This window comes from Streptomyces sp. CB02261 (assembly GCF_001905665.1).
Taxonomy (GTDB): Bacteria; Actinomycetota; Actinomycetes; order Streptomycetales; family Streptomycetaceae; genus Streptomyces.
The window spans coordinates 135,420-191,306 of sequence record NZ_LIVX01000002.1 but is presented as its reverse complement, the minus strand read 5'-3'; the positions used below and the strand labels follow the sequence as shown (position 1 = coordinate 191,306).

The 55,887-nt window shown below is 72.9% G+C and carries 52 protein-coding genes (1 of these 52 cut by a window edge); 17 read left to right on the top strand and 35 right to left on the bottom strand.

All coding sequences use genetic code 11. The features are described from left to right. Positions 1-194 carry the start of a snapalysin gene (snpA, locus tag AMK29_RS06310; protein ID WP_073808772.1) on the bottom strand. It extends 451 nt beyond the left edge of the window, so the window shows 194 of its 645 coding nt (coding positions 1-194); its start codon is at positions 192-194; its stop codon lies off the left edge, out of view. A 187-nt stretch (positions 195-381) separates the two neighbouring features. Between snpA and AMK29_RS06305 the strand changes: the two genes are divergently transcribed. Together AMK29_RS06305 and AMK29_RS06300 are read left to right on the top strand one after the other, a co-directional pair. Further along, the gene (locus AMK29_RS06305; protein WP_198942189.1) at positions 382-1,350 is read left to right on the top strand and encodes a LysR family transcriptional regulator; all 969 of its coding nucleotides are present in this window, start codon (positions 382-384) and stop codon (positions 1,348-1,350) included. After that, complete coding sequence (locus AMK29_RS06300; protein WP_073808769.1) at positions 1,347-1,853, top strand: GNAT family N-acetyltransferase; 507 nt, start codon at positions 1,347-1,349, stop codon at positions 1,851-1,853. The genes AMK29_RS06305 and AMK29_RS06300 overlap by 4 nt, the downstream gene beginning before the upstream one ends. A 67-nt stretch (positions 1,854-1,920) precedes the next feature. Here AMK29_RS06300 and sodN read toward each other — a convergent pair whose 3' ends face one another. Then, complete coding sequence (gene sodN, locus AMK29_RS06295; protein WP_015036129.1) at positions 1,921-2,316, bottom strand: superoxide dismutase, Ni; 396 nt, start codon at positions 2,314-2,316, stop codon at positions 1,921-1,923. Between the two features lie 162 nt (positions 2,317-2,478). Between sodN and sodX the strand changes: the two genes are divergently transcribed. Further along, the gene (gene sodX / locus AMK29_RS06290; RefSeq protein ID WP_073810638.1) at positions 2,479-2,904 is read left to right on the top strand and encodes a nickel-type superoxide dismutase maturation protease; all 426 of its coding nucleotides are present in this window, start codon (positions 2,479-2,481) and stop codon (positions 2,902-2,904) included. Here sodX and AMK29_RS06285 read toward each other — a convergent pair. Further along, the gene (locus AMK29_RS06285) at positions 2,817-3,437 is read right to left on the bottom strand and encodes a CGNR zinc finger domain-containing protein (protein WP_073808766.1); all 621 of its coding nucleotides are present in this window, start codon (positions 3,435-3,437) and stop codon (positions 2,817-2,819) included. The genes sodX and AMK29_RS06285 overlap by 88 nt on opposite strands. A gap of 94 nt (positions 3,438-3,531) precedes the next feature. Here AMK29_RS06285 and AMK29_RS06280 point away from each other — a divergent pair, with 94 nt between their 5' ends. Further along, positions 3,532-4,281: a class I SAM-dependent methyltransferase gene (locus tag AMK29_RS06280; RefSeq protein ID WP_073808763.1), complete on the top strand. Its 750-nt coding sequence runs from the start codon at positions 3,532-3,534 to the stop codon at positions 4,279-4,281. Between the two features lie 62 nt (positions 4,282-4,343). Here AMK29_RS06280 and AMK29_RS06275 read toward each other — a convergent pair whose 3' ends face one another. From AMK29_RS06275 to AMK29_RS06265, 3 genes are read right to left on the bottom strand one after another with little or no spacing between them, the layout of a single operon-like run. Then, on the bottom strand, positions 4,344-5,111 hold the full coding sequence (locus AMK29_RS06275; protein ID WP_073808760.1) for an amino acid ABC transporter ATP-binding protein: 768 nt from the start codon (positions 5,109-5,111) through the stop codon (positions 4,344-4,346). After that, positions 5,108-6,058, bottom strand: coding sequence for an amino acid ABC transporter permease (locus AMK29_RS06270; protein WP_073808756.1), 951 nt, complete (start codon positions 6,056-6,058; stop codon positions 5,108-5,110). Before AMK29_RS06270 ends, AMK29_RS06275 begins: the two co-directional genes overlap by 4 nt. Before the next feature lie 29 nt (positions 6,059-6,087). Next, positions 6,088-7,053 carry an ABC transporter substrate-binding protein gene (locus tag AMK29_RS06265; protein WP_073808753.1) on the bottom strand — a complete coding sequence of 322 codons (966 nt, stop codon included), beginning with the start codon at positions 7,051-7,053 and terminating at the stop codon, positions 6,088-6,090. Between the two features lie 536 nt (positions 7,054-7,589). On the opposite strand from AMK29_RS06265, the gene AMK29_RS06260 reads away from it, so the two are divergent. Together AMK29_RS06260 and AMK29_RS06255 are read left to right on the top strand one after the other, a co-directional pair. Further along, positions 7,590-8,801 carry an NAD(P)-dependent malic enzyme gene (locus tag AMK29_RS06260; protein WP_073808750.1) on the top strand — a complete coding sequence of 404 codons (1,212 nt, stop codon included), beginning with the start codon at positions 7,590-7,592 and terminating at the stop codon, positions 8,799-8,801. A gap of 195 nt (positions 8,802-8,996) precedes the next feature. Continuing rightward, positions 8,997-9,962 carry a zinc-binding dehydrogenase gene (locus AMK29_RS06255; RefSeq protein WP_073808747.1) on the top strand — a complete coding sequence of 322 codons (966 nt, stop codon included), beginning with the start codon at positions 8,997-8,999 and terminating at the stop codon, positions 9,960-9,962. A gap of 266 nt (positions 9,963-10,228) precedes the next feature. On the opposite strand, the gene AMK29_RS06250 is transcribed toward AMK29_RS06255, so the two are convergent. Both AMK29_RS06250 and AMK29_RS06245 read right to left on the bottom strand, forming a co-directional pair. After that, positions 10,229-11,128, bottom strand: coding sequence for a PadR family transcriptional regulator (locus tag AMK29_RS06250; RefSeq protein ID WP_073808744.1), 900 nt, complete (start codon positions 11,126-11,128; stop codon positions 10,229-10,231). A gap of 1 nt (position 11,129) precedes the next feature. Continuing rightward, on the bottom strand, positions 11,130-12,005 hold the full coding sequence (locus AMK29_RS06245) for a DUF4097 family beta strand repeat-containing protein (protein ID WP_073808741.1): 876 nt from the start codon (positions 12,003-12,005) through the stop codon (positions 11,130-11,132). Positions 12,006-12,152: 147 nt separating this feature from the next. Between AMK29_RS06245 and AMK29_RS06240 the strand changes: the two genes are divergently transcribed. Continuing rightward, a complete protein-coding gene (locus AMK29_RS06240; protein ID WP_073808738.1) occupies positions 12,153-12,983 on the top strand; it encodes a hypothetical protein in 831 nt (276 codons plus the stop codon). A gap of 179 nt (positions 12,984-13,162) precedes the next feature. Here the strand turns inward: AMK29_RS06240 and AMK29_RS06235 are convergent, their stop codons facing one another. From AMK29_RS06235 to AMK29_RS06180, 12 genes are all read right to left on the bottom strand, one after another. Continuing rightward, on the bottom strand, positions 13,163-13,348 hold the full coding sequence (locus AMK29_RS06235) for a DUF6104 family protein (RefSeq protein ID WP_030207192.1): 186 nt from the start codon (positions 13,346-13,348) through the stop codon (positions 13,163-13,165). A 125-nt stretch (positions 13,349-13,473) separates the two neighbouring features. Further along, positions 13,474-17,280 (bottom strand): multifunctional oxoglutarate decarboxylase/oxoglutarate dehydrogenase thiamine pyrophosphate-binding subunit/dihydrolipoyllysine-residue succinyltransferase subunit, encoded by a 3,807-nt coding sequence (locus AMK29_RS06230; protein ID WP_073808735.1) that lies wholly within the window; start codon positions 17,278-17,280, stop codon positions 13,474-13,476. A 268-nt stretch (positions 17,281-17,548) separates the two neighbouring features. After that, positions 17,549-18,598: a HAMP domain-containing sensor histidine kinase gene (locus tag AMK29_RS06225; protein ID WP_382620211.1), complete on the bottom strand. Its 1,050-nt coding sequence runs from the start codon at positions 18,596-18,598 to the stop codon at positions 17,549-17,551. A gap of 68 nt (positions 18,599-18,666) precedes the next feature. Then, positions 18,667-19,404 carry a response regulator transcription factor gene (locus AMK29_RS06220; RefSeq protein WP_073808732.1) on the bottom strand — a complete coding sequence of 246 codons (738 nt, stop codon included), beginning with the start codon at positions 19,402-19,404 and terminating at the stop codon, positions 18,667-18,669. 71 nt (positions 19,405-19,475) lie between these two features. Further along, the gene (locus AMK29_RS06215) at positions 19,476-20,147 is read right to left on the bottom strand and encodes a spermidine synthase (protein WP_073808729.1); all 672 of its coding nucleotides are present in this window, start codon (positions 20,145-20,147) and stop codon (positions 19,476-19,478) included. A gap of 127 nt (positions 20,148-20,274) precedes the next feature. Continuing rightward, entirely contained in the window at positions 20,275-20,874 is a 600-nt protein-coding gene (locus tag AMK29_RS06210) for a hypothetical protein (RefSeq protein ID WP_073808727.1), read from the bottom strand. Next, positions 20,871-22,196 (bottom strand): hypothetical protein, encoded by a 1,326-nt coding sequence (locus AMK29_RS06205; protein WP_073808724.1) that lies wholly within the window; start codon positions 22,194-22,196, stop codon positions 20,871-20,873. The genes AMK29_RS06210 and AMK29_RS06205 overlap by 4 nt, the downstream gene beginning before the upstream one ends. Continuing rightward, on the bottom strand, positions 22,193-23,008 hold the full coding sequence (locus AMK29_RS06200) for an ABC transporter ATP-binding protein (RefSeq protein ID WP_198942188.1): 816 nt from the start codon (positions 23,006-23,008) through the stop codon (positions 22,193-22,195). Before AMK29_RS06200 ends, AMK29_RS06205 begins: the two co-directional genes overlap by 4 nt. Continuing rightward, on the bottom strand, positions 23,005-23,910 hold the full coding sequence (locus tag AMK29_RS06195; protein ID WP_073808721.1) for a hypothetical protein: 906 nt from the start codon (positions 23,908-23,910) through the stop codon (positions 23,005-23,007). Before AMK29_RS06195 ends, AMK29_RS06200 begins: the two co-directional genes overlap by 4 nt. Beyond that, positions 23,907-24,527 (bottom strand): RNA polymerase sigma factor, encoded by a 621-nt coding sequence (locus AMK29_RS06190; RefSeq protein WP_073808718.1) that lies wholly within the window; start codon positions 24,525-24,527, stop codon positions 23,907-23,909. The genes AMK29_RS06195 and AMK29_RS06190 overlap by 4 nt, the downstream gene beginning before the upstream one ends. A gap of 41 nt (positions 24,528-24,568) precedes the next feature. Continuing rightward, positions 24,569-25,267 (bottom strand): hypothetical protein, encoded by a 699-nt coding sequence (locus tag AMK29_RS36300; RefSeq protein ID WP_073808716.1) that lies wholly within the window; start codon positions 25,265-25,267, stop codon positions 24,569-24,571. A gap of 67 nt (positions 25,268-25,334) precedes the next feature. Continuing rightward, positions 25,335-25,973 (bottom strand): GNAT family N-acetyltransferase, encoded by a 639-nt coding sequence (locus tag AMK29_RS06180; protein ID WP_073808713.1) that lies wholly within the window; start codon positions 25,971-25,973, stop codon positions 25,335-25,337. A 131-nt stretch (positions 25,974-26,104) separates the two neighbouring features. On the opposite strand from AMK29_RS06180, the gene lon reads away from it, so the two are divergent. Then, a complete protein-coding gene (gene lon, locus AMK29_RS06175) occupies positions 26,105-28,516 on the top strand; it encodes an endopeptidase La (RefSeq protein ID WP_073808711.1) in 2,412 nt (803 codons plus the stop codon). A 130-nt stretch (positions 28,517-28,646) separates the two neighbouring features. Beyond that, on the top strand, positions 28,647-29,318 hold the full coding sequence (locus AMK29_RS06170) for a DUF4240 domain-containing protein (protein ID WP_241845182.1): 672 nt from the start codon (positions 28,647-28,649) through the stop codon (positions 29,316-29,318). On the opposite strand, the gene AMK29_RS06165 is transcribed toward AMK29_RS06170, so the two are convergent. Both AMK29_RS06165 and AMK29_RS06160 read right to left on the bottom strand, forming a co-directional pair. Then, positions 29,315-30,199 (bottom strand): lytic polysaccharide monooxygenase auxiliary activity family 9 protein, encoded by an 885-nt coding sequence (locus AMK29_RS06165; RefSeq protein ID WP_073808708.1) that lies wholly within the window; start codon positions 30,197-30,199, stop codon positions 29,315-29,317. The two genes, AMK29_RS06170 and AMK29_RS06165, sit on opposite strands and share 4 nt — an antisense overlap. A gap of 193 nt (positions 30,200-30,392) precedes the next feature. Then, positions 30,393-31,223: a lysozyme gene (locus AMK29_RS06160; protein WP_073808705.1), complete on the bottom strand. Its 831-nt coding sequence runs from the start codon at positions 31,221-31,223 to the stop codon at positions 30,393-30,395. Between the two features lie 230 nt (positions 31,224-31,453). Here AMK29_RS06160 and AMK29_RS06155 point away from each other — a divergent pair, with 230 nt between their 5' ends. Next, positions 31,454-32,026: a MarR family winged helix-turn-helix transcriptional regulator gene (locus tag AMK29_RS06155; RefSeq protein ID WP_241845180.1), complete on the top strand. Its 573-nt coding sequence runs from the start codon at positions 31,454-31,456 to the stop codon at positions 32,024-32,026. Between the two features lie 4 nt (positions 32,027-32,030). On the opposite strand, the gene AMK29_RS06150 is transcribed toward AMK29_RS06155, so the two are convergent. Continuing rightward, the gene (locus tag AMK29_RS06150; protein ID WP_073810632.1) at positions 32,031-32,822 is read right to left on the bottom strand and encodes a hypothetical protein; all 792 of its coding nucleotides are present in this window, start codon (positions 32,820-32,822) and stop codon (positions 32,031-32,033) included. Positions 32,823-33,193: 371 nt separating this feature from the next. Between AMK29_RS06150 and AMK29_RS06145 the strand changes: the two genes are divergently transcribed. From AMK29_RS06145 to AMK29_RS06125, 5 genes are read left to right on the top strand one after another with little or no spacing between them, the layout of a single operon-like run. Beyond that, positions 33,194-36,148, top strand: coding sequence for a sensor histidine kinase (locus AMK29_RS06145; RefSeq protein WP_079196771.1), 2,955 nt, complete (start codon positions 33,194-33,196; stop codon positions 36,146-36,148). Beyond that, positions 36,145-36,636 carry a roadblock/LC7 domain-containing protein gene (locus AMK29_RS06140; RefSeq protein ID WP_073808698.1) on the top strand — a complete coding sequence of 164 codons (492 nt, stop codon included), beginning with the start codon at positions 36,145-36,147 and terminating at the stop codon, positions 36,634-36,636. The genes AMK29_RS06145 and AMK29_RS06140 overlap by 4 nt, the downstream gene beginning before the upstream one ends. Continuing rightward, complete coding sequence (locus AMK29_RS06135; protein WP_073808695.1) at positions 36,633-37,055, top strand: DUF742 domain-containing protein; 423 nt, start codon at positions 36,633-36,635, stop codon at positions 37,053-37,055. The genes AMK29_RS06140 and AMK29_RS06135 overlap by 4 nt, the downstream gene beginning before the upstream one ends. Then, entirely contained in the window at positions 37,036-37,743 is a 708-nt protein-coding gene (locus AMK29_RS06130; protein ID WP_073808692.1) for a GTP-binding protein, read from the top strand. The genes AMK29_RS06135 and AMK29_RS06130 overlap by 20 nt, the downstream gene beginning before the upstream one ends. 29 nt (positions 37,744-37,772) lie before the next feature. Next, positions 37,773-39,008 (top strand): styrene monooxygenase/indole monooxygenase family protein, encoded by a 1,236-nt coding sequence (locus tag AMK29_RS06125; protein ID WP_073808689.1) that lies wholly within the window; start codon positions 37,773-37,775, stop codon positions 39,006-39,008. 93 nt (positions 39,009-39,101) lie between these two features. Here the strand turns inward: AMK29_RS06125 and AMK29_RS06120 are convergent, their stop codons facing one another. The 3 genes from AMK29_RS06120 to AMK29_RS06110 are packed head-to-tail and all read right to left on the bottom strand — an operon-like array spanning position 39,102 to position 41,555. After that, positions 39,102-39,887 carry an ABC transporter permease gene (locus AMK29_RS06120; RefSeq protein WP_073808686.1) on the bottom strand — a complete coding sequence of 262 codons (786 nt, stop codon included), beginning with the start codon at positions 39,885-39,887 and terminating at the stop codon, positions 39,102-39,104. Then, on the bottom strand, positions 39,884-40,846 hold the full coding sequence (locus AMK29_RS06115) for an ATP-binding cassette domain-containing protein (protein ID WP_073808683.1): 963 nt from the start codon (positions 40,844-40,846) through the stop codon (positions 39,884-39,886). Before AMK29_RS06115 ends, AMK29_RS06120 begins: the two co-directional genes overlap by 4 nt. A gap of 37 nt (positions 40,847-40,883) precedes the next feature. Further along, positions 40,884-41,555 carry a DUF4097 family beta strand repeat-containing protein gene (locus AMK29_RS06110; RefSeq protein WP_073808680.1) on the bottom strand — a complete coding sequence of 224 codons (672 nt, stop codon included), beginning with the start codon at positions 41,553-41,555 and terminating at the stop codon, positions 40,884-40,886. A 236-nt stretch (positions 41,556-41,791) separates the two neighbouring features. Here AMK29_RS06110 and AMK29_RS06105 point away from each other — a divergent pair, with 236 nt between their 5' ends. Next, complete coding sequence (locus tag AMK29_RS06105) at positions 41,792-42,544, top strand: GbsR/MarR family transcriptional regulator (protein WP_073808677.1); 753 nt, start codon at positions 41,792-41,794, stop codon at positions 42,542-42,544. Positions 42,545-42,646: 102 nt separating this feature from the next. Here AMK29_RS06105 and AMK29_RS06100 read toward each other — a convergent pair whose 3' ends face one another. The 4 genes from AMK29_RS06100 to AMK29_RS06085 all read right to left on the bottom strand — a co-directional run bounded on the left by AMK29_RS06100 (position 42,647) and on the right by AMK29_RS06085 (position 46,701). Next, positions 42,647-44,236: a C40 family peptidase gene (locus tag AMK29_RS06100; protein WP_073808674.1), complete on the bottom strand. Its 1,590-nt coding sequence runs from the start codon at positions 44,234-44,236 to the stop codon at positions 42,647-42,649. A 387-nt stretch (positions 44,237-44,623) separates the two neighbouring features. After that, positions 44,624-44,902, bottom strand: a complete 279-nt coding sequence (locus AMK29_RS06095; RefSeq protein WP_073808672.1) for a hypothetical protein — start codon at positions 44,900-44,902, stop codon at positions 44,624-44,626. 25 nt (positions 44,903-44,927) lie between these two features. Continuing rightward, entirely contained in the window at positions 44,928-45,650 is a 723-nt protein-coding gene (locus AMK29_RS06090; protein ID WP_073808669.1) for a TetR/AcrR family transcriptional regulator, read from the bottom strand. 115 nt (positions 45,651-45,765) lie between these two features. Then, positions 45,766-46,701, bottom strand: a complete 936-nt coding sequence (locus AMK29_RS06085; protein ID WP_073808666.1) for an AurF N-oxygenase family protein — start codon at positions 46,699-46,701, stop codon at positions 45,766-45,768. A 179-nt stretch (positions 46,702-46,880) separates the two neighbouring features. Between AMK29_RS06085 and AMK29_RS06080 the strand changes: the two genes are divergently transcribed. Continuing rightward, positions 46,881-47,990 carry a ferritin-like domain-containing protein gene (locus AMK29_RS06080; protein ID WP_073808664.1) on the top strand — a complete coding sequence of 370 codons (1,110 nt, stop codon included), beginning with the start codon at positions 46,881-46,883 and terminating at the stop codon, positions 47,988-47,990. A gap of 130 nt (positions 47,991-48,120) precedes the next feature. Here the strand turns inward: AMK29_RS06080 and AMK29_RS06075 are convergent, their stop codons facing one another. The 5 genes from AMK29_RS06075 to AMK29_RS06055 all read right to left on the bottom strand — a co-directional run bounded on the left by AMK29_RS06075 (position 48,121) and on the right by AMK29_RS06055 (position 55,660). Beyond that, positions 48,121-49,599, bottom strand: coding sequence for a penicillin-binding transpeptidase domain-containing protein (locus tag AMK29_RS06075; RefSeq protein WP_073808659.1), 1,479 nt, complete (start codon positions 49,597-49,599; stop codon positions 48,121-48,123). Positions 49,600-49,671: 72 nt separating this feature from the next. Continuing rightward, positions 49,672-51,051: an FtsW/RodA/SpoVE family cell cycle protein gene (locus AMK29_RS06070; RefSeq protein WP_073808656.1), complete on the bottom strand. Its 1,380-nt coding sequence runs from the start codon at positions 51,049-51,051 to the stop codon at positions 49,672-49,674. A 60-nt stretch (positions 51,052-51,111) separates the two neighbouring features. Beyond that, positions 51,112-52,383 carry a sensor histidine kinase gene (locus AMK29_RS06065; RefSeq protein WP_073808653.1) on the bottom strand — a complete coding sequence of 424 codons (1,272 nt, stop codon included), beginning with the start codon at positions 52,381-52,383 and terminating at the stop codon, positions 51,112-51,114. Beyond that, positions 52,380-53,111 (bottom strand): hypothetical protein, encoded by a 732-nt coding sequence (locus tag AMK29_RS06060; RefSeq protein ID WP_073808650.1) that lies wholly within the window; start codon positions 53,109-53,111, stop codon positions 52,380-52,382. The genes AMK29_RS06065 and AMK29_RS06060 overlap by 4 nt, the downstream gene beginning before the upstream one ends. 341 nt (positions 53,112-53,452) lie before the next feature. Beyond that, positions 53,453-55,660: a PBS lyase gene (locus tag AMK29_RS06055; protein WP_073808647.1), complete on the bottom strand. Its 2,208-nt coding sequence runs from the start codon at positions 55,658-55,660 to the stop codon at positions 53,453-53,455. Positions 55,661-55,887 lie beyond the last annotated feature (227 nt).

Genomic DNA, 55,887 nt, shown 5'->3' with positions numbered 1-55,887 from the left:
GCCACCGACTTCACGACGGCTTCGAAGAAGGCCTTGTTGGCCTTGGCCTCCTCCGCGGAACCGGCGTACGCCACGGCGGCGCCGACGGTACGGCCGGAGCTGTCGGCCGCCGCCGGGGCCACGCCGAGGGAGGCGGCGAGACCGAGACCGAGGGTGGCGGTCAGGACGGAGGTGAGGACCTTGGGGTGACGCATGGGGGGCTCCTCCTCTAGGGGACTGGAGAGAGTCTCGGGGGAGCCGGGGCCCGCGGGGATGATGTCAACCGTCGATAGCACCACCACATCACCATGCCTCCGATGCGCCCAACCGCCTTGCAAACGAAGGTGATCGAGGGACTCCGGGTATCTGGTGCGACTCAGGGCGCCGCCCTACCCTCGGGGCATGGAGCTGGAGGTGAGACACCTGCGCGCGCTCTGCGCCATCGCCGACACGGGCAGCCTGCACAAGGCGGCCCGTCAACTCGGCATGAGCCAGCCCTCGTTGACCACGCAGCTGCGCCGCATAGAGAACTCCCTGGGCGCCGAGCTCTTCTCCCGCGGCCGCACCGGCTGCCGCCCCACCCCGCTGGGGCGCTCCTTACTCAGCCGGGCCCGCCCCCTCGTCGCCGACATGGCCGCCCTCGTCACCGAGACCCGGGCCGCGGCGGCCCGCACCGACGGCCCCGGACTCGGCGTCGGCTCCACCGCCAGCCGGGCGCTCCCCGGCTGGCTGCGTCGGCTCCGCCAGCGCCTGCCCGGCACCGACATCGGCCTCCGGATGGACGTCTCGGCGAACGCGCTGCTGCGCACGGTCGCCGCCGGCGGGCTCGACGTGGCCTTCGTCCACGAGGTGGAAGGCTGCCCGCTGCGCGTGCCCGAGGGGCTGGAGCGGCGCGTCCTGGTCGCCCGCGAACCGCAGTTCGTCTCCATGGCCTGCGACCACCCGGCCGCCGCCCGCAGCGTCGTGGACCTCGCCGACCTGGCCACCGACCACTGGATGGTCGACCCGTCCGTGGACGGCGAATGGGACGGCCTCCGCCGGGTCCTGGACGCCGCCGGCATCGACCCGCCCCTGCTGCACGGCGACTACCACACGGCCGCCTCCCTCATCGTCCTCGGCGAGGCCGTGGCCCCCTGCCAGCCGACCTCGATCCCCCGCGAGGACATGGCCGTCCGCCCCCTGCGGGGCGACCCGCTGGCGGTCCGGCTCCTGCTGTACGCGCGCCCCGGAGCGCCCCTGGACACGCTGTACGCGGAACTCGCGGCGGCCTACCGGGAGGTGGCCCTGCGCGCCGCCCCGTACCGCGAGTGGCTCCGCCGCCAGGGAACGGAGGCGGGGCTGTCGGTGGGGCCGTGCATGATGGCGGTATGAACGAGCGCGAGGGCGGCCGGACCGGGCCGACGGACGGACCGGGCGGGGTGAGGGTCCGACGGGCGCGGCCCGAGGATCTGGCGCGGGTCGTGGAACTGATCGCCGAGCACGCGGCGTACGAGAAGGCTGCGCCCCCGGCCCCCGGCCTGGCGGACCGCCTGGCCCGCCTCCTCTTCGTCCCGGCGGAGCCCCGGCTCCGCTGCCTGGTCGCCGTCCTCCCCGACGGCACCCTCGCGGGCTACGCCACCTGCGCCCCGGAGCTGTCCACCTGGGACGGCACCGAGTACCTGCACATGGACTGCCTCTACCTCACCGAGTCCAGCAGGGGCCACGGTCTTGGCCCGCTCCTGCTGGCGGCGGTCCGCGACGAGGCCCGCGCCCTGGGCCTGGACGAGATCCAGTGGCAGACCCCCGCCTGGAACGAGAACGCGATCCGCTTCTACGACCGCCTGGGCGCCACCTCCCGGGAGAAGCGCCGCTACACCCTCCGTACGGAGGGGTGACCCGGGAGACGGCGACGGCCCGCCCGGGGTCACCGGGCGGGCCGTCGTGTGCCTCGGGAAGAGAAGGTCAGGCCTTCTTCGTCTCCCAGAAGATGCGGTCGATCTCGGCGATGAGTTCCAGCGCCTTCTCGCCCGTCTTCGGGTCCGTCGACGCCTTGGCGGCCGAGAGGGCCTTCAGGGTGTCGTTGACCAGCTGGTTGAGCTCGGGGTACTTCTCGAAGTGCGGGGCCTTGAAGTAGTCGCTCCAGAGCACCGAGACGTGGTGCTTGGCGAGCTCCGCGCGCTGCTCCTTGATGACCGTGGCGCGGGCGCGGAAGTGCGCGTCCTCGTTCGCCAGGTACTTCTCCTGGACAGCCTTGACCGACTCGGCCTCGATGCGGGCCTGGGCCGGGTCGTACACGCCGCACGGGAGGTCGCAGTGGGCGCTGACCTTCACCTTGGGGGCAAACAGGCGGGAGAGCATTGAGCCGTCCTTCCTCGTGATCGTCTTCTCAGGTGGGACATTACTCGGTGAGAAGGGCGTTTTCGCGGGCGCCCCCTGGGGCTTAGGTCAAAAGTCCAGGGTCACCATGGGACGAGTGGACGAGTGGACGAGCGGACGCGCGGGCCGATCGGGAGGTGCCGGATGAGGGAATCGGGGCGGGAGCGGGGGGCGGAGGCCGGGGCTCCGTTCGGGGTCGCCGAGGTCACGGGCGTGTCGATGGTGCCCACGCTGCTGCACGGCGACCAGCTGTTGGTGCACTACGGGGCGCGGTTGCGGCCCGGGAACGTGGCGGTGCTGCGGCATCCGCTCCAGCAGGATCTGCTCATCGTGAAGCGGCTGATCGAGCGACGCGACGGCGGCTGGTGGGTGCTGGGGGACAACCCGGACGCCGAGGGTGACAGCCGGGTCTTCGGCGCCGTACCGCCCGAGTTGGTGCTCGGGCGGGTGTGGGCGCGGTACCGGCCGGTGACCCCGGGGCGTCAGCGGTCGGCCGGGGTGGTGCTCTCCTGGCTGGTCTCCTCGGTGAGGCCCGTCCGGTCGGCCTCCAGGCGCTTGCGGGCCCGGTAGGCGGCCACGTTGGCGCGGGTCGCGCACCGGTCCGAGCAGTAGCGGCGGGAGCGGTTGGTGGAGGTGTCCAGGTAGGCGTTGCGGCAGGGCGGCGCCTGGCAGAGGCCGAGCCGGTCGGCGCCGAACTCGGTGAGGTGGAAGGCGAGCCCCATCGCCGCGATGGCCGCGTATCCCGCGGTCGCGTTCGACGGGTGGTCGGCGAGGTGCATGTGCCACCGCGGCCGGCCGTCCTCGTCGAGGGTGTCGTGGCCGGAGATCTGCGGGCTGACCGGGAACTCCAGCAGCAGCGAGTTCAGCAGGTCCACGGCGCCCGTGTGGTCGCCCTCGTCGGCCGCGGTGAAGACCGCCCGCAGCCGGGCGCGGACCGCGCGGAAGCGGGTCACGTCGGAGTCGGTCGCCCTGCGGGCCATCTGGGTGGCGGGGCCGAAGAGCTCCCGGATCACCTCGACGGAGGTGAGGGCGTCCTTGTTGCGGGCCGGCTCCTCGGTGTTGACCAGACGCACGGCGTAATCCGAGTAATAGGCCAGTTCCACTTGTAGTCCTTACTCCGGCGGGCTAGTGTCTCGGTCGGTAGGGGTAACGGCTGTTTCCCCTATGAGGGTATTACGACGGCGGGGAGGAACGGCGATGACCGGAACCGACTGGGCGGCCTGGCAGCGGAGCTGGGACCGTCAGCAGGAGTGGTACATGCCGGACCGTGAGGAGCGGTTCCGGGTGATGCTCGACATGGTCGAGGCCTTGGTGGGACCGAAGCCCCGCGTCCTCGACCTCGCGTGCGGTACGGGAAGTATCACGGACCGGCTCCTCCAGCGGTTCCCGGAGGCGACCAGTACCGGTGTCGACCTCGACCCCGCCCTCCTCGCCATCGCCGAGGGGTACTTCGCCGGCGACGAGCGCGTCACCTTCGTGACCGCCGACCTCAAGGACCCCGCGTGGGCCCGCCGGCTGCCCCACGACACGTACGACGCCGTCCTCACCGCCACCGCGCTCCACTGGCTCCACAGCGAGCCCCTGACCGTCCTCTACGGGCAGGTCGCCGGCCTCGTCCGCGACGGCGGCGTCTTCATGAACGCCGACCACATGATCGACGGGGCCACCCCGCGCATCAACGCCGCCGAGCGCGCCCGGCGCCACGCCCGTATGGACCGCGAGAAGGCCGCCGGCGTCCTCGACTGGGCCGACTGGTGGGCCCTCGCCGGCGAGGACCCCGTCCTCGCCGAGCCCACCGCCCGCCGCTTCGAGATCTACGGCGAGCACGCCGACGGCGACATGCCCTCCCCGCGATGGCACGCCGACACCCTCCGCGCCGCCGGATTCGGCGAGGCCAGGGCCGTCTGGGCCTCGCCCTCCGACACCCTGCTGCTCGCGGTGAAGTAGTCACGGGACGGAGGAAGGGGCGGTACGGGAATCCCGTACCGCCCCTTCCTCCGTTGTGTCGCCTACAGCACCTTCGACAGGAACGCCTTCGTCCGGTCGTGCTGCGGGTTGCCGAGGACGTCCCGCGGGTTGCCCGACTCGACCACCACGCCGCCGTCCATGAAGACCAGCGAGTCGCCGACCTCCCGGGCGAAGCCCATCTCGTGCGTGACGACGATCATCGTCATGCCCGACTCGGCGAGGTCCCGCATGACGTCGAGGACGTCACCGACCAGCTCCGGGTCGAGCGCCGAGGTCGGCTCGTCGAAGAGCATCAGCTTCGGTTCCATCGCCAGCGCGCGGGCGATGGCGACGCGCTGCTGCTGGCCGCCCGAGAGCTGCGACGGGTAGTTCCCCATCTTGTCGCCCAGGCCGACCCGGTCGAGCAGCCGCTCGGCCCGCTCACGCGCGACGGCCTTGGTCTCGCCCTTCACCTGGAGGGGCGCCTCCATGACGTTCCCGAGGGCCGTCATGTGCGGGAAGAGGTTGAAGCGCTGGAAGACCATGCCGATGTCACGGCGCTGGACCGCGACCTCGCTGTCCTTCAGCTCGTAGAGCTTGTCGCCCTTCTGCCGGTAGCCGACCAGCTGGCCGTCGACCGACAGCCGGCCGCCGTCCACGCGCTCCAGGTGGTTGATGCACCGGAGGAAGGTCGACTTGCCCGAGCCGGACGGGCCGACGAGGCAGAAGACCTCGCCGTTCTGCACTTCGAGGTCGATGCCGCGGAGGATGTGGGCGGCGCCGTACGACTTGTGGACGCCCTCCGCCTTGACCATGGGCTGGCCGGTCATGCCGATCCCTCCGGGGAGCGCTTGAACGTGGTGAGGTTCGCCTTGACCCGCTGCCACGGGGTGGGCGGCAGGCTGCGGAGGGAACCCCGGGCGAAACGGCGCTCCAGGTAGTACTGGCCGACGCTGAACACGCTGGTCAGTGCCAGGTACCAGATGGAGGCGACGAACAGCATCTCCATCACGGCACCGGCCGTGTTGCCGATGTTCGAGGAGGCCCGCAGCAGCTCGGTGTACTGCACGGCCGAGACCAGCGACGAGGTCTTCAGCATGTTGATGAACTCGTTGCCCGTCGGCGGCACGATCACCCGCATGGCCTGCGGGAGGACGACGCGCCTCATGGTCTTCGTCTGGGACATGCCGAGCGCGTGCGCCGCCTCGGTCTGGCCCTCGTCGACCGACTGGATGCCCGCGCGGACGATCTCCGCCATGTAGGCGCCCTCGTTGAGGCCGAGACCGAGCAGCGCCACCATGAACGGCGTCATGACGTCCACGGTCTCGTTCTTGTAGATCGGGCCCAGGTCGATGTACTGGAAGATCAGCGACAGGTTGAACCACACCAGCAGCTGGACGTACACCGGGGTGCCGCGGAAGAACCAGATGTAGAGCCAGGCGACCGCGCCGGTCACCGGGTTCCGGGAGAGCCGCATCACGGCGAAGACGACGCCGAGGACCAGGCCCAGGGCCATGGAGGCGACGCTGATGAGGATCGTGTTCCACAGGCCGCTGATGACCGAGGGGTCGAACACCTTGTCCCACACCGTGTCCCAGAGGATGTTGCCCTGGGAGAAGGCGTAGACGAGCCAGCCGAGCAGTGCGACGACCACGACGGCGCTGACCCAGCGCCCGTAGTGCCGCACGGGGATGGCCTTGATCGCCTCGTACGGGGTACCCGAGGCGCCGGGCCCGGCCGGAGCGGCGGCCGGGTCCTTGCTGATCTTGTCAGTCACGACGACTGCCCTTCAGTGGAGCGGGGAGGTCACTTGCCGGCGTTGACGGTGGCCGACTTGACGGCGCTGTCCTCGACGTCCCACTTCTTCAGGGCCTCGGCGTAGGTGCCGTCCTTGATGATGGCGTCGAGCGCCTCCTTGACGGCGTCGCGGAGCTGGGTGTTCTCCTTCGACACGCCGATGCCGAAGAGGCCGACGTCGCTCTGGCTGCCGACGACCTCGAAGTCGTTGCCGCCGCCCGAGGTCTTCGCGATGTACGCGGCCACCGGGTAGTCGTTCAGGTCGGCCACGGCGCCGCCGGCCTTGACGCGGGTCTGGGCCTCGGCGTCGGTGTCGAAGGCCTGGATCGTCAGCTTGTTCGCCCCGCACTTCGTGGCCTGCGCCTTGAAGGTGTCCTCGTAGATCGTGCCGCGCTGGACGGCCACGGTCTTGCCGCAGAGGTCGTCGAGGGAGTTGATGTTCTGCGGGTTGCCCTTCTTGACCAGCAGGGAGACGCCGGAGCTGAAGTAGTCGACGAAGTCGATGCCCTTGCCGATCTTCTTCCCGTTGTCGTCCAGGCCCTCCTGGCGCTTCTTGTTGTCCGTCATCGAGGACATGATCAGGTCCTGGCGGCCGGTGTAGATCGAGGTGATCAGACCGTCGAAGGTGCCGGAGGTGAACTTGAACTCGACGCCGAGCTGCTTGCCCAGGGCCTGGGCGATGTCGGGGTCGACGCCGACGATCTTGCCGTTCTCGGTGAACTCCATCGGAGCGTACGAGGCATCGGTGCCGACCTTGATGACACCGGCCTTCTGGATGTCGGCGGGCAGCTTCGAGAAGAGCGGGGCCGCGTTGGTCGACGCGGTGCCGGCGCCCTTCGTCGGGGTCGAGCCGCCCTCGGTCTGGTCACCGCAGGCGGTGAGCAGCACGGAGCCGGCGACCGCGATGGCGGCGACCGCGGCAAGACGGGACGTGCGGGTCTTGGCGGTCGTACAGCGCGTGGAGCGTGCGGTCATGATCGGGTTCCTCCGGCGGGTGAGGGAGTTGCCAGTGGGCACGTACATCTCTTCGAGTGTCGTGACCTCGTGTGATTACGGCATCTTGCCATTCGGACCGCCCCAAACCGACGGCCACGGATGTCAAAATCGGGTAACGGGTGACGGCCGAATGCCGACAGGCCGGTACATCAAGGCCGGATCTTCTGCGGGATCCCTTCCCCGCCACCGAAGAATCTCCTGATTATCTCGCCATTCGGACGAGCCGAAGGCGGCCAATCGGGTGGGCTTCGCATCTATCGGGACATCGGGTGACGTGTCGTTCTCCGTACCCGTACGGATGCGCTCGGTATGAGTCGCGTCACCGAGCGGTTATGGACTCGTCTGCGGTGCCGTCCGTCCGGTAAGAAGGATCCTTACACCCCTCATCCGGGGCTCAGGGCGCGTTGTGCGGCGCGCCCGCGCGGCTGCCAGACACGGCGGCCGCGGTGCCTCCCCACCCCTCCTCAACCGGGAGTGGCCACCCTCAAATGAAACAGACTTAAGGGGTCAACCCAATGGCAGCGGAGATCGTCAATCCTCGCAATGACAGTGGTACGGAAGGAGCTCCGGAGGAGCCCTTCGATCCTGTCTTCGCCCTCCACCGGGGCGGCAAGATGGCCGTGCAGGCCACCGTTCCCCTGCGGGACAGGGACGACCTGTCCCTCGCGTACACGCCCGGCGTCGCCAAGGTGTGCACCGCGATCGCCGAGCAGCCCGAGCTGGTCAACGACTACACCTGGAAGTCCCAGGTCGTCGCGGTCGTGACCGACGGTACGGCAGTGCTCGGCCTCGGCGACATCGGCCCGGAGGCCTCCCTCCCGGTCATGGAGGGGAAGGCCATCCTCTTCAAGCAGTTCGGCGGCGTGGACGCGGTCCCGATCGCCCTCGCCACCACCGACACCGACGAGATCGTCGAGACCGTCGTCCGGCTCGCCCCGTCCTTCGGCGGCGTCAACCTGGAGGACATCTCGGCACCGCGGTGCTTCGAGATCGAGCGCAAGCTCCAGGAGCGCCTCGACATCCCGGTCTTCCACGACGACCAGCACGGCACCGCGATCGTCACCCTCGCCGCCCTCCGGAACGCGGCGAAGCTGACCGGCCGGACCCTCGGCGACCTGCGCGCGGTCATCTCCGGCGCGGGTGCGGCCGGCGTCGCCATCGCCAAGTTCCTCCTGGAGGCGGGCCTCGGGGACGTCGCCGTCGCCGACCGTAAGGGCATCGTCAGCCGCGACCGCGAGGACCTCACGGACGTCAAGCGCGAGCTCGCCGAGCTCACCAACAAGGCCGGGCTCACCGGCTCCCTGGAGAGCGCCCTCGCGGGCGCGGACGTCTTCATCGGCGTCTCCGGCGGTACGGTCCCCGAGGCGGCCGTCGCCGCCATGGCCCCGAACGCCTTCGTGTTCGCCATGGCCAACCCGAACCCCGAGGTCCACCCCGACGTCGCGCACAAGTACGCGGCCGTCGTGGCGACCGGCCGTTCGGACTACCCGAACCAGATCAACAACGTCCTCGCGTTCCCCGGCATCTTCGCCGGCGCGCTCCAGGTCCGGGCCTCCCGGATCACCGAGGGCATGAAGATCGCCGCCGCCAACGCCATCGCGGACGTCGTCACCGACCAGCTCTCCGCCGACTGCGTCATCCCGTCGCCGTTCGACGAGCGGGTCGCCCCGGCCGTCGCGGCCGCGGTCGCCGCCGCCGCCCGCGCCGAGGGCGTCGCCCGCCGCTGACGCGCGCCCGCCGGAGCGCCTGGTGCGGGCGCGTCGGCAGGTTCGGTCCACCGGTACGCCGAAGGGCCCCGTTCCGTACGCCGGGACGGGGCCCTTCGGCGTCCGTCCGGGCGGCGGGGGGCGGACTGCCGGGCGACACGGGTCACACCGGGGCGTGGTTCCCCTCGCCGTCCGCGGCGCCCTAGGGTCAGGGCCATGTTCGCTGCCTACGCTGCCCGAATCGACCGCGACCAGCCGCTGAACGGCCTCGAATTGGGCGAACGCCCCGAACCCGAGGTGCGGCCGGGCTGGACCACCGTCACCGTCAAGGCCGCCTCGCTCAACCACCACGACCTGTGGTCGCTGCGCGGGGTCGGGCTGCCCGAGGAGAAGCTGCCGATGATCCTCGGCTGCGACGCCGCCGGCATCGACGAGGACGGCAACGAGGTCGTCCTGCACTCCGTGATCGGCCAGACGGGCCACGGTGTCGGACCCGACGAGCCGCGGTCCATCCTCACCGAGCGCTACCAGGGCACCTTCGCCGAGCGGGTGACCGTGCCCCGCTGGAACGTGCTGCCCAAGCCGAAGGAGCTGTCCTTCGAGGAGGCCGCCTGCCTGCCCACCGCCTGGCTGACCGCCTACCGCATGCTCTTCACCAACGCCGGGGTACGCCCCGGGGACTCGGTGCTCGTCCAGGGAGCGGGCGGAGGAGTCGCCACCGCCGCGATCGCCCTCGGCAAGGCCGCCGGACTGCGGGTCTTCGCCACCAGCCGCGACGAGGCCAAGCGCAAGCGGGCCGTCGAACTCGGCGCCGTCGAGGCGTACGAGCCCGGCGCGCGTCTCCCGCAGCGGGTGGACGCGGTCATCGAGACCGTCGGTGCCGCCACGTGGTCCCACTCGGTCAAGTCGCTGCGGCCGGGCGGCACCCTCGTCATCTCGGGCGCCACGAGCGGCGACCGGCCCGCGCACGCCGAGCTGACCCGGATCTTCTTCCTGGAGCTCAAGGTGGTGGGCTCGACCATGGGCTCCAAGGACGAGCTGGAGGACCTGCTGTCCTTCTGCGCGGCGACGGGCGTCCGACCGGTCCTCGACGAGATCCTGCCGCTCGACCGGGCGCGGGAGGGCTTCGAGAAGCTGGCCTCCGGCGACCTCTTCGGGAAGATCGTCCTGACGGCCTCCTGAGGCCCCTCAGGAGCCTTGCGAGGCCCTCGGCGACCTCGTGGTGGCCCGCCCCCCTGACGAGCCCCGGGCAGCCACGCCTCACGCGGCGCCCGTGCGCTGCCCAGGGGACGTCCGGAGCGCTCTCCACCCGACGGCCGGGAGCCCGCCCGGGTGGCGGTTCCGGCCCGGGCGGCGGTCCCGGCCGGGGTGGCGGTCCCGGCCGGGGTGGCGGTCCCGGCCCGGGTGGCGGTCCTGGCCACCCGGGCCTCGGGCGCACGCCCCTTCGGTCACGCGGAGGGGCGGGAACCCAGCAGACCGGTGATTCTGAGGGCCGCCGTCGACAGCTGGGCGCGGGCCTCGGCCAGCTGGTCCCGGCTCACCCCGTGGTCACGGGCCGCGTCGCGGATGTCGTCGCGGAAGCGGTCGAGGAGCCGGTCGAGGTCGCGGGCCGGATCGCCCGAGCCCTCCGTGTCCCGCGCCCACTCCGGCGCCTCACCGGCCGGGGCCGTCGTGAACGGCGGCTCCTGACCGGCGGCCTTCGGGTGGGTCGTGCCCGTCACGAGGTCGCCGAGCTGCGCCGTGATGCCGGAGAGCCCCTCCCAGACCCCCTTGGGCCAGTCGCCCCGCGAGAAGCGGTCCTGGACCTCCTCCTGCACCTGCTGGGCGATCCGCTGGAACTCCTTCGCCTGGTGGCGGGCGGACTTGGCCTCGGCGCGGGCCTGGCGGGCCTGCTCCTTCCACTCCTGCCCCACCCGGCGCAGCTCCTCCTTGGCCTCGGCGAACGAGGACGACTCCGCCGCCCGGGTCCGGCCCGCCGCCGCGCGCATCTCGCTGCGCACCCGGCCGGCCGCGCCGCGCACGTCGTCACGGATCTCCGCCGCCAGCTCCGACACCGACTCGCGGATCTCCCGCTCCAGGTCGTCCAGTTCGGCGTCGCGTCCGGCCAGCTCGGCGCGGCCCGCGTCGGTGATCGAGTAGACCTTCCGGCCGCCCTCGCTGGCGTGGGTGACGAGGCCCTCGGCCTCCAGCTTGGCGAGCCGCGGATAGACCGTGCCCGCCGAGGGCGCGTAGAGCCCCTGGAAGCGCTCCTCCAGGAGGCGGATCACCTCGTAGCCGTGGCGCGGGGCCTCGTCGAGCAGCTTGAGCAGATAGAGGCGGAGGCGGCCGTGCGCGAAGACGGGCGGCATGTCAGAGCACCTTTCCGGACGCGGAGGAGGCGGACGAGGGGGTGGGGCCGGCGTCACCGTCCGGCTCGGGACGGCGGAGCAGGGCGATGGAGCCGGAGACGGTCGTCGCCTTGAGCGTGCCGCGGCCCGCGCCCAGGGTGCCGGTGAGGGACTTGGCACCCCACTGGCCCCCGACCCGCAGGTCGTCGAAGGCGTTCGACACGGAGCCGCTCGTGGTGCTCGCCTCCACCCGGGCGTCGGCCGGGTGGGGGAGCCGGATGGCGACCTCGCCGGACACACTGGCGAGGCGGATGTCGGCGGGCGGCCCGTCGAGGTCGGCGGGGTCGAGGTCGATCACCATGTCGCCGCTGACCGTCTCGGCCCGGACGGAGGAACCCGCGCCCTCGATCACCGTCACGTCCCCGGTCACCGAGTTGACCCGGAGGGCACCCGTGACCGACTGGGCCTCCAGATTGCCCGAGACGCTCTCGGCGCGGACCGGGCCGGAGAGCCGGAGGAGGGTGGTGTCACCACTGACGCCGCGCACCTCCGTACGTCCCCGGATGCCCGTGACGACGGCCTCGGCCCCGACCACTCCGACCTCCACGTCGACCCCCGCGGGGACGGCCACGGAGACGACCGCCCGGCGCCGGTACTCCTTGCGGTCGAGCCACTTCAGGATGTTCTTCCACTGCAGGTCGTCGTACCCCACGGTCAGCGCGGAGCCGTCCTGGGTCACGGTCAGCGGCGGGCCCTCGATCTCGCTGATCTCCACGCGGGCGGAACTCTCGTCCGTCCCCACCACGTTCACCGTGCCGCTGACGATGCGGATCTGCAGGCGGGTCACGGGATCGGCCGGCGCCAGCTTCGTCGGCTCGGTGACGGACCACTCTGTCATGGTGCTGACCTCCCGCTTCGGCAATGCAACATATCGCGTCTCTCGAAAGACACGATATATCGCGGCCGGGGCGAGTCAACCCTGACTCTTCCCTGACAGGGTGCGCAAACCCCGCCTTGACCGGACAAATTGGCCTAGCGTGGGCCCATGAACGCGACATCCGGACCGAGCCCCGCCGGGGCGCTGCTGCTCTGCCGCGCCGATGCCGCGGCGGTCCGTCCGCCCGCGCAGCTGATCGGGGAACAGCTGCTCCTCGCCCCGGCCGGCGACGCCTGGAGCGTGATCGTCCCCGAGGGGAAGCCCTGGCTCCACGGCGGGGAACCCGTCGAACAGGTCGTCACCGGCTGGGCCACCGCCCTCGCCGTCTCGGCCGTGACCTGGCCCGTCGTCGCGCTCTGGTGGGACCGGGACAGGGCCGGGCTCACGCTCGCCGCCGGCTTCCGCCGTACGGTCGGCTACACCTGGCTCGCGGACGGCACTCCCGTGGGCGAGGACGAGGCCATCCGCACCTTCGCCGCCCGGCTCGACCTCGACCCCGTGCTCGACGTACAGGCCCTCGAACCGCTCACCGCGCCCGACCCGGACGCCGACGCCCCCGGCCGGCTCCTCGGGGTCGTCGCCGTCCTCGGCCGCACCGGGCTCGCCCTGCCGACCGGACTCCACCCCGGCGAGAGCGCCGACCGGCTCCGTACCCTCGCCCTGGCCCACGGAGCCGAGCAGGTCGAACGGCCGGGCCACACGGGCGCGTGGGGGAGAGGCGTCGTACGCGCCGAACTCGAGGTGATGGAGAGCGGCCCCCTCGGGCCGTACCTCCGCGGCCCCAGGGCGCGCGCACTCGGCGCGGCGCAGCTCGCGGCGGGCCTGCCGCTGCTGCTCTGGGGCCTCGGCCGACGCAGCGGTGGCTGGGTGACCGCCGGGGCGCTGCTCGTCGCGCACGGGTCGCTCGGACTCGCCTACGACCGGCTACGGGAAGCGTGACCACACGCGCGCGTACGCGAGAAAGCGCGACCACGCACGCGACCACGCGCGCGTACGTGGAGTCGGCCGACCTCGCACGCGGACGCGGGGGCGGGCCGACCCGCGTTCGCCGCCCGGCCCGCCGGCCCGCCGGCCCGTCGGCCCGTGCGTTCGCCGACCCCGCGTACCCGTCGCCCTGCCTACTCCTCGTCGTCCTCGTCGTCGTCCAGACGGGCCAGCCAGGTCGCCAGGCGCTCGACCGGCACCTCGAAGTCGGGGTTGAGGTCGACGAACGTCCGCAGCTGCTCGGCGAGCCACTCGAAGGTGACCTCCTCCTCGCCTCGCCGCTTCTCCAGTTCCTCGATGCCACGGTCCGTGAAGTACATGCGATCAGGATAGGCCGTGCCCCCGGCGCCCCTCACGGCCCCCGGCGCCCCTCACGGCCCCCGGACACGCCGGAGGCCCGGCACCCACGCGGGGTGCCGGGCCTCCGTACGTCGTCGTACGAGGATCAGGCGTCGAAGACCTCGTTGACCAGCTGCTGCTGCTCCGCCTGGTGGCGCTTGGCCGAGCCGACCGCCGGGGAGGAGGAGTGCGGACGCGAGATCCGGCGCAGGCGCTCGCCCGCCGGGATGTCCGCGCCGACCGCCAGGTCCAGGTGGTCGATCAGGTTGAGCGCGATGAACGGCCAGGCACCCTGGTTCGCCGGCTCCTCCTGGGCCCACAGGTACTTCTCGGCGTTCGGGTACTTGGCGATCTCGGCCTGGACCTCGGCACCCGGCAGCGGGTACAGGCGCTCCAGACGGATGATCGCCGTGTCCGTGGCGCCGCGCTTCTGACGCTCGGCCTCCAGGTCGTAGTAGACCTTGCCGGCGCAGAAGACGACCTTGCGGACGTCGGCCGCGTTCACCGTCGCGTCACCGATCACCGGGCGGAAGCCGCCGGTGGTGAACTCCTCCACCTTCGACGCCGCGGCCTTCAGACGCAGCATCGACTTCGGGGTGAAGACGATGAGCGGCTTGTGGTGCGGGTTGTGCACCTGCCAGCGCAGGAGGTGGAAGTAGTTCGACGGCAGCGTCGGCATGGCGACCGTCATGTTGTCCTGGGCGCACATCTGGAGGAAGCGCTCGGGGCGCGCGGACGAGTGGTCCGGGCCCTGGCCCTCGTAGCCGTGCGGCAGGAGCAGCGTGACGCCGGAGGTCTGGCCCCACTTCTGCTCGGCCGAGGAGATGAACTCGTCGACGACGGTCTGCGCGCCGTTGACGAAGTCACCGAACTGGGCCTCCCAGATGACCAGGGAGTCCGGACGGGCCAGCGAGTAGCCGTACTCGAAGCCCATCGCCGCGTACTCGCTGAGCAGCGAGTCGTAGACGTTGTAGTGGGCCTGGTCGTCGGTCAGGTAGAGCAGCGGGGTGTAGTCCTCGCCGGTCTCCTGGTCCACCAGGACGGCGTGACGCTGACCGAAGGTGCCGCGGCGGGAGTCCTGGCCGGAGAGCCGGACCGGGGTGCCCTCCATCAGCAGGGAGCCGATGGCGAGGGTCTCGCCGAAGCCCCAGTCGATGGTGCCGTCGTCGATGGAGGCGGCGCGGCGCTGCATCTGCGGCAGTAGACGCGGGTGGACCGTGATCCGCTCCGGGACGGTGACCTGCGACTCGGCGATCCGCTTCACGACCTCGGCGGAGACCGCGGTGGTGACGCCGACCGGGAACTCGGCGCGGGCGTCCGGGACGTGCGCCGGGGCCGGGGCGGCCGTGGCCTCGCGGACCTCCGCGAACACCTTCTCCAGCTGGCCCTGGAAGTCCTGGAGCGCCTGCTCCGCCTCTTCGAGGGTGATGTCGCCGCGACCGATGAGCGACTCGGTGTACAGCTTGCGCACCGAACGCTTCTTGTCGATCAGGTTGTACATCTGCGGGTTGGTGAACTGCGGGTTGTCGCCCTCGTTGTGACCGCGGCGGCGGTAGCAGATGAGGTCGATCACGACGTCCTTGTTGAACGTCTGGCGGAACTCGAAGGCGAGCCGCGCGACGCGGACCACGGCCTCCGGGTCGTCGCCGTTCACGTGGAAGATCGGCGCCTCGATCATGCGGGCCACGTCGGTCGCGTACATCGAGGAACGCGAGGACTCCGGGGCGGCGGTGAAGCCGACCTGGTTGTTGATGACGATGTGGACCGTGCCGCCGGTGCGGTAGCCGCGCAGCTGCGACATGTTCAGCGTCTCGGCGACGACACCCTGGCCGGCGAAGGCCGCGTCACCGTGCAGGGCGACGGGCAGGACGGTGAAGTCCGTGCCGCCCTTGTTGATGACGTCCTGCTTGGCGCGGACGATGCCTTCCAGGACCGGGTCGACCGCCTCCAGGTGCGAGGGGTTCGCGGCCAGGGAGACCTTGATCTCCTCGCCGTCCAGGCCGGTGAAGATGCCCTCGGCGCCCAGGTGGTACTTGACGTCGCCGGAGCCGTGCATCGACTTCGGGTCGAGGTTGCCCTCGAACTCGCGGAAGATCTGCGCGTACGACTTGCCGACGATGTTCGCCAGGACGTTCAGCCGGCCGCGGTGGGCCATGCCGATGACGACCTCGTCGAGGCGCGACTCGGCGGCCGAGTCGATGACCGCGTCGAGCAGCGGGATGACGGACTCGCCGCCCTCCAGGGAGAAGCGCTTCTGGCCGACGTACTTCGTCTGCAGGAAGGTCTCGAAGGCCTCCGCCGCGTTCAGCCGGCGCAGGATCCGCAACTGCTCCTCGCGCTCCACGCGGGAGTGCGGGCGCTCGACGCGGTCCTGGATCCACTTGCGCTGCTTCGGGTCCTGGATGTGCATGAACTCGACGCCGGTGGTGCGGCAGTACGAGTCGCGGAGCACGCCGAGGATGTCGCGGAGCTTCATCATCGACTTGCCGGCGAAGCCGCCGACCGCGAACTCCCGCTCCAGGTCCCACAGGGTGAGGCCGTGCTCGGTGATGTCCAGGTCGGGGTGCTTGCGCTGCTTGTACTCCAGCGGGTCGGTGTCGGCCATGACGTGGCCGCGGACCCGGTAGGAGTGGATGAGCTCGAAGACGCGCGCGGCCTTGGTGACGTCGTCGTCGTGCGAGGCGTCGATGTCCTTGAGCCAGCGGACCGGCTCGTAGGGGATGCGCAGGGCCTTGAAGATGTCGTCGTAGAAGCCCTGCTCGCCGAGGAGGAAGTTGGCGACGACGCGCAGGAACTCGCCGGAGGCGGCGCCCTGGATGACCCGGTGGTCGTACGTCGAGGTCAGGGTCATGACCTTCGAGATGCCCAGCTTGTTCAGGGTGTCCTGGGAGGTGCCCTGGAACTCGGCCGGGTAGTCCATCGAGCCGACGCCCATGATGACCGACTGTCCGGGCATCAGACGCGGCACGGAGTGGACGGTGCCGAGGCCGCCGGGGTTGGTCAGGGAGACCGTGACGCCGGTGAAGTCCTCCATCGTCAGCTTGCCCACGCGGGCGCGCTTGACGATGTCCTCGTACGCCTGCCAGAACTCGAAGAAGTTGAGCGTCTCGGCCTTCTTGATGCCCGCGACGACGAGTTGGCGGTCGCCGTTGGGCTTCACCAGGTCGATCGCGAGACCGAAGTTCACGTGCTCCGGCTTGACCAGGGTCGGCTTGCCGTCCTTCTCCGCGAAGGAGTAGTTCATCGACGGCATGGCCTTGATCGCCTGCACCATCGCGTAGCCGATGAGGTGCGTGAAGGAGATCTTCCCGCCCCGGGCGCGCTTCAGGTGGTTGTTGATCACGATCCGGTTGTCGAAGAGCAGCTTCACCGGGACGGCGCGGACGGACGTGGCCGTCGGCACCTCCAGGGAGGCGTTCATGTTCTTCGCGACCGCGGCGGCGGGGCCGCGCAGCGTGATCAGCTCCGGGCCGGCGGGGGCCTCGGTGGCCTCCTGGGCCTTGGCCGGGGCCGGAGCGGCCTTCGCCGGAGCGGCGGCGGGCTTCGCTGCGGCCGGGGCGGCCGGAGCCGCGGCGGGCTTGGCGGCGGCCGGGGCCGGGGCGGAGGCCGGGGCGGGCACGGGGGCCGGAGCGGCTACCGGAGCGGCAGGCGCGGCCTGTGCGGGGCCCGTCTGCGGCGCGGCGGGCACGCCCTGAGTGGTGGGCGCCGGGGCGGTCGGGGTCTCCGACGCTCCGGGCTTGTAGTCGGCGAAGAAGTCCCACCAGGCACGATCGACCGAATTCGGGTCCTGGAGGTACTGCTGGTAGATCTCGTCGACGAGCCACTCATTGGCACCGAAGGCGGTAGCAGGGTTCTGGCCCTGCCCGTCTTGGTCGGTCGGGGAGCTCGGGGTACTGGGGGACTGAGACGACACGGCGGCAACCGCCCTCTTCCGCTTCACAAGGTGATGGACAGCGGAAATAAAGGCTACGCCTGTCCGGCCGGGAGGTGCAGGCCGGGCGCTCCAACGTCGCGCAAGTCACACTTGACGGGGTGTTTCGGGGTCGTGAATGGCGGGAAACAACCGGGGTTCCCCTGGTGTGAGGGTACGGAAAAGCGCAGGCACGGCCCTCTTCGGCCGCACCCCTGACACGTCCTGCTCACGTACACGCAGAACGCGCTCTTCCGGTTCGAACCCTACGTCAATCCCTCGGAGGAAGGCTGCCCGGAAGAGTGACTCTGATGCGGCACCCACGTGAGGATTCGGCCACACCGATCCCGCCGCCGTGCAGATCGACCGCCCAGCGGGCGATCGCGAGACCGAGCCCCGTGCCGCCGTCGCTCCCCGGACCTTGCCGGTGCCGGGTGGAACCCCGGTTGAAGCGCTCGAAGACCTTGTGCCGCTCCGACTCCGGGATGCCGGGACCCTCGTCCTCGACCTCCAGCTCCAGCGAGTCCGGGTACGGCCCGCGGCGGGCCCGCACCGTGACCCGGCCGTGCGGCGGCGAGTGCTTCACCGCGTTGTCGATGAGGTTCGCCATCACCTGGTGCAGCCGCTCGGCGTCCGCGTGCGCCACCAGCTCGGGCGGCGACACGTCCAGGTGCAGGTGCACGTCCGTACGGTTGTGGAGCCCCGAGGTCGACGAGAGGCCGCGCTGCGACGCGGCCAGGTTCGCCTCCCGCAGCACCCCCGACAGATAGGGCCAGACCTCGAAGCGACTCGCCCGCAGCGCGACGACACCGTTGTCAAGGCGTGAGAGGTCGAGCAGCGTCTCCACCAGCCGCCCCAGTCGCTCGGTCTGCTTCAGCGCCGACCGCATGGTCTCCGGATCCGCCTCGGACACCCCGTCGACGACGTTCTCCAGTACGGCCCTGAGCGCGGCGATCGGCGTCCGCAGCTCGTGCGAGACGTTGGCCACCAGCTCCTTGCGGTGCCGGTCGACGGCCTCCAGGTCGTCCGCCATGCGGTTGATCGTCGAGGCCAGGTCGCCCAGCTCGTCCCGCCGGTCCGCGCCCCGCACCCGGCGGGTGAAGTCGCCGCGCGAGATCGTCCCGGCCACTGTGGTCATCTCGTCGAGCGGCGCCGTCAGGGACTGGGCCACGAACTGCGTGATCAGCAGGGTCGCGATCATCGCGAAGATCGTGATGTACCGGAACTCCGTCGACGTGCGGATCGCCACCAGGGCCAGGCCGGAGGTCAGCAGCACCGCGCCGACGACCAGCGCGCCCAGCTTGGTCTTGATCGAGATCACGATCCGGCGCGGCCTGCGGGCCCCGCCGTCCGGGCCGCGCGCCCCCGGCCCCCCGGGCCCCCGCCGGCTCACAGCGCCGGGGTCTCCAGCGCGTAACCGACGCCGTGGACCGTGCGGATGCGCTCGGCCCCGATCTTCCGGCGCAGCGCCTTGATGTGGCTGTCCACGGTCCGGGTGCCCGAGGCGTCCGCCCAGTCCCACACCTCGGCGAGGAGCTGCTCACGGGAGAGGACCGCCCGGGGCGTGCTCGCCAGGCAGACCAGCAGGTCGAACTCGGTCGGCGTCAGGTGCACGTCCTCGGAGCGCACCCGGACCCGGCGCTGCGCGTGGTCGATCTCCAGTTCGCCCAGGCGAAGGATGCCACTGCGCGGAGTGACCGCCGCGAGCGCGGCCCGCTCGACCCGGCGCAGCAGCACGTGCACCCGGGCCGCCAGCTCACGCATCGAGAACGGCTTGGTCATGTAGTCGTCCGCGCCGACGCCGAGCCCGACCAGCATGTCCGTCTCGTCGTCGCGGGCGGTCAGCATGAGGACCGGGACGGGGCGCTGGGCCTGGACCCGGCGGCACACCTCCAGGCCGTCGAAACCGGGCAGCATCACGTCCAGGACCATGAGGTCCGGCTGCCAGGCCTCCGCCGCCTCCACGGCCGCCGGACCGTCGGTCGCGGTCTGGACGAGAAAGCCCTCGGCGCGCAGCCGCGCGGAGATCGCCTCGACGATCGTCGCGTCGTCCTCGACCACCAGGACACGTCGCTGAGCCCCCGGAGTGGCCGCCGCACCGTGGTGAGTGGTGTGTGTCTGCTCCATTGCCCCGCCTCGCGTCGCCGATGTCGGTGCAGCAGCCTAGAGGTACCGGCGGCGTCCCGGCTATCCAGGAGCTATCCGGGGCGGACGGCGAGGTGGACCACGTCGGGGACGCCCCGGGCAACGGGGATCTCTTCCGTCCGTACCCCGCTGAATCCGGCATTCCGCAACGACTCCTCGAATTCCGCCGAGGGCTGGGCGGACCACACGGCGAGCACTCCGCCCGGGTTCAGGCGGTCCGCGCAGGCCGCCAATCCCCGGGCCCCGTACAGGGATTCGTTGTCCTCGGTGACCGTCCAGTCGGGGCCGTTGTCGATGTCCAGACACAAGGCGTCGTAGGTGTCCGTGGAGGTACGCAGGTACTCCACGAGGTCCGTGTGCAGGATCACCGTCCTCGGATCGGCGAGCGCCCGCCCGGAGATCGCCGCGAGCGGCCCCTGCCGGTGCCAGTCGATGATCGCGTCCTCCCGCTCGGCGACGGTGATCCGGCCCCAGCCGGGGTCGGCGGCGGCATGGGCGAGGGAGAAACCGACCCCGAGACCACCGATGAGGACGGTCGCGCCGACCCGGGAACCGTCGGGCAGGGCGTCCCGCGCCGCGTCGATCAGACGCCGCTCGGAGCGCCCGTCGGAGGTGTCCATCAAAAAGGTCCCGTTGGCGATGATCTCGTAGCGCTCGTCGTGGCGGCGCAGGACGACCTCTCCGTACGGCCCTTCACGGCGGTCGAGGGTCACGGGTCCCGACATCGTTCGTCTCTCCGTTCTCGTCGGCTCGGCAGACGGTCCCCGCCATCCTCGCGGGGCGGAGGCGGAGTGGACAAACACATAACGCGGTCGTGCGCTCACGGGTACGCCGAGCCGCCGCCCGAGCCCCTCAGGACTCGCCGGTCATGTGCCGCGCACCCCGCCACGCGTACCCGCTCGTACCCGTCACGAACGCGGCGACCGCCACCGTCCACGCCCCGGCCTGCGGACCCGGTTGCATCACCCAGGCCCACCACTGCGCCGCACCCCCCGCGTCGGACGGCGCCGCCAGATAGACCGCACCCACGAAGAACGCCGGCGGCAGCCAGCTCAGCCGGGCGCCGACGACAGCGGCGCCGCCCGCCGCCACCCCCACGAGCCCGAGCGTGTTCCGTACGGCGGCGGGCGCCCCGAACGCCTCCGGGTGCCCCGGCAGCGCCAGGGCGAACAGGGCGGCGGCGAGCACGGTCGGCGCGATCACCTGGGCGAGCCGGCGGGGCCACCAGGGGCGGACCGCCGTACGGTCCAGCTCGTCGCTCGGGGTGTAGAGGCAGGCGCCGACCGCGGCCGCCGCGAGCAGCGGCCCGAGGACGACGACCGGCAGCCGGGCCGTGTGGTCGAAGCCGGGCAGCGAGACCAGCCACCGGGCCGCCCCGGCCGCGGCCGCCGCCGTGCCGACGAGGACGGCGAGCGCGGCGGGCAGGGCACGGGAGCGCAGACAGAGCCTCACGGGACGGGCACCTCGTCCGGACGGCAGCTGTTCGCCGCCAGGTAGCGGGCGAGATAGTCGCGCTGGGCGGCGGGGGACCTGGCCTGGAGCCGGTCGATGTACGGCCGGGCGGCGGTGGGGTCGGGGCCGTAGTCGTCCGGGGTCGGCGCGAGCCACTCCGCGACGGCGAGATGGACGACGCTCGCCCGCTCGGCGCTCGGACCCGTGCCGTCGCCCGGCCGGCAGCTGTCCGAGATCAGCCAGTTCACCGCCGAGTTCAGATACAGGTCGGGACGCGTGAGCCGGCCCCGCACCGAGTCCTGTCGGGCGTCGGGGAGCCCGATGTCACCGGTGCGGGCACCGTCCGCGCCGCTCACCCAGCGGACCGGGGCGCCGGGCAGCCCCTTGAGGCGGGCGTTCAGCGGGGCCAGTGCCGCCGACACGTCCGGCAGCAGTCCTTCGTCCACGGCCGTCAGACACACCTGCGGGGTGCCGTCGTCGCAGACCTGCCGGGCGAGCGCCGGGTCCGGGCGCCACGGCCCCTCGTCCGCCGGCAGGCGCAGGATCAGGCCGGCGGCGGCGACCGCGACCGCCAGCGGGACCAGGGCGAGCGGACGCAGCCGGGCGGGACGCAGCCCGTGCGCCAGGAGCGCGGTGAGCGCGAGGCCCGCCGCCCACGCCATCGACACCGGGCCGAACCACCACACCGGCCGGTCCCAGAAGAACTGGTGCTCGGCGGCGGGCCCGAGCCAGCGCGCCGGGCCCTGCGTGTAGGCGCCGAAGCCCAGCACCACGTACCCGACGATCCCCAGCAGCGGTGCGGTGAGACGCCAGGGGACCGCCCGGCCGGCGACGTGTCCCAGCACGCCGAGGGCGGCGACGGCGACCACGTCGGCGGCGAGGAGTTCCAGGTAGGGGCGGCCCCCGGAGACGTACGGCCAGGTCGCGAGCAGACAGACGACGTCGGCGGCGAGCACCCCCGCGGCGGGCCAGAGCGCGGACGGGGCGACGGCGACCAGCAGGCGGCGCAGGGGGGAGCGCGGGACGGACTCCCACAGGTCCGTCGTCCCGCGCCGCCGGTCCCGCCCGCCCTGCCAGCAGCCGGCGGCGAGCGTGAGCGGCCCGGCGAGCAGCCCGGCGACCACGTGCAGCATGTTCGTGGCGTCGGCCCAGCGGCCCTGCCAGCCGGGAGCCTTGCCGTACATCGTCACCAGGACGGTGAGGGCGACGGCGGCGCCGGCCCAGGGCCCGAGGCCGCGCCGCAGCTCGGTGCGGAGCGGGGAGACGGCACGCGCGCGCGTGACGGTGCCTCCGGTACGGGCCGGGGTGAGCGTGCCGGTCATCGGAGCGCCTCCTTCGCGGAGGTCCCGGCCTCGGCCCCGGTCCCGGGTGCCCGGTGGGCGCGCAGGGCCGCCGTGTAGCCGCGTTCGACGGCGTGGGTCGTGGAGTCGTCCGGGCCGCCGGGCCCCCCGCCGAGCGCGGTGAGCGCGGCCGTGGTGCCCTGGAACGCCAGCCGCCCCGCCTCGATGAGCGCGACCTCCCCGCACGCGGCGGCCACGTCCTCCACCAGGTGCGTGGAGACCACCACCGTCGTCTCCGCTCCCAACTCGCGCAGCAGCGCGCGGAAGTCGACCCGCTGCTCCGGGTCGAGCCCGGCGGTCGGCTCGTCGAGCAGGAGCAGGTCCGGCTCGTTCACGATGGCCTGGGCGATCCCGGCACGCCGCACCATGCCGCCCGACAGCGTCTTCATCCTCGCGTCGATCCGGTCGCCGAGCCCGACCCGCCGCACCGCGCGCTCCACCGCCGCCGGGACCCGGTCGGCCGGCATCTCCTTGAGCCAGGCCACGTACGCGACGAACTCCCGCACCGTGAAGGCGGGGTAGTAGCCGAACTCCTGCGGCAGATAGCCGAGCCGGCGCCGGATGCCGGCGCGGTCCCGGTGGTCCGTGGCGTCCCCGCCGAGCAGCTCGACCCGGCCCGCGGTGGGCGCGGCGACGGTCGCCAGGACCCGGATGAGGGAGGTCTTCCCGGCGCCGTTCGGGCCGAGGAGGCCGTGCACCCCGGGCCCCAGGGACAGGTCGAGCCGGTCGAGGGCGACGGTGCGGCGGTGGCGGACGGTCAGTCCGGTCACGGCGACGGCGGTCGAGAATTTCACCGGGGCTCCAGGTGGTCGAAGGAACGGCGTCGCAGCGCGAGGAGGGCCGCGCAGGCGAGTGCCGCGGCGGCCCACCCCCCTTGCGCGGCGGAGCCGGAGAAGTACGGGGCGAGCGCGGCGGCTCCCGCACCGGAGCCCGCACCCTCCGGCCCTTCGAGGAGAGGGCCGGTGACGGCGAGCAGCCATCCGCCGCCGAGCGTCGCGGCCGCCGTCCGGCAGCCGACGAACGAGCCGAGCGCGAGGGCGGCCAGGGTCAGCGCCAGGCCGGGGAGCAGCCAGGCGGCGGCCCCCGGGGCCCCGGCCGCCCGGGGCAGCAGCGCCGCGCCCGCGGTGAGCAGCGGGACGCACACGGCGAGCACGGCGGCGGTACGGGTCAGCAGCAGCCGCAGCCCGCCGGACGGGGTGGCCGCCGTGATCTCGTGCAGGGGGTCGGCGTGCCGCCCGTAGGAGACGGCGACACCGGCGAGCGGGAGGACGGGGGAGACGGCGAGCAGCAGACCGCCCGCGCCCCGGAACCCGCCGCCGTGGGCGAGACCGAAGGCCCCGCCGACGACGAGGAGCACGGCCACCACCCAGGAGCCGCGCAGGGCGGGCCCGACGGCCCACCAGAGCCGCGCCCACCGCCCCAGGGGGCTCCCGGCGGTGGCCGCCGGCACGGCGGCGGGCCGGTGGCCCAGCGAGGTCAGGAGGTCGGCGCGGACGGCGGCGAGGACGGGGCCGGCGGCTCCGGCGCGGACGGCGGCCGACACCCGCGCCGCGCAGGCGCCGCACGACTCGACGTGCTTCTCCAGGGACCAGGCGTCCGTCTCGGGGGCGGTGCCCTCCGCGTACCGGAGCGCCAGGTCGTCCGTGACGTGCCACGGGGGCCCGGGGGAGCGGGGCGCGGATCGGGGTGCTGTCATGCGGTGCCTCCCAGGGCGTGCGGGCCCCCGGGGTTCCCGGACGCGAGGGCGGCGCGCAGCTCGCGGCGGGCGCGCAGGGCGCGGGTCTTGACGGTGCCCTCGGGGATGCCGAGGAGCCGGGCCGTCTCACGGGTCGTCAGGCCGTCGACGACGGTCGCCCGCAGGACCTCCGCGAGCTCGGGCGAGATGCGGTCGAGGGCGGCGCCCACCTCCCCGTACTCCAGGCCGGAGAGCACCCGTTCCTCGGCGGACGGCGCGGCGGCCGCCGGCTCGGAGGGCGCGGCGGCGTGGGCGGCGGCCCGGTCGGCGCGTGCCCCTGCCCGCTGGGCGTCCACCAGGCGCCGGGCGGCGATCACCCAGATCCAGCCCCCCGCCGCACCGCGGCCCCGGTGCCCGCCGGCCGACCGCCAGACGGTGACGAAGGTGTCCTGGAGGACCTCCCGTACGGTCTCCTCGTCGGGGCAGCGCCGGGCGAGGCGGGCGTGCAGCCAGCCGGCGTGCCGGTCGTAGAGGACGGCGAGCGCCTCGGTGTCCCCCCGGGCGACCGCGCGCAGCAGCGCGGAGTCGTCCTCATCGCCCCCCGAGGGGCCTCCCCCTGTGGGGCGCGACAGTCTCACGCCCTCTCTATCGCCGGCAGGGCCCCGGACGGTTCACGCGCTCACGGCCGGGTCGGCGGGCCGCCGTCGGGGAGGGCGGCGAAGACGCGCTGGAGGGCGGGCGGGCGCTCACCGTCGCCCGCGACGACGAGGCGGTGGCGGTAGGTGATGAGGTACTGGAAGCCGTCGGGGACGGGGTCGCCGGTCGGACGCGCCGGTACGCGCGCGTAGGCGGGGTCTTCGAGCGCCGCCCGCAGCTCGGCGGTCTCGGCGGGGGTCATCCGGCCGGTGCGGGGCGGCTTCGTGCCGGAGCGGCTGGTCCAGGAGCCGTCGTGGTGGACGACCAGCTGGTTGCGGACCCCGGCGAGGCCGCCGTTGACGACCACCTCGACGAGAACCTCCTGTGCCTGCGGCTCCCGGGTCGGCGAGCCCGTGCCGGGCGGGGAGGTGGACGGGGCGGGGGTGCCGGGGGCGGAGGGCGCGCCGGTCGACGGCGCCGGGGTGCCGGGGGCGGAGGGTGTGCCGCCGGGCGTGGAGGGTGCTCCGGTCGACGACGCCGGGCCTCCGGGTGCCGGCGGGGTCTCCGGGCCGCAGCCGGTCGCGCCGACGCCGCCGACGGCCAGGGCGGCCGCGAGGAGCAGCGCCCCCCGCCGCGTCCTCCCCGCGCCTCGCGCCGCGGTCCGTACGCCGTGCCGGGTCTTCCCCGCGCCTCGCGCGGCGGTCCGTACGCCGTGCCGGGTCTTCCGTACGCCTCGCACCATGGATCGAGCATGCCCCGTCGGGGCCGCTCCGCGCAGCCGGACGTCCGGGATTCCGCGTCCCGGCGGGTCAGCTCTCCGTCCGGACGACGCCGGTGAGCGGGCCCCGGTAGCGCCAGTCGAGCGCGTCGTACAGGGCGAGGCCGTCCGTGGTCGCGGCGAGCACCCCGGTCTCCGCGCCGGCCTGGGCGGCGGCGGCCTCCAGGGTGCGCATGACGTTGGCGCCGAGGCCGCGCCGTCGGTGCGCGGGGTCGGTCTCGATCTGGTCGGCGACGGCGGTGGAGCCGGTCGGGGCGATCTGGCCGCGCGCGGCGAGCGTGCCGTCGGTGGCGAGGACGCGGACCCGGATGACGCCGTCCCGGACCTCGGTGGTCCTGGCGTACCCCTCCGGCGGCGCGGGGCGGGCGCCGGGGTCGAGCGGCTTGACCATCATGAAGCCCGGGTCGTCGGGGACCGTCCACCCCTCGGTGATCCACGGCTCCACGTCCTCGGGCCCCGCCATGACCTTGAGCCAGCTGTACGGCGCGGTGAGCCGACCGCACAGGGCCCCGACGGTGGCTGCGTCGGGCGCGGGCAGGACGTGCCGTACGACGTGCCGGGGCTGTCCCACGTCGATGCGGTAGCCCCATGGCTCGGCGACTGCGGCGGGGGTCCCCCGGGACACGGTCCAGCCCGCCACCCACGCCGATGTAATAGACGCTATATCCATAGAGGCATTACATCTGGCGACGGCGGCAGACGGGAGAGGTGATCGCTCAGAGCGAACGGCCGTCCGGGAACATCGGCGGGCGCACGTGCATTGAGTCCACATAGCTCAACTTGACTGCCGAAGGGGAGATCATGGCTTCTGAGTCCAAGGCGTCCGTGCCGCTCACTCTGCCCGTCCTGCCGCTCGACGACGAGGTCGTGCTGCCCGGCATGGTGGTCCCGCTGGACCTCTCCGACACGGACGTACGGGCCGCCGTCGAGGCCGCGCAGGCCGCCGCACGCTCCGGGGCGGGCAAGCCCCGGGTCCTGCTCGTGCCGCGCGTCGACGGGACCTACGCCGCGACCGGCGTCCTGGGCACCGTCGAGCAGGTGGGCCGGCTGTCCGACGGCGACCCCGGCGCGCTGATCCGCGCCCTCGGCCGCGTCCGCATCGGCGCCGGGACGACCGGTCCCGGCGCGGCCCTGTGGGTCGAGGGCAGCACCGTCGAGGAGACCCTGCCCGACCCGCTGCCCGGCCAGGTCGCCGACCTGGTCAAGGAGTACAAGGCGCTCGCCACCAGCTGGCTCAAGAAGCGCGGCGCCTGGCAGGTCGTCGACCGCGTCCAGCAGATCGACGGCGTCGGCGCCCTCGCCGACAACGCCGGCTACTCGCCCTTCCTCACCGTCGAGCAGAAGGTCGCGCTCCTGGAGACCGCCGACCCGGTCGCCCGCCTCAGGCTCGCCACCGCCCAGCTCCGCGAGCACCTCGCCGAGCAGGACGTCGCCGAGACCATCGCCAAGGACGTGCAGGAGGGCGTCGACAAGCAGCAGCGCGAGTTCCTCCTCCGCCGCCAGCTCGAAGCCGTCCGCAAGGAGCTCCGCGACCTCAACGGCGAGGCCGAGGGCGACGAGACCGACGACTACCGCGCCCGCGTGGAGGCGGCCGACCTGCCCGAGAAGGTCCGCGAGGCCGCCCTCAAGGAGGTCGAGAAGCTGGAGCGGTCCAGCGACCAGTCCCCCGAGGGCTCCTGGATCCGCACCTGGCTGGACACCGTCCTCGAACTCCCGTGGAACGAGCGGACCGAGGACCGGTACGACATCCGCGGCGCCCGCGCCGTCCTCGACGCCGAGCACGCGGGCCTGGACGACGTGAAGGAGCGGATCACCGAGTACCTGGCCGTGCGCAAGCGACGCGCCGACCGCGGCCTCGGCGTCGTCGGCGGCCGCCGCGGCGGAGCCGTGCTCGCCCTCGTCGGCCCGCCCGGCGTCGGCAAGACCTCCCTCGGCGAGTCCGTCGCACACGCGATGGGACGCGAGTTCGTCCGCGTCGCCCTCGGCGGCGTACGGGACGAGGCGGAGATCCGCGGCCACCGCAGGACCTACGTCGGCGCCCTCCCCGGCCGGATCGTCCGCGCCATCAAGGAGGCCGGGTCCATGAACCCGGTGGTCCTGCTCGACGAGATCGACAAGGTCGGCTCCGACTTCCGCGGCGACCCCGCGGCGGCGCTCCTCGAAGTCCTCGACCCGGCGCAGAACCACACCTTCCGCGACCACTACCTGGAGGTCGAACTCGACCTCTCCGACGTCGTCTTCCTCGCCACCGCCAACGTCCTCGAAGCCATCCCCGAAGCCCTCCTCGACCGCATGGAGCTGGTCAGGCTCGACGGCTACACCGAGGACGAGAAGGTCGTCATCGCCCGCGACCACCTGCTGCCCAGGCAGCTGGAGCGGGCTGGTCTCGAGCCCGGCGAGGTCGTCCTGGAGGACGCGAGCCTGCGCAGGCTGGCCGGCGAGTACACCCGCGAAGCGGGCGTCCGCACCCTGGAGCGAGCCGTCTCCCGGCTGCTCCGCAAGGTCGCGGCCCAGGCGGAACTGGGCGACCGGCAGCTGCCGTTCACCGTCACCCCGGACGACCTGCGCGACCTCATCGGACGGCCGCACCACGTGCCGGAGTCGGCCCAGGACCCGGCGGAGCGCCGCACGGCCGTGCCCGGCGTCGCCACCGGGCTCGCCGTGACCGGCGCGGGCGGTGACGTCCTCTTCGTCGAGGCGTCCCTCGCCGACCCGGAGACCGGCGCCGCCGGGCTGACCCTCACCGGCCAGCTGGGCGACGTGATGAAGGAGTCGGCGCAGATCGCGCTCTCCTTCCTGCGCTCCCACGGCGCCGAACTGGAGCTGCCCGTCACCGGCCTGAAGGACCGGGGCGTGCACATCCACTTCCCGGCGGGCGCCGTCCCCAAGGACGGCCCCAGCGCGGGTGTCACCATGACGACCGCGCTCGCCTCCCTGCTGAGCGGCCGTCAGGTGCGTACGGACGTGGCCATGACCGGCGAGGTCTCCCTCACCGGCCGGGTGCTGCCGATCGGAGGCGTGAAGCAGAAGCTCCTCGCCGCGCACCGGGCGGGCATCACGACGGTCGTGATCCCCAAGCGGAACGAGGCGGACCTGGACGACGTCCCCGCCGAGATCCTGGAGAAGCTGGAGGTCCACCCGGTGACCGACGTCCGCCAGGTCCTGGAGATCGCGCTGACGCCGGCGGCGGTGCCGGTGGGTGCCGCGGCCTGACGCCGTCACCTCCCGTACGACGGAGCGGGGTGCCCTTCGGGGCCACCCCGCTCCGTCGTGCCGTGACGGGACACCTACCCGCGGGTAATGAGGTGTCCGGATGTCAGTCGGGGCTGTCATGCTCGTACGCATGAACGACGACGCCTTCTGGGCTCTCATCGACGAGTTGAGCCGCCGCCCCGGTGACCGGGACGAGCGGCTGGAGTGGCTGCGGACGGAGCTGCTCGGACGACCGGCGGCCGAGAGCGTGGACTTCCAGGTGCGGCTGGAGGACGCGTGCGAAGCCGCCGGCACGCGCGCGCTGTGGCGGGCGGCCGACCGGGTCGAGGGCGGCGCCTGCACCGACGACGGATTCCACTACTTCACCCTCTGGCTGGTGGGCCAGGGCCGGAAGGTGTACGAGTCGGTGGCCGCCGATCCCGACGCCCTGGCCGACGTGCCCGGGATCCGGGCCCTGGCGGGCCGCCACCGCGACGAGTGGGACGACGACGAGTGGCCGGAGTGGGAGGAGCTCGACTACGTCGCCCAGGACGCGTTCGACGAGCTGACCGGCCAGGAGGACGACGACGGCGAGGAGTTCCTCGACGCGGTCGAGGAGGCGGCCGAGGAACTCGCCGACGAACTCGGTGACGCGTTCTCGGACGAGCCGTCCGGCCGGTTCCCGGGCGACGTCTCCGGCCAGTTCTCCGGCGGGTTCTCAGAAGAGTGGGAAGAGGGCGGGGCATCCCGGGGGACTCGTCCGGAGGGGGTGGCGATCCCCCGGCTCACCGCCCTCTTCCCGGTCGGGACGGCCGGCTCCTAGGAGGCGGACGGGTTCCGGCGCCGGCCGAGCAGCAGGCTGCCCGCCGCGAAGACGGCGAGCCCGCCCGCGCCCGCGAGGGCGAGCGGGAGCGGCGAGGTCGGGCCGGCGGTGGTCTCGGCGGAGAGGGCCGGGGCCTGCTCGTCGCCGCCGTGGCCCGCGTGGCTCACGGTGGACAGCTCCGCGCCCGCCGCGATCCTCGCCTCGGTCGGGGCCTTGGCCGGTGCCGCGGCCTGCTGCGCCGCCGCGCCGCCGAAGGTGACGTCCGAGCAGCTGTAGAAGGCCTCGGGACTGTCGCTGCGCTGCCACACCTTGTAGACGATGTGGCGGCCGGTGCGGGCGGGCAGGGTGCCGGTGAAGGAGTAGTAGCCGTCGGTGGCGGTGCGGGTGGTGTTGTACACGGCGACGGGGGTCGCGTCGAGGTCCGACCACTTCAGCGGCTGCGTGGGGTCGAAGCCCGGCTTGGTGATGTAGACCGTCATCGTCCCCGAGTGGGCGGCCGTCGCCCGGACCTTGAAGCCGAAGGAGCCCGCGGAGACCGCCGTGGCCGGCCAGTCGGTGCGCGCCCAGTCCAGGGCCCGGTACTTCTCGCGGTTCGCGGAGCAGAGCTTGCCGTCGGGGATGAGGGCCTGGTGCTGTCCGGCGGCGTTCGCGATGTTGACCTCGTTCCAGTCGTACAGCGGCTGGGTGCCGGAGTCGGCGACGAGGTCCTTGCACACCTGTGACCTGGGCGTCTCGGGGCCCTCGGCGTAGCAGGCGGCCACCCGGCTGACGGGGTTGAAGACGGCTCCGTGGGCGCTCGCGGTGGTGGGGGTGAGGCTGACGAGTGCGGCTGCGGCGGACAGCGCGGCGACGCCGGCGGCGGTGCGGCGGGAGGGCGGCATGCGGGGGCTCTCTCTCGTGCGTGGGGGAGGACGGGACGAGCAACGCGCGCGGGACGCACGGAAGTTGAATTCCGTGCGAACGCCGTAGAGCGTCGCATTGGTCCATACCAATGGGCAAGGGGGTGGGCCGAAAAAGCCGCGGCGGCCCCCGGGGCGCCGCGCACCCGGGGACCGCCGTGGAGTGAAGGGGCCGTCAGCCGTTCGCGAGGGCCTGCACGCGCGAGAGGTCGCCGTTGAAGTGGTTGTGGTCGCCGACCGTCGGGCCGGTCGAGGTGTACTGCCACATCGTGTAGTACAGCCAGCCGGCCGGGAGTTCGCCCACGGTGGAGGCGTACCGCGCGACCCACAGCGGGTTGGTCGACCCGAAGCCCGCGTAGTTGCCGGTGCACTGGGTCCACCAGCTCGTCGCCGTGTAGATCACGGCGTCGCGGCCCGTGCGGTATTTGTACCGGTTCACGAAATCGCGGATCCAGGCCACCATCCCGGCCTGGGTCTTGCCGTAGCAGGTCGCCCCGTACGGGTTCCACTCGATGTCGAGCACGCCCGGCAGCGTCCTGCCGTCCTTCGACCAGCCGCCGCCGTTGTTGACGAAGTAGTCGGCCTGGGCCGCGCCGGTCGTCGTGTCCGGGGTCGCGAAGTGGTACGTGCCGCGGATCATGCCGACGGCGTACGAGCCGTTGTACTGCTGCGTGAAGTAGGTGTTCTTGTAGTAGGTGCCCTCCGTCGCCTTGACGTAGGCCCACCTGACGCCGCTGTTCCACAGCGTGGACCAGGCGACGTTCCCCTGGTGGCTGGAGACGTCCACGCCCTCCGTCTGGACGGCCTGGGCCGAGATCCCACCGGGCGCCCCGTCGCGCCCGTCGTGTGCGAGCACGCCCATGCCCATGCTGGCGGAACCCCGCGCGGGGACCTGGCGGGCGCCCGGGTCCTGGGCGGCGCCGGCGGGTCCGGCGAGGGGGAGGAGGAGGGCCAGGGCCGCGAGGGCGGCGCCGGCGAGGGTCGTTCCGGATCTGTGCACACGCATTCCGTGCCTCCGAGAGGATCGGTGGGGGAGCGAGGTCGGCAGGCCCCTGGTGTGGACATGTCAGGTTGTTGCCGGGAGTGACGCTACGCACGTAGACCCGGTGGGCGGAAGAGGGGCCGGGTACCGCCGTTGGTCTACTCCTGCGAAATACTGGGGGAGCTGCGGCGATCGCCTCGGCCGGAGGAAACTTTCAGCGGCCGGAAAGCTGCCGCGGGTCACCGGGAGAACGCGTGGGTGATGCTGACGTGCACGGCAGCGGTACGGCCGGCGAAGGCCGGGTCCCGCCGCCCGGCGACGCCCCGACGGGCGCCCGGCCCGCCGAGGACCCGGCGGGCGGGGAGCACGGCCAGGGCACCCCGGCCACCGCCGGTGTCGACCGGGTCTTCCTCGCGCTCGAACGCGAGCTCGCGGTCTTCCTGCGCCGTGCCCGCGCCCAGTCCGGCGAGATGGCCCGTGAGGTCCACCCCGAACTGGAGCCCGCCGCCTACGGGCTGTTCGTACGGCTCGACGACGCAGGCCCCCAGCGGGCCACCGAGCTCGCCGGGTACTTCGGCGTCGGCAAGGCGACCATGAGCCGGCAGCTCCGGGCCCTCGAGGACCTCGGGCTCGTCGCCCGCGACCCCGACCCCGCCGACGGCCGGGCCTCCCTGGTCCGGCTCACGGACGAGGGCCGGAACCGCTTCCGGCGCGTACGGGACGCCCGGCGCGAGCGGTACGTCCGCAAGCTCGCCGACTGGGACCGCACCGAGGTCGCCGAACTCGCCCGGCTCCTGAACCACTTCAACGTCCGGTTCGAGGGCTGACCGCTCAGGACCGGGACAGCTCCACGTACGCCGCCGTCGCGTCGTCGTGCCGCTTCCAGCGCCGCAGCCCGCCCGCCGGCTCGTCCGCCACCTCCAGGGCCCGCACCCGGTGGAGCAGGCCGAGCGACCCCTCCTTGCGCAGGACGGCGTGGCAGTCCGTCCAGTCGCCCCCGGCGAACAGCTCCACCCAGCGGCTCGCCCCGTCCGTGAGGGCGGCCAGGGACCGCACCTCCCCGCGCGGGGTCGTCCCGGTCACCGCCCGCTCCGCGACCGCCGGGTCGGCCGCCGCGGTGAAGAAGCCGCCCTCCTGGTTCCGGAGCCGGTCCGTCGCCGCCCGGGAGCGCAGGATCTCGTCCGGCACCCGGTCGAGCCGGTCGTCGAGCACCGCCCGTACCGCCCCGTCCGGGGCCTCCAGGAGGAGGACGGAGTCGGAGAGGACGAGGTGGTCGACCGAGGTGTCGTCCCACCGCGCGAGCACCACCGTCGCCTGAGGCGTACGCACGTGAGAAAGGTCACAGGTGTCGCGGTGGGCGTCCGCGGTGCGCCGGATCGCCAGCGCCAGGATCCCGGAGAGGGGCATGTCCGGCCGGGAAGCGGACAGTTCGGTCAAAGCTCCGCCCAGTCGCGCCGTGAACCACGGCACGGTGTGCACACAACCGTCATCACCGGCGGGGGGTGTGACGCCGTCGAGGAGGACCACGGTTCCCCCGCTGCCCGAGGCGGGCAGCACGGCGGCCACCCAGTCCTCGTTGGGGCGTTCGGGGCTGCCGGGGAGGGAGGCGACATCGCTGCGCATGGCCACCAGTGTGCCCGGCCCGGCGCGCCGCCCGGCGTACTCCTTCACCGGACCTGCAAATCACCGGAAATGGCCTGTACCAACCCGGCGGCGAGAACACGAGAGACGGAACGAGCACTTCCGCGAAGCTGCGGGCGGGCATCCTGCCAAAGCCCGCGCGGAAGATCCAACCGGGGGCCCCGCCGGGCCCTTCGGCCCCGCCCGGAGAACTTGTTCGCCAACTCAGGAGTGTTGTTCACTCGTTCGGGTGGCGGAGCGGCCGATGCGCGCCCCCTTCCCAGAAGCGCTGGAATGGTCGGAAGCCGTACCAGGGGTGGGGGCGCTCCATATGACCGGCCGTCATCTCTGCTTTGTGGGCGGACGAGTCAAGAATGCGAGCACCGGTGCAGATGAAGCGGCCTCGGAGCAAGAACGGCGCGCGGAGCCAGACCCCCGGTGTGACTCCGACCCCGGACGACGGCGCCGCCACGGCGACCGCCGACGGCGCCGCCACGGCCGGCAGCACCCCGGGCAGCGCCCCCGCCGGCCGCCCCAAGCGCGTCCGCAACCGCCTCGTCGCCGGCGTCGCCCTCGTCGGCATCACGGTCCTCGTCGCCGGAGCACCCGCGGTCCTCACCGCCTCCACCGAGCTCACCGACTCCCAGAGCCTGGTCACCCTCGCCGAACTCGACCGGCAGGCCGTCACCCTGGCCCACTCGCTCGCCGACGAGCGCGACGAGGTCGTCGCGTACATCGCCGCCGGCCGCGACGCCCAGAGCGGCGACCCCGAGGACGAGCGCCGCGTCACCAGCACCCGGTCCACCCGGGTCGACCGGCAGATCGACGAGATCCGCCCCGCCGCCCCCGCCGAACTCCGCCGCGACCTCGCCGGCGTCCCCTCCGTCCGCCGCGCCGCCCTCACCGGCAAGGGCACGGCCCTGGAGGCCCACCGGGCGTACACCGAGGTCATCACCAAGCTCCAGGCCCTCGCCGACGAACTGGCCGACAAGACCCCGGCCCGCGCCGCCGACACCGCGCTCACCGAGGCCACCCGCGCCCCCGCCGCCCTCGGCCGCGCCGTCGAACAGGCCTCCGCCACCCGCGGCCTGCTCCTCGCCGCGCTCTCCGTACCGCAGCCCGAGCCCACCGGGGACGTCCACTACGACCCGGAGACCGACTCCTACGTCCCCGACGTGCCCGAGGGCGCTGCCGAGGCCGAGCGGGCCCGTGACCTCCTCACCGCCGCCGCCCAGCAGGCCCGGGTCCGTGAACTCGCCGCCCTCGGCGACTTCGACCAGGCCGCCGGAGCCGCCGCCCGCGACTCCCTCGCCGGCACCGTCGCCGGACCCGACGTCAAGGCCGCCGAGCGGTCCCTCGCCTCCCTCACCGACCAGCCCCGGCTGACCGAGGCCGAGCGCGAGACCGACCGGGCCGCCCTGGAGGCCGCGCTCTCCGCCCGCATCGAGCAGATGCGGGGCGTCGAGTCCGCCCTCGCCGCCGAGCGGGTCGAACAGCTCGGCGCGCTCCGCGACGACGACGTCACCGCCCTGGAACTGCGCATCGCCTTCCTCGGCGGCTGTCTCCTCGTCGCGGTCGGCATCTCCACCTACGTCGCCCGCACCCTCACCCGGCCGCTCGCCGTGCTCCGCATCGGCGCCGCCCGGCTCGCCGGAGCCCCCGCGCCGCACACCGAGGAGCCGGTCCGCTTCACCGGCCGCAACGACGAGTTCGCCCAGGTCGTCCGCTCCCTCAACACCCTGCACGGGAAGCTCTCCGGCCTCGCCGCGCACACCGAGCGGCTCACCGACGGCCAGGCCGACCTCGCCGCCGCCAAGGAGGCACTCGGCGCCGAACTCGCCACCCAGCGCGCCGAACTCCAGGGCCAGGTCGCCCTCCTCACCGCCGACCTCGAACGGCTCAGGAGCACCGTCCACCACACCTTCGTCAACCTCTCGCTGCGCAGCCTCGGGCTCGTCGAGCGCCAGCTCGGCGTCATCGAGAAGCTGGAGGAGCGCGAGCAGGACCCGGACCGCCTCGCGACGCTCTTCAAGCTCGACCACATGGCGACCGTCATGCGCCGCCACAGCGAGAACCTCCTCGTCCTCGCCGGCCACGAGCACGTCCACGGCCACGCCGGGCCCGTCCCGCTCGTCGACGTGCTCCGCGCCGCCGTCAGCGAGATCGAGCGGTACGAGCGGGTCACCATCCAGTCCCTCCCGCCGCACGCCCAGATCGCCGGCTTCGCCGCGGACGACCTGAGCCACCTGATCGCGGAACTCCTGGAGAACGCGACGTCCTTCTCGCCGCCCGACGCCGAGGTCCAGCTCTCCGGCTGGCTCCTGGAGTCCGGCGAGGTGATGCTCTCCGTGCAGGACGCGGGCATCGGCATGACGGCCTCTCGCCTCGCTGAGATCAACGCGCGCCTGGCCGAGGCCGACCCGTCCGCCTTCGAAGGCGAGGGCCTGGGCATGCGGGTCATCGCCCTGCTCGCCGCCCGCCACGGCGTCCGCGTCGAACTGCGGGAGCAGAAGCCGGGCGGCACGGCGGCGGTCGTGGTCCTGCCGGAGCCCCTGCTGCCCACCGCCCCGCCGAGCGCGGTGACGGAGCCCGTACGGGCCGGTGGCGCGGCGCCCGCGCTCCAGCTGCCCGGCTCGGTAGCCGAGGCCAACTCCAACACGCTGCCGTCCCGGAACCGCGACCCGCTCGTCGAGGCGGCGGAGCGGGCGTTCCTGGCGGCGCAGGTGAACGCGGCGAAGGAGGAGCGGGAGCCCGCCCCGGAGCCGCCCCTGGAGGCTCCGCACGCGCCCGAGCCGGCGTACGAGGAGCCCGCCCCCGCGTACGAGGAGCCCACCCCCCTCCGGGAGTCGGTCGCCGAGACCACGCTCCAGGTCCGGCTGCCCGACCCGCCGCCGGAGCCGGACGCCCACGAGCGCGCCGCCGACCCGGCCCCGCACGAGGAGCCCGCCTACGGCGAGCCCGCCCACCCGGAGCCCGTACAGCCCGAGCCCGCCTACGGCGAGCCCGCCCACCCGGAGCCGGCCACCGACCAGCCGGCCACCGAGGCGCCGGTCCCCGGACCGCGCGCCGCCCAGTGGGAGCGGGTCACGGACAAGGGCCTGCCGAAGCGCACCCCGCAGGTGGTCCGCCCGGCCGGCCCCGCCACCACGCCCCGCCAGGGCGGCGTGGACGCGGAGGCCCTGCGCCGCCGGCTCGGCGGCTTCCACAAGGGCGCCGAGGCCGGACGCCGTGACGTCGAGGCGGAGCTGGACTCGGGGCGGATAGAAGACGTAAGGCCTGCACGTACAGAGGAGATGACGGGGGACACAGTCGAGGAGGCACGCAGTTGACTGCGACGGGAACGTTCGGACTGAGCACGGAAGCCCGCAACCTGCAATGGCTGCTGGGAAACCTGGTGGAGGAGGTGCCCGGGGTCCGGTCGGTCGCCGTCGTGTCCTCGGACGGCCTGCTGCTGCTCTCGTCCGACCCGGCCATCCAGCAGAGCACGACGGCCGCCGCCGAAGCCGGCCGTCCCGACGGGCCGCGCGGCTCCAGCGCCGACCTGGCCACCATCGTCTCCGGCATCGGCAGCCTGACCATCGGCGCCGCCCGGCTCATGGACGGCGGCGGGGTCAAGCAGACCATGGTGGCGATGGAGGAGGGCAGTGTCTTCGTCATGTCGATCAGCGACGGCTCGCTGCTCGGCGTGCACGCCACGCCCGACTGCGACATGAGCGTCGTGGCGTACCACATGGCGCTCTTCGTGGGGCGCGCCGGTCACGTACTCACCCCCGAAGTCCGCAGCGAGCTGCGCAAATCGATGGAGAGCACCCAGTGACGTCACTTTCCTCGGGGTATCCCGCCCATCGTCTGCCGGTACGGGGAGACGGGCGGCGCCCCGCGCGCGTACGCCCGTACTCGCTGACCGGCGGTCGCACCCGCTTCGGCCACGTCCTGCTCGTCGAGACCTTCGTGGCGGCGCTCGAAGCGCCCGCCGTGCGCAAGGTCCTGACGGACGGCGGGCCCGGCGCCCGCGGACTGATGCCGGAGATGCGGGCCATCGTCGAGATCTGCCGCCGCATGCGGACGGTCGCGGAGATCTCCGCTCTGTTGAAGATGCCGTTGGGGGTCGTCAGGGTGCTGCTCAGCGACCTGGCCGACCAGGGAAAGATCCGTGTGTACGGGACCGGTCACGGCACCGGCCAGCCCGACCGCGCGCTCCTCGAAAGGGTGCTGAGTGGACTCCGTCGTCTCTGACGCCTCCGCCGTCTCCGAATCGCCGTCGGTGGCGGGCGTACCCGCGCAGCCCCAGGCTCCCGAGACCGATCTGTTCCGGAGGGATACCGCCGGCCCGGACGCGGAGGACGGCGCACAGGACTGGCAGCTCGACCACACCCGAGCCCCGATCGCGACGAAGATCGTCGTCGCGGGCGGCTTCGGCGTCGGCAAGACCACCTTCGTCCGCGCGGTCTCGGAGATCACCCCGCTCCAGACCGAGGCGCTGATGACGCGGGCGAGCGAGGACACCGACGACCTCACCGCCACCCCGGACAAGCTCACCACCACCGTGGCGATGGACTTCGGCCGGATCACGCTCGACAACGACCTGGTGCTGTACGTCTTCGGTACGCCGGGACAGCAGCGTTTCTGGTTCATGTGGGACGACCTGGTGCGCGGCGCGATCGGCGCGATCGTGCTCGCGGACACCCGGCGGCTCACCGACTGCTTCCCGGCCCTCGACTACTTCGAGAGCTGCGGACTTCCGTACATCGTGGCCGTCAACCACTTCGAGGGCACCGAGGCGTTCGAGGCGGAGGACGTCAGGGAGGCTCTGACCGTGCCGCCGCACGTACCCGTGGTGATCATGGACGCGCGCAAGCGGTACAGCGTCGTCGAGAGCCTGCTCGCCATGGTCGCGCACGCGCTCGAAGCCACCCCCGAATAGTTCTCCCCGTCACGCCAGGAGCACCACCCATGCGGAAGATTCTCATAGTCGGCGCCGGCCAGTCCGGTCTGCAGCTCGCCCTCGGCCTCCAGTCGGGGGGGTACGAGGTCACCCTCATGTCGAACCGGACGGCGGACGAGATCCGGTCCGGCCGGGTCATGTCCACGCAGTGCATGTTCGACACGGCGCTCCAGCACGAGCGGGACCTCGGCCTCAACTTCTGGGAGTCCCAGGCCCCCCGCATCGAGGGCCTCGGCGTCTCCGTCGCCGGCCCCGACTCCAGCCGGGTGATCGACTGGGTCGGCAGGCTCGACGGGTACGCCCAGTCCGTCGACCAGCGGGTCAAGATGGCCGGCTGGATGGAGACCTTCGCCCAGCGCGGCGGCCAGCTGGTGATACACGGCGCGGCCGTCGGCGACCTGGACTACTTCTCCCGCAGCTACGACCTGGTGCTGGTGGCGGCGGGCAAGGGCGAGCTGGTCTCGATGTTCGGCCGGGACGCCTCCCGCTCGCCGTACAGCGAACCGCAGCGCGCGCTGGCCGTCGCGTACGTCCACGGCCTCGGCCCCCGTCCCGAGCACCCGGACTTCGACGCGGTCCGCTGCAACATCGTCCCGGGCGTCGGCGAACTCTTCGTCATGCCGACCCTCACGACGGGCGGCCGTGCCGACATCCTCTTCTGGGAGGGCGTCCCCGGCGGTCCGCTCGACGCCTTCCAGGGCGTCAAGGACCCGGCTGAGCACCTGTCCCTGACCCTGGAGCTGATGGAGCGCTTCACGCCCTGGGAGTACGCGCGCGCCACGAAGGTCGAGCTGACCGACGCGGGCGGCACCCTCGCCGGGCGGTACGCCCCGACCGTCCGCAACCCGATCGGCCGGCTCCCCGGCGGCGGCCTCGTCCTCGGTGTCGCCGACGTCGTCGTCGCCAACGACCCGATCACGGGCCAGGGCTCCAACTCGGCGTCGAAGTGCGCCGCCGCGTACCTCGCCGCCATCGTCGAGCGCGGCGAGCAGCCCTTCGACGAGGAGTGGATGCGGGGCGCCTTCGACCGCTACTGGAAGACGGCCCAGCACGTCACCAAGTGGACGAACGCGATGCTGGCCCCGCCGCCGGAGCACGTCCTGAACCTCCTCGGCGCGGCCGGCCAGCTCCAGCCCGCCGCCGACCGCTTCGCGAACGGCTTCAACGACCCGTCGGACTTCGAGAACTTCTTCTACGAGCCGGAGAAGACCTCGGCCTACCTGGCCTCGCTCTCCGCGAACTGACGACCGCGTCCCGGCCCCGACGGGCGGCCGGAGACACGGAGAAGGCGGCGTACCCCGACGTGTGTCGGGGTACGCCGCCTTCTCGTGTTCCCGCTACTTCGGGTCGCGGTTGTAGACGGACTTGGACCAGAAGTAGCCGAGGGCGGTGAGGGCGAGGCACCAGGCGAGGGCGAGCCAGCCGTTGTGGCCGATCTCGGTGCCGAGGAGGAGGCCCCGGAGGGTCTCGATGGCGGGGGTGAAGGGCTGGTACTCGGCGATCGGCTGGAACCAGCCCGGCATCGCGTCGATGGGCACGAAGGTGCTGGAGATCAGCGGGAGGAAGATCAGGGGCATCGCGTTGTTGCCGGCGGCCTCGGCGTTGGGGCTGACCATGCCCATGCCGACGGCGATCCAGGTGAGCGCCAGGGCGAACAGTGCGAGGAGCCCGAGGGCCGCCAGCCACTCCAGGGCGGTGGCGTCGGTGGAGCGGAAGCCGATGGCGGCGCCGACGGCGCCGACGAGGACGACGCTGACCACGGACTGCAGGACGCTGCCGATGACGTGGCCGGTGATGACCGATCCGCGGTGGATGGCCATGGTGCGGAAGCGGGCGATGATGCCTTCGGTCATGTCGTTGGAGACGGAGACGGCGGTGCCGATGGTGGTGGAACCGATCGTCATCAGGAGCAGGCCGGGGACGAGGTAGGCGATGTAGTCGGAGCGGTCGGCTCCGCCCATGCCCGCGCTCATGACGTCTCCGAAGATGTAGACGAAGAGGAGCAGCAGCATGATCGGGGTGAGGAGCAGGTTGAGGGTCATGGACGGGTAGCGGCGGGCGTGGAGGAGGTTGCGCCGGAGCATGGTGGTGGTGTCGCGGACGGCGAGGGTGAGGGTGCTCATCGGACGGTCTCCTTGGTGGGGTCCTGCTGGGTGGGGACGGTGGTGCCGGTGAGGGCGAAGAAGACGTCGTCGAGGTCGGGGGTGTGGACGGTGAGTTCGTCGGCCTCGATGTGGGCGGTGTCGAGGCGGTCGAGGATGGTGCGCAGGTCGCGCTGGCTGCCGTCGCTGGGGAGTTGGAGGGTGAGGGCGGTGTCGTCGCGGGCGGCGTCGTGGAGGGTGGTGGCGGCGGTGCGGTAGGTGGCGGGGTCGGCGAAGCGGAGGCGGACGTGGCCGCCGGGGATGAGTCGTTTGAGTTCTTCGGCGGTGCCTTCGGCGGCGATGGTGCCGTTGTGGAGGACGGCGATGCGGTCGGCGAGCTGGTCGGCTTCTTCGAGGTACTGGGTGGTGAGGAAGACGGTGACGCCGTCGGTGACGAGTTCGCGGATGATCTGCCACATGGTGTGGCGGGAGCGGGGGTCGAGGCCGGTGGTGGGTTCGTCGAGGAAGATGACGCGGGGGTCGCCGACGAGGGTCATGGCGATGTCGAGGCGGCGTTTCATGCCGCCGGAGTAGGTGGAGGCGGGCTTCTTGGCGGCGTCGGTGAGGTCGAAGCGGGCGAGGAGTTCGGTGGCGACGCGGCGGCCTTCGGTCTTGGGCAGGTGGTGGAGGTCGGCCATGAGGAGCATGTTCTCCTCGCCGGTGATGAGGCCGTCGACGGCGGAGAACTGGCCGGTGACGCCGATCGCGGCGCGGACGGCCTGCGGGTCGGCGGCCAGGTCGTGGCCGGCGACCCGGGCCTGGCCGCCGTCGGCGGTGACGAGGGTGGAGAGGATCTTCACGGCGGTGGTCTTGCCGGCCCCGTTCGGACCCAGCAGGGCGAAGACCGTTCCCTCGCGGACGGCCAGGTCGACGCCGTCGAGCACGGTCTTGTCACCGTAGGACTTGCGCAGCCCGTTCGCCGCGATGGCCGTACCGGTCATGGTGCGTACTCCTCAACTACGGGTCGGTGGGTGCGGGTCAGAGGCTGCGGGCGGTGATGTCGCCGTAGGCGGTGGTCGCGTGGATGTCGAGCTGTGCGCCGGCGCCCTGGGAGTTCTGGAGCGCGTTGTCGATGCGGCCGTAGGCGGTGCCGGCGTTCAGGGTGGCGGAGACCCCGCGGGCGGCGCCGACCGAGATCGTGCCGTGGTCGGTGCGCAGGGTGACCGTGCCGCGCACGGCCTCGGCGACGGTGAGGTCGCCCTTCTGGCTGCTGATCTCCGCCGGGCCGCCGAGGCGGCCGACCGAGATGTCACCGGCGGCGAGGGTGATGCGGGCGCCTTCGGTCTCGTCGAGCTTGACCGTGCCGTGCGCGCCCTCGAAGGTGACGTCGCCGAGCCGTCCGACGCCCCGCAGTTCGGCGCTGGCCGCCTTCGCCTCGACGCGGGAGCCGGCCGGCAGCTGCACGGTCACCTCGACGGCGCCCGAGTTCCCCAGGGCGCGGTTCTTCGCGTCCGGGGCCTCGATCCGCAGGACACCGTCGGCGTAGTCGACCGTGATCCGCTCGGCCGCCTTCACGTCGCGGCCCTTGGAGGCGTCGGCGGGGAGGATCTCGACGGTGGTGTCGGCCCGGTCGGCGGCGATGAAGCGGATGTGACCGGCGGGGATGTCGAGGACGGTGGAGATCGGGGCGGAGGTGAGGAACTTCTGCATGGTCTTTTCCTTTGGTTCGTCGCTGTTTCCGATGAGTGAAACGCTACGTTGCATTCACGTCTCTGGCAACGAACTCGTTGCACTCAAAGTGCATCAACGCAGGTAGCACGCCCTATTTCGTTGCAATCATTCTGCGAGGTAATGCAACGTCAGCTGCCCGCGCGTTGCAATGAAATGAAGGTGAACGCTATGGTGGAGCCGTACGACGCACTGAAGAGGCACTAAGGAGACCGCGGATGCCGGGAGGCAGGCTCACCCAGCAGGAACGCCAGCAGATCGCGCTGGGACTGGCCGACGGCCTCGCCTACGCCGAGATCGCCCGGCGGCTCGACCGTCCGACCTCGACCATCACGCGCGAGGTGATGCGGAACGGCGGCCCCACCGCGTACCGCGCCGACCTCGCCCACCGCGCCACCGAGCGCCGCACCCACCGGCGCAAGCCGGCCGCGCCCAGGACGGCGGAGGCACTTCCGCAGGCCCACGGTCGCGACGCCGACGCGGTGCGCGAGTTCGAGGAGACGTTCACGACCGTCCTCATGGCGTCGGGCATGCCCACGATGATGTCCCGGGTGATGGCCTGCCTGACCCTCACCGACGCCGGCAGCCTCACCGCGGCCGAACTCGTCCAGCGCCTCCAGGTCAGCCCGGCCTCCATCTCCAAGGCGGTCGCGTTCCTGGAGACCCAGGGCTTCGTCCGCCGGGAGCGCGACGAACGGCGCCGCGAGCGCTATGTCGTCGACGACGACATCTGGTACCAGTCGATGATCTCCAGCGCGCGGTCCACGGCCCAGATCGTCACGACCGCACGGCAGGGCGTCGGCGTCCTCGGCCGCGACACCCCGGCCGCCCACCGCCTGGAGAACGTCGCCCGCTTCCTCGACTTCGTCAGCGAGAGCATCCAGCGCGCCGCCGAGCAGGCCCGCGACATCCTCCACCCCAAGACCGGAGCACCCGCGGGAGCCGGGGCGCCGGACGGTGATGACGAGTGAAGCGTGACGGGTGACGGGTGGAGGGCGCCGGGTGATCGGTGACGGGTGAGCTCGGCCTCCGCCGGGCGGGGCCTTGCCGACAAGGCCGAACCCCAGGCCTGTTCAGGCGCGGTCGTACCCCTGGTCGTCGCCGTCCCGGGCCCCCGCGGGGAGCACGGGCGGGGTGTACGAGCCCAGGGCCTTTGCGTCCGGGTCGGGGCGTACGGCCCCGAGCAGCGGGTTCGCCGCGATCGGGGAGACCTTCACCTTCCCGCCCGGACGCGGGGCGTGCACCACGAGGCCCTCGCCGAGATAGACCGCCACATGGGTGGCGCCGGGGAAGTACATCACCAGGTCCCCGGGCCGCAGCTCCGTGAGCCGCACACGGGGCAGGGTCGCCCACTGCTCCTGGCTGGTGCGCGGCAGCTCCTGCCCCGCCGCCGCCCACGCCTTCTGGGTGAGCCCCGAGCAGTCGTACGTCTCCGGGCCCTCCGCCCCCCACTCGTACGGCTTGCCGATCTGCCCCACCACGAACCGCAGCGCCTCCGCGCCCGCCCGGGACGGGGTACGGCGGCCGTCCAGGACACCCGAGTCGAGGAGGTCGCGCTGCGCGCCCGCCGTCTGGACGCGTTCGAGCTCGGTGAGCCGGGCCAGCTGCCCGGGGGAGAGCGCGGCGAGCAGCTTCTCGACCTCCCCGAGCCGGGCCCGCGCCTCGTCGCGCCGGGTGCGCTGCGCCACGGCGAGGCTCTGCTGCCGGTCGAGGGCCTTGCGGGAGGCGCTCGCGAGCGAACCCGCCTGCCGCTCGGCCCGTTCGAGCCGCGACACGGCGGCGGCGCGCTCGCGGGTGGCCCGGGCGATCAGATGCCCCTGGTCCAGGGCCGCCCGGGGGTCCGGCGCGAGCAGCACCCGCAGGTACGAGGAGAGTTCGGACCTGCCCTGGTACTGGTCCCGCGCGATCCGCCCGGCCACGGCACGCCCCTGCGCCAGCGCGTTCCGGACGGCGGTGAGCCGGGCCGTGACCTTCTTGGTGTCGGCGGTCTGCCGCTTCAGCGCCTCGTCGGCGGCGTTGTACCGCTCGGCGGCCTCCTCGGCCCGCTGGTAGAGCGTCCGCATGCGGGTGAGCAGCTCGGCGACGGAGTCACCCCCGGGAGGGGGGAGGGCGGCGCCGTCGTCGAGGGGGGCGGGGGGAGTGGAGTCGGGGACGTCGGGGGTGTCGGGGGTGCCGGGTTCCTCGGGGTCGCCGGGGACGCTGGGGGCGTCGGGGACGTCCGGGGCCTCGGGGGTATCGGAGGTCTCGGGGTCTACGGGGGCGTCCGGGGCCTCGGAGGCGTCCGGGGCTTCGGGGGCGTCCAGTGCGTCGGAGGTCTCGGGGGTGTCGGAGTCCTCGGAGCCGTCAGAGGGCTCGGGGGCGTCCGAGTCTTCGGAGTCCCCGGAGCCGTCAGAGGCCCCGGGGGTGTCGGGAGTGTCGGGGATATCGGGGACGTCAGGGGCCCCGGAGTCGCCAGGGTCCGGGGTACCCGTGGCCTCGGCGGCGTCCGGGTCGACGGGGGCCACCGCCTTCGCCGCCGGATCGGCCCGCCCGATCGGGGCCGCCATCGGGGGGTCGGCCGGCGGGTCCGGTGCGGTGACACCGGCCTGGAGGGCCACCCCGGTGAACGCCGTCGCCGCGGCCAGCGCCCCCGCGCAGACCGTGCGCAGCAGCCTTCGCGACACGTCACCACCTCCACGGGAATGATGACGTGTCACATCAGCGGATTACCGTACGAATGGGGGCGCGTCCGACGGCCTCACCCGTTCGGCGGACCGGCCTCCCGGGCGGAGGCGCACCGCTGCCCCGGCTGGTTACCGTGCCCGACTGCTCACCACGACCGACCGCTCACCACGACCGACCGCTCACCGCTGCCCGGCTGAGCACCGCGCGCGACCGCTCACCGCGCCCGCCTGCTCTCCGCTGCCCGAACGCTCACCACGACCGACCGCTCACCCCGCCCCGCCCCCTTACCGCCCCCGCTCACATACCGCCCCCGCCCCCTTACCGCCCCCGCTCACATATCGCCCCCGCCCACTTACCGGCCCTGCCCCCTCATCGCCCCCGACCGCCTACCGCTCCCCGCCCCCCGGCTTCGACCACGGCCACTTCAGTTCCCGCCGCTCGCGGCCCGTGGGCACGTACACGTAGACCCAGCCGCGCTGGAGGCCGAGCCGCTTCGTGTGGCCCGCGGGCTCGCGCCGGTACGCGTACACGGTCGGCGGGCGCCCGTCGTGGGCCGGTACCGGAACCTCGTACCACTTCGGCGGGTGGCCGGTCGGGCCGAGCAGGATCGGCAGGACCCGGCCGTCGAGGGGGCCGCCACGGAAGGGGGTGTTCTCGCTTCTCACCCCTCCAGTCTCCCCCGCCCCCGGCTCACAGGAGGCGGGCGGCCTCGCCCACCACCGGGATCACCCGCCGGGCGAGCCGTGCCACCGGCCCCTCGGGCGTCTCCTGCGCGAGGAGCAGCCCGACGACCCGGGCTGTCTCCTCGTCGCTCGCCGTGGTCGCGGCGAGCAGCGCGACGAGATGGTCGACGAGCCAGTCCCGCAGCTCCCGGGCCGGCGGCTGCTTGTCCTCGTCGAGCCAGATGAGCGAGGCGGCCTCCACGGCGGCGATCCACGTCCGCACCAGCATGCCGAGCCGGGGCCCCGGCCGCTCCACCCCCAGGTGGACGAGGATCTGCTCGGCGGCGGCCCGCCGCACCTCGTCGACGATCGCGGTGGTCCGCGAGGTCTCGGCGACGCTGCCGCCCCGCAGCAGGGCGCTGAACCCGGCGTCGTGCTCGTCGACGAAGGTCAGGTACCGGTCGAGCACCCGCCCGAGCCGCTCCGTGGGCGGGCCCTCCGGCGGTTCGGTGAAGCAGCGGTTCAGGGCGTCGGCGGAGGAGCGCAGGGCGGCCTCGTACAGCTGCTGCTTGCCGCCGGGGAAGTAGCGGTAGACGAGGGGCCGCGAGACGCCGGCGGCCTCGGCGACGTCGTCGAGGGACACGTCCTCGGGCGTCCGGTGGGCGAAGAGTTCCTGGGCGGCGTCGAGAAGCTGCCCGCGCCGCTCCTCGACGCTGAGTCTGCGGTACGCGGGAGTGGCGGGGCTCGTCATGCTCCGCAGCGTAGCCCCGGAGCGGGCGGGCGGGGTGCCGTGATCCGGACGCCCGCCCGCCGGCTTCCACGCGCCCCCGCACCGGCCGGGGGCGGGAGCGGCTGGGGTCATGTCCTCAGGCCAGAAGTCCCGAGGACTTCCAGAGCCGTCGCCCCGGCCCGCGCAGGACGCCGATGTCGTCGAGGAAGTCGGTGAGCCGCTTGGCGCCGGACTGCATGACCTCGCGGCGGTGTCCGCTCGCCCGCACCTGGGCCACGGCCTCGCGCCGGTCCAGGCCGACGGCCTCGTACACCCCCGGGTTGACGAAGCAGGTGGAGAAGACGCGGGCGGCCTCGCCGCAGCTGAGCCGGGTGAACTCCTGCTCCCAGCGCGGGGCGGTCACCATCTGGCGCCGCAGTTCCTCGCGGGCGTACCGCACATGGCGGGCCTCCTCCACCACGTGGATGCGGGTGACTCCGCGGACGAGGCTCTGCACGCGCTCGTCCGGGAAGGTCAGGCGCTGCATCCAGTCGAGGATCTCCTCGCCGAGCAGGGTGGCGGCGAAGGAGCCGGGGGTGGTGGAGACGGTCTTCAGGAGGCGCGCGAGGTTGTGGTACAGCCTCGGCACCGGGTACGCGGGGGTGCCGCCCCGCCGGATCAGCCGGGCGAACATCATCGAGTGCCGGCACTCGTCGGCGATCTCGGTGAGGGCGTACCGCACATGATCACTGGTCAGCGACTTGTCGTAGATGTGCCGGACCAGCAGCTGCATGAGGATGATCTCGAACCAGACGCCGAGCGAGGCGAGCGAGGCCGCCTCGTGGCGCGACAGGACGATCCGCTGCTCCTCGGACATCCGGTGCCAGAGCGGGGTGTCGTAGAGCGAGACGAGCTCCGGCGGCCAGAACCACTTGCCGTCCTCGAACGGCGCGTCCCAGTCGAGCTCGGTGTCCGGATCGTAGGAGTGCCTGCGGGAGGACTCCAGGAGGCGTTCGGCGACCTGCTCACGGTCGCGCAGGGGCCCCAGAGCGTCCCGCAGGAGGCTGAAGTCGGGCTCGGTGAAGGGGGTCATGGCGGAGACACCTCGCTGCGCTGGCCGACACGTTACCGGGGGTCGCCTCCTATCAGACTGCCCGTCAGTAGCGCGGTCAATCCCCCGCGCGCGACTTGTTGACGATCCGTCTACCACCGTGTGAGCCTGACGAGTGGACTCGCACCACGGGAACGGCCCGACCCCCCAAGGAGGCGTCAGTGTCGACGCGCGACCTCTACACCACGGCCCCGCCCACCCTCACCTGGCAGGTGCCCGCCACCGGCGCCGCCCGCTTCTCGTGGGAGTACGACGACGGCCGCGAGCGACTCCTCGCCCTCTACCAGAAGGGCAAGGACAAGCAGTGGGACGGTGCCACCCGGATCGACTGGGACCTGGAGGTCGACCCGTACGACCCGCTCGGCACCCCCGACGAGGTCCTCACCCTCCACGGCACCCGCCACTGGGCGAAGATGACCGAGAAGGACAAGGGCGACCTGCGACGGCACTACGCCTCCTGGCAGTTCAGCCAGTTCCTCCACGGCGAGCAGGGCGCCATGGTCTGCGCCGCCCGGATCGTCGAGTCCGTCCCCGACCTCGACGCCAAGTTCTACTCGGCCACGCAGACCATGGACGAGGCCCGGCACGCCGAGATCTACGGCCGCTTCCTCCACGACAAGATCGGCATGCTCTACCCGATCAACGACAACCTCCGGGGCCTGCTCGACGACACCCTGCGGGACTCCCGCTGGGACATGCCCTACCTCGGCATGCAGGTCCTCATCGAAGGGCTCGCCCTCGCCGCCTTCGGCATGATCCGGGACACCACCGACAAACCGCTGCCGAAGCAGATCCTGGCGTACGTGATGCAGGACGAGGCCCGGCACGTGGCCTTCGGCCGGATGGCCCTGCGCGACTACTACCGACAGCTCTCGGACGCCGAACTCCGCGAGCGCGAGGAGTTCGTCATCGAGGGCTGCCACCTGATGCGGGACCGGCTGCGGGGCGTCGAGGTCCTGGAGAACTTCGGCATCCCGAAGAAGGAGGCGGAGGAGCTGAGCGAGCAGAGCGAGTTCCTGCACCTCTTCCGCAAGCTCCTTTTCAGCCGGATCGTCCCCTGCGTCAAGGACATCGGCCTGTGGGGCGAGCGCCTCCAGAAGGCCTACCTGGACATGGGCGTCTTCGACCTCGGCGACTCGAACCTGGACCTGCTGATGGCCCAGGACGAGGAGATCGCGGAACGGCTCGACGCGGAGCGCTTCGCGACGGAGGAACGGGCCAGGGTGACGGAGGTGACGGACACGATCGCCCAGGGCGCGACGACGGACTGACCCGCCCAGCCGCCCCATGGCCCAACCGCCCCAGGGCCCACCGACCCACCGGCCCGCAGTCCATCGACGCACCGGCCCTCCCCGGGTCACCGCCCCTCCTACCCTCCCCGCCCCTCCCTCCCCGCCCCTCCTACCCTCCCCGGGCCTCCGCCTCCAGCCGCAGCGCCTCCGTCATCACCGCCTTCGCGATCGGCGCCGCGCTGCCGCCCCCGCTGATGTCCGTGCGGGACGCCTCCGCGTCCTCCACGACCACCGCCACGGCGACGGCCGGCTGGGCCGAGTCCGCGGCCTGCGCCCAGGCGATGAACCAGGCGTACGGGGTCCCCGTGTTGCCGAAGCCGTGCTGGGCGGTGCCCGTCTTGCCGCCGACCAGGGCCCCGGGGATCGCCGCGTTCGCCCCCGTACCCTCCTCGACCGCCCGCACCATCAGCCGCTGGAGCTGCATCGCCGTGGAGGGGTTCATGGCCTGCCGATAGCTGCGGCGCCCGGTGCGGTCGACGGTCGTGCCGCCCGAGGTGGTCGTGCGGTCGACGAGGTACGGGTGGGCGATCTCCCCGTTGTTGGAGACCGCCGCCGCCACCATCGCCATCTGCAACGGCGTCGCCGTCGTGTCGAACTGCCCGATCGACGACAGGGCCAGCTGGTCCGGGCTCATCGCCCGGTCGAAGTTGGACTTCGCCACCCAGGACGGGACCCGGAGCCCCGTGTCGTTGAAGCCGAACCGCTCCACCGCGTCGACCATCCCGGTCAGGCCCACCTTCACCCCGAGCCCGGCCATCACCGTGTTGCAGGACCACTGGAGGGCGTACGCGAGTGAGGCGTCCTCGCACCCCTTCGCCTCGTTGGGCAGCACCTGCCGGGTGCCGGGCAGCACGAAGGGATCAGGAGTGTCCGTCGGCGCGTCCACGTCCCGTACGGCCCCGGCGTCCAGGGCCGCGGCAGCCGTCACGATCTTGAACGTGGAGCCCGGAGGGTACGTCTGGCGCAGCGCCCGGTTCAGCATCGGCTGGTTCGGCGAGGTGGTGAGCCGCTTCCAGGCGTCCTTGACCCCCGGACCGGTCCCGGAGAGGACGCCAGGGTCGTACGAGGGCGAGCTGACGAGCGCCAGGATCCGGCCGCTGTACGGCTCCACCGCCACCACCGCGCCGCGCTTCCCGCCGAGCCCGCGGAAGGCGGCCTGCTGCATCGACGACCGGATCGTCGTCACGACGTCACCGCCGGGCTGCCGGCCCCGGGTCAGGTCGTTCCAGAGGGGGAGGGGCGCCAGCATCGGTTCGGTGCCGGCCAGGACGGCGTCCTCGGCGTGCTCGACGAGGGTCGTGCCGTAGGTCTGTGAGGAGTAACCGGTCAGCGGCGCGTACAACGGCCCCTGACGGTAGGTGCGTTCCCAGCGCAGCTGCTGCCCGCTGTCCCGCGAGCCCGTGACCGGCTTCCCGTCGACGACGATCTCGCCCCGCGGCTGCGCGTACCGGCCGATCGCGATGCGCCGGTTGGCCGGGTTGCCGTCGAGGGACTCGGCCTCGAAGACCATCACGCGCGCGGAGTTGACGAGGAGCGCCACGAGCAGGACGAGACAGAGCGCGGCGGCCCGCCGGGCGTACCGGATCACGAGGCGCCCTCCCTCGCCGCGGAATACGGCCGGATCACAAGGCGCCCTCCTTCGCCGCGGAATACGGCCGGATCACGAGGCCCCCTCCTTGACGGGCGCGAGCGTCCCGGTGTCGGCGGTGTCGGGCTGCGGGGCACGCGCCGAGTCGCTGACGCGGATGAGCAGCGCCACGATCACCCAGTTGGTGACGACCGACGAACCGCCCTGGGCCAGGAACGGCATCGCCATGCCCGTCAGCGGGATGAGCCCCATCACCCCGCCCGCGATGACGAAGACCTGGAGGGCCACGATCGACGCGAGCCCGATGGCGAGGAGCCGCCCGAAGGGGTCGCGCAGCGAGAGGCCCGCCCGGTACCCCCGGGCGACGAGCAGCCCGTACAGCAGGAAGAGCGCGGTCAGTCCGACGAGCCCGAGCTCCTCGCCCGCCGTGGCGAGGATGAAGTCGGACTTCGCGGCGAAGCCGATGAGGACGGAGTGGCCGAGCCCGAGACCGCTGCCGAGCATGCCCCCGGCGGCGAACGAGAACAGCGACTGGGCGAGCTGCCCGGGGCCGTCGCCCGCCCGGATCGAGGCGAAGGGGTCGAGCCAGTCCTCCACCCGGCTGTGCACATGGGGTTCGAGGGAGCCGACGAGGAAGGCTCCGGCGGAGGCGAGCACCAGACCGACCGCGATCCAGCCGATCCGGCCGGTCGCCACGTACAGCATGATCACGAAGAGCCCGAAGAACAGCAGTGACGTCCCCAGGTCCCGTTCCAGGACCAGCACGCCGACGCTCAGCAGCCAGATCGCCACGATGGGACCGAGGACCCGCCCGGACGGGAACTGGAACTTCCAGAGCCGGCGGCCGGTGTACGCGAGCGCGTGGCGGTTGGCGGCGAGATAGGCGGCGAAGAAGACCGCGAGCAGGATCTTGGCGAACTCGCCCGGCTGGAACGAGAGGCCGCCGATCCGGATCCAGATCTTGGCGCCGTTCACGGCCGGGAAGAAGATCGGCAGGATCATCAGGGCGAGCGCGGCGGCCACCGACACGTACGCGTACCCCTGGAGCGCGCGGTGGTCACGGAGCAGCAGGACGACCACGATGAAGAGCGCCACCCCCAGCGTCGACCACACCAGCTGCGGCGCCGCCGCCTGGTCCCTCGGCGTCTCCAGGTCGAGCCGGTAGATCAGGACGAGCCCGAGCCCGTTGAGCAGCACGGCGATCGGCAGCAGGAGCGGATCGGCGTACGGGGCACGGAAGCGGACCGCGAGATGGGCGACGAGCGCGAGCAGACCGAGCCCCGCCCCGTACCGGACGGCGTCCGGCGGCACGGCGCCGCTGCGGGCGAGGCCGACCTCGGCGTAGCCGTAGACGGAGATGAGGACGGCGCAGACGAGGAGGGAGAGTTCCACGCCGCGGCGCTTCGCGATGCGTACCCCGGGTGGGGGCGCGTCCGTTCGCGGTGCGGTCATGGCCGCAACGTAGCAAGCTGTATGCGCTATGTCCCTTTTGTGTGACGGTGTGCCGTCCGGTCAGTCCTGCGGCGCGTCGTCCGAGAGGTCCACGTACTCGGGCAGCCGCAGCAGGGCCTCCGCGCCGCCCCCGGGCGCCACGGCGAACACGAGGGCCGCGCCGATCACCTCCGCCTGCCCCACCGCGATCGTCAGCCCGAGCCCGTGCCCCTTGCCGCCGCTCTCGGTCCGGAAGCGCTGCGGCCCCGAAGCGATCAGGTACGCGGGATAGCCGGGCCCGTGGTCCCGTACGGACACCACGGGCCCGTCCACGGTCACCACCACCGGAGGGGCCCCGTGCTTGTGCGCGTTGGCGACCAGATTGCCGAGGACCCGCTCCAGGCGCCGCCGGTCCGTCTCCACCGTCGCATCCCGCACCACCCGCACCTCCGTCTCCGTGCCCGAGGCGCGCACCACCCGCTCGGCGAGCGGACCGAGCTCGTGCACGGCCAGGTCCACGGTCTCGTTGCGGGCGTCGAGCCGCGAGATCTCCAGGAGGTCCTCGGTCAGCCCCCGCATCGCCCGCACCCGGTCCCGTACGAGCTCCGACGGCCGCCCCTCCGGCAGCAGCTCGGCGGCGGCCGACAACCCGGTCAGGGGCGTGCGCAGCTCGTGCGCCACGTCGGCGGTGAACCGCTGCTCGCTCTGCAGCTTGCGCTGGAGCGAGGAGGCCATCGTGTCGAGCGCCCCCGAGACCGTCGCCACCTCGTCCTGCGGGCGCGAGGGGTCCTTCGTACGGGGATCGTCCACGCGCGCGTCGAGGTCCCCGGCACTGATCCGCCGGGCCACCTGGGCGGTCAGGTGCAGCCGGCGCGTGACCCGGGTGACGGCGAAGGCGCCCACGAGCAGGGTCGCCCCGATCGCCAGCACGGAGGAGCCGAGGATGGAGCGGTCGAGCGCGTCGATCGTCTCGGCGCTCTGCGTGTAGTCGACGCGTACGGCGAGGGCGCGGCCGTCCGCGGGGCCCGCCGCCCACATCGCCGGATGGCCCCGGTCGTCCCCGACCATCGTGCCGCGTTCGCCCCGGACGGCGAGGGCGCGCAGGGACGCCGGGAGTCCGACGGGATCGATCCCGGCGAACCGGGGGAGCGGCTCGCCCGCCTCGTACAGCCGGGTGACGTCGGTGAGCCGCGCGAGTGCCTTCTCCCGGGAGTCGTCGGCGGTCTGCGCGGTCACCGACGCGTGGACGAGGACGCCGAGCAGCGCGGCGAGGGCACAGCACATCACCGCGATGAAGAGGGCGGCCTTCCACGTGAGGGTCGCGGTCCAGGCGGGCAGCCGCGGCCTCCTCACGGGGTCTCCGCGGGCAGCGGGGGCGAGACGGTGGCCGTCGGACTGACGAGACGGGGCACCGGCACGCCGGAGGGCTTGACCCGCACGATCTCGTCGCGGGTGGGCAGCATGCTGTGCTGCTGCTCGTCCCAGGACCAGGCGGTGCGGTACTCGTATCCGGGGATCCCCGCCGAGGCGACCCGCATGACCAGGTCCCGGCCGGCCAGCTCCACGCTGATGACCTGGTCGACGGTCGACATGATCCGGGTGAGCCCGCCGTTCTCGGCGAGGTAGACCCGGACCCCGACCTGCTGCTCGGGCATCCGGATCCCGACGATCAGCTCGTCCCGGCCGTTGCCGGTGAGATCGCGGTAGTACGGCCGCATGACGGGGCAGGCGGCGGGAGCGGTGTCGCAGGCGGTGATCGCCCGGGCGGTCTCCTCGTACATCCCGTCGGGGCCGCTGTACGTACCGGGACGGGCCCGCACCTCGGCGCGGACGACGGCCACGGCGTCGACGGAGCGGACGTCGTTGTCGGCGACTGCGATCCCGGGGACGCGCTCGGTGTCGGACTCGCCGTAGTCGATGGGTGGATCGGTGGCGGGCGGCAGATCGGGCCAGAGCCGGACGGGCCCGACGGCGGGAGACGTGGGCCCGGCGCTCTTGAGCCCGCCTTCGCCCCCGCACCCGACGAGCAGGAGAACACCCAGAGCACCGCAGGCGGCAACGGACACAGCGCGCGGTCCCATGAATCTCCTCCTAGCCCCGAGGAGACCATATTCGGACAGGGAGGGCTTCTGCTCACCGGCGGACGGCCGACCGACGACAGGAGTGGGGGCCGTGGAGGGGGTCGTGTTCGGGACGTAGAGCGTGATTTGTGGCGCATACGAAACGCCCAGGACTGATGGCCCCGCAGGCGCCGTAAATCATGCAGTCCCGAACACGACCCCCGGAACGGCCCCCACGCGGGCCCACCGAGCAGGCGCACCACGGAACACAACCGGGCAAGGGCCACCGGGCAAGGCGCCACTGGGCAAGGGCCACCGGGCAAGGCGCCACTGGGCAAGGCGCCACGCTCCGGGCCGGCGCCCTAGAAGACCCCGCGCTCCATCCGGGCCAACGCGGCCCGGCACAAGGTCAGCAGCTTCTCGTCGAGATGGACGTCATGACTGCCGGAGGCCCCCTCGCGGGCGTTGTGGCGCCGCCGCCGGGTCAGCTCGGTGAGGATCACCAACTGCGCCTCGGATGCCGCGGGACCCATCTCCGCCAGACACTCGGCGACGTCCACGCGCGCGTGCCGGTTCTCCTCCCAGGCCGCGAGCAGCACCGGCAGGGCCGTCTCCGCGTCCCCGGACACCCGCCACAGGGCGGCGGCGCTGCGGACCCGCACCCACAGGTCCCGCGACGCCAGACCGGGCAGGAGAGCGGGGGCGACCGCTGCGGCGGCAGGGCCTATCTCACCGAGCGCCTGCGCGGCGGCGCACCGCTCCGCGCCCGAGGCGCCCGGCCCGAGCCACCGCTCCAGGGCCGCCAGGACCTCACGCACATCACCCTCGGCCGCCCACAGCGCCCGCGCCGCCGTCGTGGCGACGGAGGCCGACTCGGCGGCCAGGAGTCTTCGCATGTCCGGTACGGCGTCCCGGGCGGCGGGCCCGAAGGCCGCCAGGGTCCGCAGTGCGGCCTCCCGCACCCAGTCGCGACGGTTGGCCGGCGCTCCGCGCAGGACCCGCAGGACCTCCGGTACGGCCTGGCCGCCCCGGACGGCCGCCAGGGCGTACAGCAGGGGCGCGGCCCGGTCGTAGAGCCGCTCGTCGAGCTCGACGTCCGCGAGCCGGCGCCGCAGCAGCGGGGCGAGCATGGCGGCCGAGGGCCCGAGGCCGTCCATGGCGTACAGCAGCTCGCGCCGCACCTCGCCCTCCTCCAGGGCGCGGGCGAGCAGCGGGACGGCCCGGGTGTCCCCGGCGCGGGCCAGCGCGAGAAGCGCCCCGTCCCGCCCGGACCGCCCGACGAAGGCGTGCTGCCCCCGCCCGCCGGACCAGGCCCCAGCTCCAGCCCCAGCCCCAGCCCCAGCCCCGGAACCGGCCCCTGACCCCGACGTCGACCCCGACCGCGAACCCGGCGTCGACCCCGGCCAGGGCCCCGCGCCCTGCCCCGCACCCGTGGCCAGCCGGGCGGCCAGCGCGTCGGCGGCGGGGGCGCCCAGCTCGAAGAGGCGCTCGAGGAACGAGGTGGCGGCCTCGCGGAGCCGGGGCTCGGGGTCGTGGAGCTGGTCGCCGACGAGCCGGACGACCTCCTCGTACCGCCCGCGCCAGATCCGCATCAGCCCGCCGCACAGCCAGATCGCGTCCGACCGCTGCCCCCAGTCGGGGCTGCGCAGCTGCGCGAGGATCAGCGCGATGCGGTCGTCGACGCGGTCGTCGAGGGCGGCGTGGAGGGTCCGGAGCAGTTCCTCGGTCCAGGGGGCGGGCCGCCCGGCGCCGTGCTCCTCCAGGAGTTCGCGGACCTGCCCGATGAGGGTGGGCGCGGCCTGCCGGGACCCTTCGGCGCCGGGGGCGGCGGACGCGTGGGCGGTGGTCCTGATCTCCTCGAGGAGTCCGGTCACCCAGGGCACGACGTCGTCCGGGATGTCGCCGGGCGCGCAGCGCGCCCGCTGGGCGAGGGCCGCGAGACGAAGGCCGGGGTCGTGGGCGGCGCGGGCGAGCCAGCCGAGCCAGTCGACGATCTCGCCGCGCAGCGAGGCGTGGCGCAGGGCGATACGGCCGAGGGCGGCCACGAGGGCGAGCCGGACCTCGGTGTCCCGTTCGACGGTGAGCCGCTCCCGCAGGAGGGTCAGGACCCGTCGGGGCTCGGGGTGCAGGGAGGCGAGGGCGCAGGGGGCGGCGAGTCGCACCTCGGGGTCGGGGTCGGAGGCGAGCCCGAGGAAGACGTCGGCGCCGGCGGCGATGGCGGCCGCGGCCATGGCGTAGTTGGCGGCGGGGATGAACTCCTCGTCGCCGAGGTCGAGTTCGTCGTCGTCGTCGAGTTCGATGCCGCCGATGCTGGTGAGCAGTTCGACGAGGGAGCCGCGGTCCTGGACGACGGGGTCGGCGACGAGTTCGAGGAGGAAGGGGATGCAGGCGAGGGTGGAGTCGTAGACGTCGCCCTGGTGGTGCACGGCGCCGTACATGCCGTCGAGGGCGGTCTCCCGCTCCGCGGGGTCGGCGGAGGCGAGTCCGCGGAGGAGCTCCGGCACGTCGTCCGCGGGGCCGTACGCATGCCCCAGTGAGGCCCAGTCGACCTCCTCGATCCCCGTCAGCATGTGCCAGGCCGCCTTCCCCGTGAGCCCTGTACCAGGCAGCAAGTGTGCACCACGGAGGGGAAAGCAAGGCCTTACCGGCGATACGGGACGTACGGGGGGCCTGAGTTGCGACCTCTTTCCGCCATGTGCGGTGCGCAGCAGGGCAGTTGCACTGAGTATCGACAAGGAACGCCACTCCCACCCCACCCAACCCCCCACCCCACCCAACCCCCACCGCAACCAACCCT

Coding starts and splice junctions, on each gene's coding strand:
- AMK29_RS06305 (WP_198942189.1), top strand. CDS start 382: ATGGAGCTGGAGGTGAGACACCTGCGCGCGCTCTGCGCCATCGCCGAC.
- AMK29_RS06300 (WP_073808769.1), top strand. CDS start 1,347: ATGAACGAGCGCGAGGGCGGCCGGACCGGGCCGACGGACGGACCGGGC.
- sodN (WP_015036129.1), bottom strand. CDS start 2,316: ATGCTCTCCCGCCTGTTTGCCCCCAAGGTGAAGGTCAGCGCCCACTGC.
- sodX (WP_073810638.1), top strand. CDS start 2,479: ATGAGGGAATCGGGGCGGGAGCGGGGGGCGGAGGCCGGGGCTCCGTTC.
- AMK29_RS06280 (WP_073808763.1), top strand. CDS start 3,532: ATGACCGGAACCGACTGGGCGGCCTGGCAGCGGAGCTGGGACCGTCAG.
- AMK29_RS06275 (WP_073808760.1), bottom strand. CDS start 5,111: ATGACCGGCCAGCCCATGGTCAAGGCGGAGGGCGTCCACAAGTCGTAC.
- AMK29_RS06265 (WP_073808753.1), bottom strand. CDS start 7,053: ATGACCGCACGCTCCACGCGCTGTACGACCGCCAAGACCCGCACGTCC.
- AMK29_RS06260 (WP_073808750.1), top strand. CDS start 7,590: ATGGCAGCGGAGATCGTCAATCCTCGCAATGACAGTGGTACGGAAGGA.
- AMK29_RS06255 (WP_073808747.1), top strand. CDS start 8,997: ATGTTCGCTGCCTACGCTGCCCGAATCGACCGCGACCAGCCGCTGAAC.
- AMK29_RS06250 (WP_073808744.1), bottom strand. CDS start 11,128: ATGCCGCCCGTCTTCGCGCACGGCCGCCTCCGCCTCTATCTGCTCAAG.
- AMK29_RS06245 (WP_073808741.1), bottom strand. CDS start 12,005: ATGACAGAGTGGTCCGTCACCGAGCCGACGAAGCTGGCGCCGGCCGAT.
- AMK29_RS06240 (WP_073808738.1), top strand. CDS start 12,153: ATGAACGCGACATCCGGACCGAGCCCCGCCGGGGCGCTGCTGCTCTGC.
- AMK29_RS06235 (WP_030207192.1), bottom strand. CDS start 13,348: ATGTACTTCACGGACCGTGGCATCGAGGAACTGGAGAAGCGGCGAGGC.
- AMK29_RS06220 (WP_073808732.1), bottom strand. CDS start 19,404: ATGGAGCAGACACACACCACTCACCACGGTGCGGCGGCCACTCCGGGG.
- AMK29_RS06215 (WP_073808729.1), bottom strand. CDS start 20,147: ATGTCGGGACCCGTGACCCTCGACCGCCGTGAAGGGCCGTACGGAGAG.
- AMK29_RS06205 (WP_073808724.1), bottom strand. CDS start 22,196: ATGACCGGCACGCTCACCCCGGCCCGTACCGGAGGCACCGTCACGCGC.
- AMK29_RS06195 (WP_073808721.1), bottom strand. CDS start 23,910: ATGACAGCACCCCGATCCGCGCCCCGCTCCCCCGGGCCCCCGTGGCAC.
- AMK29_RS36300 (WP_073808716.1), bottom strand. CDS start 25,267: ATGGTGCGAGGCGTACGGAAGACCCGGCACGGCGTACGGACCGCCGCG.
- AMK29_RS06180 (WP_073808713.1), bottom strand. CDS start 25,973: ATGGATATAGCGTCTATTACATCGGCGTGGGTGGCGGGCTGGACCGTG.
- lon (WP_073808711.1), top strand. CDS start 26,105: ATGGCTTCTGAGTCCAAGGCGTCCGTGCCGCTCACTCTGCCCGTCCTG.
- AMK29_RS06170 (WP_241845182.1), top strand. CDS start 28,647: ATGAACGACGACGCCTTCTGGGCTCTCATCGACGAGTTGAGCCGCCGC.
- AMK29_RS06165 (WP_073808708.1), bottom strand. CDS start 30,199: ATGCCGCCCTCCCGCCGCACCGCCGCCGGCGTCGCCGCGCTGTCCGCC.
- AMK29_RS06160 (WP_073808705.1), bottom strand. CDS start 31,223: ATGCGTGTGCACAGATCCGGAACGACCCTCGCCGGCGCCGCCCTCGCG.
- AMK29_RS06150 (WP_073810632.1), bottom strand. CDS start 32,822: ATGCGCAGCGATGTCGCCTCCCTCCCCGGCAGCCCCGAACGCCCCAAC.
- AMK29_RS06145 (WP_079196771.1), top strand. CDS start 33,194: ATGCGAGCACCGGTGCAGATGAAGCGGCCTCGGAGCAAGAACGGCGCG.
- AMK29_RS06125 (WP_073808689.1), top strand. CDS start 37,773: ATGCGGAAGATTCTCATAGTCGGCGCCGGCCAGTCCGGTCTGCAGCTC.
- AMK29_RS06120 (WP_073808686.1), bottom strand. CDS start 39,887: ATGAGCACCCTCACCCTCGCCGTCCGCGACACCACCACCATGCTCCGG.
- AMK29_RS06115 (WP_073808683.1), bottom strand. CDS start 40,846: ATGACCGGTACGGCCATCGCGGCGAACGGGCTGCGCAAGTCCTACGGT.
- AMK29_RS06110 (WP_073808680.1), bottom strand. CDS start 41,555: ATGCAGAAGTTCCTCACCTCCGCCCCGATCTCCACCGTCCTCGACATC.
- AMK29_RS06105 (WP_073808677.1), top strand. CDS start 41,792: ATGCCGGGAGGCAGGCTCACCCAGCAGGAACGCCAGCAGATCGCGCTG.
- AMK29_RS06090 (WP_073808669.1), bottom strand. CDS start 45,650: ATGACGAGCCCCGCCACTCCCGCGTACCGCAGACTCAGCGTCGAGGAG.
- AMK29_RS06085 (WP_073808666.1), bottom strand. CDS start 46,701: ATGACCCCCTTCACCGAGCCCGACTTCAGCCTCCTGCGGGACGCTCTG.
- AMK29_RS06070 (WP_073808656.1), bottom strand. CDS start 51,051: ATGACCGCACCGCGAACGGACGCGCCCCCACCCGGGGTACGCATCGCG.
- AMK29_RS06060 (WP_073808650.1), bottom strand. CDS start 53,111: ATGGGACCGCGCGCTGTGTCCGTTGCCGCCTGCGGTGCTCTGGGTGTT.
- AMK29_RS06055 (WP_073808647.1), bottom strand. CDS start 55,660: ATGCTGACGGGGATCGAGGAGGTCGACTGGGCCTCACTGGGGCATGCG.